Origin of the sequence: Nitrososphaera sp., assembly GCF_036397675.1 — an archaeon.
Taxonomy (GTDB): Archaea; Thermoproteota; Nitrososphaeria; order Nitrososphaerales; family Nitrososphaeraceae; genus Nitrososphaera.
This window is the reverse complement of the sequence record NZ_DASWIL010000010.1, coordinates 1-56,939: the sequence shown is the minus strand read 5'-3', so window position 1 is coordinate 56,939 and position 56,939 is coordinate 1. Positions and strand designations below refer to the sequence as shown.

Annotated in this window: 59 protein-coding genes, 1 tRNA gene and 1 pseudogene (1 of these 61 running past the window's edge); 36 read left to right on the top strand and 25 right to left on the bottom strand. The window is 53.5% G+C overall.

Going from position 1 to position 56,939, the window contains the following annotated elements:
• The 6 genes from argC to VGA14_RS01975 form a co-directional block, all read left to right on the top strand.
• Positions 1-638, top strand: partial view of an N-acetyl-gamma-glutamyl-phosphate reductase gene (gene argC, locus VGA14_RS02000; protein WP_331002071.1) — the 3' portion only. 415 nt of this gene lie to the left of the window's left edge; 638 of the gene's 1,053 nt are visible here — the last part of the coding sequence; the start codon falls outside the window, past its left edge; the stop codon is at positions 636-638.
• Positions 635-1,438, top strand: coding sequence for a [LysW]-aminoadipate/[LysW]-glutamate kinase (locus VGA14_RS01995; RefSeq protein WP_331002070.1), 804 nt, complete (start codon positions 635-637; stop codon positions 1,436-1,438). Before argC ends, VGA14_RS01995 begins: the two co-directional genes overlap by 4 nt.
• Entirely contained in the window at positions 1,435-2,616 is a 1,182-nt protein-coding gene (locus VGA14_RS01990) for an acetylornithine/succinylornithine family transaminase (RefSeq protein ID WP_331002069.1), read from the top strand. Before VGA14_RS01995 ends, VGA14_RS01990 begins: the two co-directional genes overlap by 4 nt.
• Positions 2,606-3,031, top strand: a complete 426-nt coding sequence (lysM, locus tag VGA14_RS01985) for an HTH-type transcriptional regulator LysM (RefSeq protein WP_331002068.1) — start codon at positions 2,606-2,608, stop codon at positions 3,029-3,031. Before VGA14_RS01990 ends, lysM begins: the two co-directional genes overlap by 11 nt.
• A gap of 265 nt (positions 3,032-3,296) precedes the next feature.
• Entirely contained in the window at positions 3,297-4,388 is a 1,092-nt protein-coding gene (locus VGA14_RS01980; RefSeq protein ID WP_331002067.1) for a multicopper oxidase domain-containing protein, read from the top strand.
• A 112-nt stretch (positions 4,389-4,500) separates the two neighbouring features.
• The gene (locus tag VGA14_RS01975) at positions 4,501-4,890 is read left to right on the top strand and encodes a hypothetical protein (protein ID WP_331002066.1); all 390 of its coding nucleotides are present in this window, start codon (positions 4,501-4,503) and stop codon (positions 4,888-4,890) included.
• 68 nt (positions 4,891-4,958) lie between these two features.
• Here VGA14_RS01975 and VGA14_RS01970 read toward each other — a convergent pair whose 3' ends face one another.
• Positions 4,959-5,417 (bottom strand): 50S ribosomal protein L15e, encoded by a 459-nt coding sequence (locus tag VGA14_RS01970; RefSeq protein WP_331002065.1) that lies wholly within the window; start codon positions 5,415-5,417, stop codon positions 4,959-4,961.
• A gap of 34 nt (positions 5,418-5,451) precedes the next feature.
• Complete coding sequence (locus VGA14_RS01965) at positions 5,452-6,381, bottom strand: hydroxyacid dehydrogenase (protein ID WP_331002064.1); 930 nt, start codon at positions 6,379-6,381, stop codon at positions 5,452-5,454.
• A gap of 74 nt (positions 6,382-6,455) precedes the next feature.
• Between VGA14_RS01965 and VGA14_RS01960 the strand changes: the two genes are divergently transcribed.
• Both VGA14_RS01960 and VGA14_RS01955 read left to right on the top strand, forming a co-directional pair.
• On the top strand, positions 6,456-6,842 hold the full coding sequence (locus VGA14_RS01960) for a hypothetical protein (protein ID WP_331002063.1): 387 nt from the start codon (positions 6,456-6,458) through the stop codon (positions 6,840-6,842).
• Positions 6,843-6,883: 41 nt separating this feature from the next.
• Positions 6,884-8,266 carry an aspartate ammonia-lyase gene (locus VGA14_RS01955; protein WP_331002062.1) on the top strand — a complete coding sequence of 461 codons (1,383 nt, stop codon included), beginning with the start codon at positions 6,884-6,886 and terminating at the stop codon, positions 8,264-8,266.
• Here VGA14_RS01955 and VGA14_RS01950 read toward each other — a convergent pair.
• Positions 8,240-8,617: a hypothetical protein gene (locus VGA14_RS01950; protein WP_331002061.1), complete on the bottom strand. Its 378-nt coding sequence runs from the start codon at positions 8,615-8,617 to the stop codon at positions 8,240-8,242. The two genes, VGA14_RS01955 and VGA14_RS01950, sit on opposite strands and share 27 nt — an antisense overlap.
• Before the next feature lie 77 nt (positions 8,618-8,694).
• On the opposite strand from VGA14_RS01950, the gene VGA14_RS01945 reads away from it, so the two are divergent.
• Together VGA14_RS01945 and VGA14_RS01940 are read left to right on the top strand one after the other, a co-directional pair.
• On the top strand, positions 8,695-9,747 hold the full coding sequence (locus VGA14_RS01945) for an alcohol dehydrogenase (protein ID WP_331002060.1): 1,053 nt from the start codon (positions 8,695-8,697) through the stop codon (positions 9,745-9,747).
• 289 nt (positions 9,748-10,036) lie between these two features.
• Positions 10,037-10,213, top strand: a complete 177-nt coding sequence (locus VGA14_RS01940) for a hypothetical protein (RefSeq protein WP_331002059.1) — start codon at positions 10,037-10,039, stop codon at positions 10,211-10,213.
• Between the two features lie 15 nt (positions 10,214-10,228).
• Here VGA14_RS01940 and VGA14_RS01935 read toward each other — a convergent pair whose 3' ends face one another.
• From VGA14_RS01935 to hemB, 3 genes are all read right to left on the bottom strand, one after another.
• On the bottom strand, positions 10,229-11,617 hold the full coding sequence (locus tag VGA14_RS01935; protein ID WP_331002058.1) for an NAD-dependent succinate-semialdehyde dehydrogenase: 1,389 nt from the start codon (positions 11,615-11,617) through the stop codon (positions 10,229-10,231).
• A gap of 48 nt (positions 11,618-11,665) precedes the next feature.
• Positions 11,666-11,826, bottom strand: a tRNA-Tyr gene (locus VGA14_RS01930).
• Between the two features lie 35 nt (positions 11,827-11,861).
• Entirely contained in the window at positions 11,862-12,800 is a 939-nt protein-coding gene (gene hemB, locus VGA14_RS01925; protein WP_331002057.1) for a porphobilinogen synthase, read from the bottom strand.
• 276 nt (positions 12,801-13,076) lie between these two features.
• On the opposite strand from hemB, the gene VGA14_RS01920 reads away from it, so the two are divergent.
• The 5 genes from VGA14_RS01920 to VGA14_RS01900 all read left to right on the top strand — a co-directional run bounded on the left by VGA14_RS01920 (position 13,077) and on the right by VGA14_RS01900 (position 15,734).
• Positions 13,077-13,214, top strand: coding sequence for a hypothetical protein (locus VGA14_RS01920; protein WP_331002056.1), 138 nt, complete (start codon positions 13,077-13,079; stop codon positions 13,212-13,214).
• 155 nt (positions 13,215-13,369) lie between these two features.
• On the top strand, positions 13,370-14,332 hold the full coding sequence (locus tag VGA14_RS01915) for a magnesium transporter CorA family protein (RefSeq protein WP_331002055.1): 963 nt from the start codon (positions 13,370-13,372) through the stop codon (positions 14,330-14,332).
• A gap of 117 nt (positions 14,333-14,449) precedes the next feature.
• Entirely contained in the window at positions 14,450-15,052 is a 603-nt protein-coding gene (locus tag VGA14_RS01910; protein WP_331002054.1) for a hypothetical protein, read from the top strand.
• A 57-nt stretch (positions 15,053-15,109) separates the two neighbouring features.
• Positions 15,110-15,286, top strand: a complete 177-nt coding sequence (locus tag VGA14_RS01905; protein WP_331002053.1) for a hypothetical protein — start codon at positions 15,110-15,112, stop codon at positions 15,284-15,286.
• Between the two features lie 58 nt (positions 15,287-15,344).
• Positions 15,345-15,734, top strand: a complete 390-nt coding sequence (locus VGA14_RS01900; protein WP_331002052.1) for a translation initiation factor IF-5A — start codon at positions 15,345-15,347, stop codon at positions 15,732-15,734.
• A 105-nt stretch (positions 15,735-15,839) separates the two neighbouring features.
• On the opposite strand, the gene VGA14_RS01895 is transcribed toward VGA14_RS01900, so the two are convergent.
• The 4 genes from VGA14_RS01895 to VGA14_RS01880 form a co-directional block, all read right to left on the bottom strand.
• The gene (locus VGA14_RS01895) at positions 15,840-17,126 is read right to left on the bottom strand and encodes an ABC transporter permease (protein WP_331002051.1); all 1,287 of its coding nucleotides are present in this window, start codon (positions 17,124-17,126) and stop codon (positions 15,840-15,842) included.
• Positions 17,127-17,227: 101 nt separating this feature from the next.
• Complete coding sequence (locus tag VGA14_RS01890) at positions 17,228-18,274, bottom strand: ABC transporter permease (RefSeq protein ID WP_331002050.1); 1,047 nt, start codon at positions 18,272-18,274, stop codon at positions 17,228-17,230.
• Positions 18,275-18,309: 35 nt separating this feature from the next.
• Complete coding sequence (locus VGA14_RS01885; RefSeq protein WP_331002049.1) at positions 18,310-21,306, bottom strand: ABC transporter substrate-binding protein; 2,997 nt, start codon at positions 21,304-21,306, stop codon at positions 18,310-18,312.
• Positions 21,307-21,339: 33 nt separating this feature from the next.
• Positions 21,340-22,158, bottom strand: coding sequence for an ATP-binding cassette domain-containing protein (locus VGA14_RS01880; protein ID WP_331002048.1), 819 nt, complete (start codon positions 22,156-22,158; stop codon positions 21,340-21,342).
• An 81-nt stretch (positions 22,159-22,239) separates the two neighbouring features.
• On the opposite strand from VGA14_RS01880, the gene VGA14_RS01875 reads away from it, so the two are divergent.
• From VGA14_RS01875 to VGA14_RS01845, 7 genes are all read left to right on the top strand, one after another.
• The gene (locus tag VGA14_RS01875) at positions 22,240-22,926 is read left to right on the top strand and encodes a diphthine--ammonia ligase (protein ID WP_331002047.1); all 687 of its coding nucleotides are present in this window, start codon (positions 22,240-22,242) and stop codon (positions 22,924-22,926) included.
• Entirely contained in the window at positions 22,919-24,292 is a 1,374-nt protein-coding gene (locus tag VGA14_RS01870; protein ID WP_331002046.1) for a signal recognition particle receptor subunit alpha, read from the top strand. The genes VGA14_RS01875 and VGA14_RS01870 overlap by 8 nt, the downstream gene beginning before the upstream one ends.
• Positions 24,285-25,394 carry a THUMP domain-containing protein gene (locus VGA14_RS01865; protein WP_331002045.1) on the top strand — a complete coding sequence of 370 codons (1,110 nt, stop codon included), beginning with the start codon at positions 24,285-24,287 and terminating at the stop codon, positions 25,392-25,394. The genes VGA14_RS01870 and VGA14_RS01865 overlap by 8 nt, the downstream gene beginning before the upstream one ends.
• Positions 25,395-25,488: 94 nt before the next feature.
• Positions 25,489-25,629 (top strand): hypothetical protein, encoded by a 141-nt coding sequence (locus tag VGA14_RS01860; RefSeq protein ID WP_331002044.1) that lies wholly within the window; start codon positions 25,489-25,491, stop codon positions 25,627-25,629.
• Positions 25,622-25,948, top strand: coding sequence for a hypothetical protein (locus VGA14_RS01855; protein ID WP_331002043.1), 327 nt, complete (start codon positions 25,622-25,624; stop codon positions 25,946-25,948). The genes VGA14_RS01860 and VGA14_RS01855 overlap by 8 nt, the downstream gene beginning before the upstream one ends.
• A gap of 144 nt (positions 25,949-26,092) precedes the next feature.
• On the top strand, positions 26,093-26,818 hold the full coding sequence (locus VGA14_RS01850; RefSeq protein ID WP_331002042.1) for a hypothetical protein: 726 nt from the start codon (positions 26,093-26,095) through the stop codon (positions 26,816-26,818).
• Positions 26,811-28,421: a nucleotidyltransferase domain-containing protein gene (locus VGA14_RS01845; RefSeq protein WP_331002041.1), complete on the top strand. Its 1,611-nt coding sequence runs from the start codon at positions 26,811-26,813 to the stop codon at positions 28,419-28,421. The genes VGA14_RS01850 and VGA14_RS01845 overlap by 8 nt, the downstream gene beginning before the upstream one ends.
• On the opposite strand, the gene VGA14_RS01840 is transcribed toward VGA14_RS01845, so the two are convergent.
• Positions 28,422-28,631, bottom strand: coding sequence for a 30S ribosomal protein S27ae (locus VGA14_RS01840; protein WP_331002040.1), 210 nt, complete (start codon positions 28,629-28,631; stop codon positions 28,422-28,424). It abuts the gene before it with no gap.
• Positions 28,631-28,984 (bottom strand): hypothetical protein, encoded by a 354-nt coding sequence (locus tag VGA14_RS01835; protein ID WP_331002039.1) that lies wholly within the window; start codon positions 28,982-28,984, stop codon positions 28,631-28,633. Before VGA14_RS01835 ends, VGA14_RS01840 begins: the two co-directional genes overlap by 1 nt.
• A gap of 366 nt (positions 28,985-29,350) precedes the next feature.
• Here VGA14_RS01835 and VGA14_RS01830 point away from each other — a divergent pair, with 366 nt between their 5' ends.
• The 3 genes from VGA14_RS01830 to VGA14_RS01820 are packed head-to-tail and all read left to right on the top strand — an operon-like array spanning position 29,351 to position 31,623.
• Positions 29,351-29,677 carry a hypothetical protein gene (locus VGA14_RS01830; protein ID WP_331002038.1) on the top strand — a complete coding sequence of 109 codons (327 nt, stop codon included), beginning with the start codon at positions 29,351-29,353 and terminating at the stop codon, positions 29,675-29,677.
• Positions 29,678-29,722: 45 nt separating this feature from the next.
• Positions 29,723-30,133 carry a hypothetical protein gene (locus VGA14_RS01825; RefSeq protein ID WP_331002037.1) on the top strand — a complete coding sequence of 137 codons (411 nt, stop codon included), beginning with the start codon at positions 29,723-29,725 and terminating at the stop codon, positions 30,131-30,133.
• Between the two features lie 35 nt (positions 30,134-30,168).
• Complete coding sequence (locus VGA14_RS01820; RefSeq protein ID WP_331002036.1) at positions 30,169-31,623, top strand: menaquinone biosynthesis decarboxylase; 1,455 nt, start codon at positions 30,169-30,171, stop codon at positions 31,621-31,623.
• Here the strand turns inward: VGA14_RS01820 and mqnC are convergent.
• Positions 31,610-32,707, bottom strand: coding sequence for a cyclic dehypoxanthinyl futalosine synthase (mqnC, locus tag VGA14_RS01815; RefSeq protein ID WP_349257124.1), 1,098 nt, complete (start codon positions 32,705-32,707; stop codon positions 31,610-31,612). The two genes, VGA14_RS01820 and mqnC, sit on opposite strands and share 14 nt — an antisense overlap.
• A 139-nt stretch (positions 32,708-32,846) precedes the next feature.
• On the opposite strand from mqnC, the gene VGA14_RS01810 reads away from it, so the two are divergent.
• On the top strand, positions 32,847-33,959 hold the full coding sequence (locus tag VGA14_RS01810; protein ID WP_331002034.1) for a radical SAM protein: 1,113 nt from the start codon (positions 32,847-32,849) through the stop codon (positions 33,957-33,959).
• A gap of 7 nt (positions 33,960-33,966) precedes the next feature.
• Here the strand turns inward: VGA14_RS01810 and VGA14_RS01805 are convergent, their stop codons facing one another.
• The 5 genes from VGA14_RS01805 to VGA14_RS01785 form a co-directional block, all read right to left on the bottom strand.
• Complete coding sequence (locus tag VGA14_RS01805; protein ID WP_331002033.1) at positions 33,967-35,229, bottom strand: DUF1116 domain-containing protein; 1,263 nt, start codon at positions 35,227-35,229, stop codon at positions 33,967-33,969.
• A 121-nt stretch (positions 35,230-35,350) separates the two neighbouring features.
• Positions 35,351-37,267, bottom strand: coding sequence for a BMP family ABC transporter substrate-binding protein (locus VGA14_RS01800; RefSeq protein WP_331002032.1), 1,917 nt, complete (start codon positions 37,265-37,267; stop codon positions 35,351-35,353).
• A 98-nt stretch (positions 37,268-37,365) separates the two neighbouring features.
• Positions 37,366-38,331, bottom strand: coding sequence for a DUF2877 domain-containing protein (locus VGA14_RS01795; RefSeq protein WP_331002031.1), 966 nt, complete (start codon positions 38,329-38,331; stop codon positions 37,366-37,368).
• 7 nt (positions 38,332-38,338) lie between these two features.
• Positions 38,339-38,518 carry a hypothetical protein gene (locus VGA14_RS01790; RefSeq protein ID WP_331002030.1) on the bottom strand — a complete coding sequence of 60 codons (180 nt, stop codon included), beginning with the start codon at positions 38,516-38,518 and terminating at the stop codon, positions 38,339-38,341.
• Positions 38,515-40,158, bottom strand: coding sequence for a hypothetical protein (locus VGA14_RS01785; RefSeq protein WP_331002029.1), 1,644 nt, complete (start codon positions 40,156-40,158; stop codon positions 38,515-38,517). Before VGA14_RS01785 ends, VGA14_RS01790 begins: the two co-directional genes overlap by 4 nt.
• Before the next feature lie 350 nt (positions 40,159-40,508).
• On the opposite strand from VGA14_RS01785, the gene VGA14_RS01780 reads away from it, so the two are divergent.
• The 8 genes from VGA14_RS01780 to VGA14_RS01745 all read left to right on the top strand — a co-directional run bounded on the left by VGA14_RS01780 (position 40,509) and on the right by VGA14_RS01745 (position 49,941).
• Positions 40,509-42,128: an ABC transporter ATP-binding protein gene (locus VGA14_RS01780; RefSeq protein ID WP_331002028.1), complete on the top strand. Its 1,620-nt coding sequence runs from the start codon at positions 40,509-40,511 to the stop codon at positions 42,126-42,128.
• Positions 42,125-43,225: an ABC transporter permease gene (locus VGA14_RS01775; RefSeq protein ID WP_331002027.1), complete on the top strand. Its 1,101-nt coding sequence runs from the start codon at positions 42,125-42,127 to the stop codon at positions 43,223-43,225. The genes VGA14_RS01780 and VGA14_RS01775 overlap by 4 nt, the downstream gene beginning before the upstream one ends.
• A gap of 3 nt (positions 43,226-43,228) precedes the next feature.
• Complete coding sequence (locus VGA14_RS01770; protein ID WP_331002026.1) at positions 43,229-44,167, top strand: ABC transporter permease; 939 nt, start codon at positions 43,229-43,231, stop codon at positions 44,165-44,167.
• A gap of 177 nt (positions 44,168-44,344) precedes the next feature.
• Complete coding sequence (locus VGA14_RS01765) at positions 44,345-45,796, top strand: BMP family ABC transporter substrate-binding protein (protein WP_331002025.1); 1,452 nt, start codon at positions 44,345-44,347, stop codon at positions 45,794-45,796.
• Between the two features lie 265 nt (positions 45,797-46,061).
• Positions 46,062-46,637 carry a 5-(carboxyamino)imidazole ribonucleotide mutase gene (gene purE / locus VGA14_RS01760; RefSeq protein ID WP_331002024.1) on the top strand — a complete coding sequence of 192 codons (576 nt, stop codon included), beginning with the start codon at positions 46,062-46,064 and terminating at the stop codon, positions 46,635-46,637.
• Positions 46,591-47,520, top strand: coding sequence for a cysteine hydrolase (locus VGA14_RS01755; RefSeq protein WP_331002023.1), 930 nt, complete (start codon positions 46,591-46,593; stop codon positions 47,518-47,520). The genes purE and VGA14_RS01755 overlap by 47 nt, the downstream gene beginning before the upstream one ends.
• A 63-nt stretch (positions 47,521-47,583) precedes the next feature.
• Positions 47,584-49,023 carry an ArsB/NhaD family transporter gene (locus tag VGA14_RS01750; RefSeq protein ID WP_331002022.1) on the top strand — a complete coding sequence of 480 codons (1,440 nt, stop codon included), beginning with the start codon at positions 47,584-47,586 and terminating at the stop codon, positions 49,021-49,023.
• Between the two features lie 51 nt (positions 49,024-49,074).
• Positions 49,075-49,941, top strand: a complete 867-nt coding sequence (locus VGA14_RS01745; protein ID WP_331002021.1) for a fumarylacetoacetate hydrolase family protein — start codon at positions 49,075-49,077, stop codon at positions 49,939-49,941.
• A gap of 116 nt (positions 49,942-50,057) precedes the next feature.
• Here the strand turns inward: VGA14_RS01745 and VGA14_RS01740 are convergent, their stop codons facing one another.
• From VGA14_RS01740 to VGA14_RS01730, 3 genes are all read right to left on the bottom strand, one after another.
• On the bottom strand, positions 50,058-50,270 hold the full coding sequence (locus VGA14_RS01740; protein ID WP_331002020.1) for a hypothetical protein: 213 nt from the start codon (positions 50,268-50,270) through the stop codon (positions 50,058-50,060).
• A 40-nt stretch (positions 50,271-50,310) separates the two neighbouring features.
• Entirely contained in the window at positions 50,311-50,604 is a 294-nt protein-coding gene (locus VGA14_RS01735; protein ID WP_331002019.1) for a hypothetical protein, read from the bottom strand.
• A 168-nt stretch (positions 50,605-50,772) separates the two neighbouring features.
• A complete protein-coding gene (locus VGA14_RS01730; RefSeq protein WP_331002018.1) occupies positions 50,773-51,606 on the bottom strand; it encodes a menaquinone biosynthesis family protein in 834 nt (277 codons plus the stop codon).
• 96 nt (positions 51,607-51,702) lie between these two features.
• On the opposite strand from VGA14_RS01730, the gene VGA14_RS01725 reads away from it, so the two are divergent.
• Positions 51,703-53,904 (top strand): elongation factor EF-2, encoded by a 2,202-nt coding sequence (locus VGA14_RS01725; protein ID WP_331002017.1) that lies wholly within the window; start codon positions 51,703-51,705, stop codon positions 53,902-53,904.
• 432 nt (positions 53,905-54,336) lie between these two features.
• Here the strand turns inward: VGA14_RS01725 and VGA14_RS01720 are convergent, their stop codons facing one another.
• From VGA14_RS01720 to VGA14_RS01710, 3 genes are all read right to left on the bottom strand, one after another.
• Positions 54,337-54,846 carry a hypothetical protein gene (locus VGA14_RS01720; RefSeq protein ID WP_331002016.1) on the bottom strand — a complete coding sequence of 170 codons (510 nt, stop codon included), beginning with the start codon at positions 54,844-54,846 and terminating at the stop codon, positions 54,337-54,339.
• 2 nt (positions 54,847-54,848) lie between these two features.
• Positions 54,849-55,634 carry a hypothetical protein gene (locus VGA14_RS01715; RefSeq protein ID WP_331002015.1) on the bottom strand — a complete coding sequence of 262 codons (786 nt, stop codon included), beginning with the start codon at positions 55,632-55,634 and terminating at the stop codon, positions 54,849-54,851.
• A gap of 249 nt (positions 55,635-55,883) precedes the next feature.
• On the bottom strand, positions 55,884-56,315 hold the full coding sequence (locus VGA14_RS01710; RefSeq protein ID WP_331002014.1) for a hypothetical protein: 432 nt from the start codon (positions 56,313-56,315) through the stop codon (positions 55,884-55,886).
• Positions 56,316-56,400: 85 nt separating this feature from the next.
• Between VGA14_RS01710 and VGA14_RS01705 the strand changes: the two genes are divergently transcribed.
• Entirely contained in the window at positions 56,401-56,715 is a 315-nt protein-coding gene (locus VGA14_RS01705; protein ID WP_331002013.1) for a DUF3303 domain-containing protein, read from the top strand.
• A gap of 79 nt (positions 56,716-56,794) precedes the next feature.
• On the opposite strand, the pseudogene VGA14_RS09590 reads toward VGA14_RS01705, so the two are convergent.
• A pseudogene (locus VGA14_RS09590) lies at positions 56,795-56,939 on the bottom strand (cation:proton antiporter); the annotation flags it as partial.

The following is a 56,939-nucleotide window of genomic DNA, read 5'->3' as shown; positions in this document are numbered from 1 at the left end:
AGAAGGCGCAGCTCGTGTCGTGCCCTGGATGCATGGCGGTGACGTCGCTGCTTGCACTAAAGCCGCTGATAGAGAACAACCTCATCGACACGGAGCACGTCGTGGTTGACAGCAAGATAGGCTCATCAGGAGCCGGCGCCAAGGCCAACGCGGGTACGCACCACGCCATGCGCTACGGCGTCATCAGGCCGTACAAGCCGGCGAAGCACCGGCACACCGGCGAGATAGAGCAAGAACTCTCGATAATCGCCAAGAAGCAGATCAAGATAAGCATGAGCCCCCACGCAGTCAACATAGTCCGGGGCATCCTGACAACGAACCACACGTTTTTGAAGCGCAGTGTCGAGGAACTCGAGCTGTGGAAGATGTACCGCAACTCGTACAAAGGCGAGCCGTTTGTCAGGCTCATCCGCGACAAGAAGGGCCTATACAAGTTCCCCGACCCCAAGTTCGTCGTCGGCTCGAACTTTTGCGACGTGGGCTTTGACATCGACGAAGACAACCAGAGGATTGTAGCGCTATCGGCCTCGGACAACCTCATGAAGGGCGCCGCAGGCTCGGCAATACAGAACATGAACGTGATGTTTGGCTATGAGGAGACAGAGGGCCTCAGGTACACCCCGCTGACCCCGGTATGATAGTCATAAAGATAGGGGGAAGCGTGGTCGACGGGCTCCACCCGTCAACGCTTGTCGACATCAAGGCCATAGCGGAAAAAGAGCAACTCATCTTTGTGCACGGCGGCGGCAAGGAAGTAACGTCGACAGCGACCAAGCTCGGCAAGGAGCAGAAATTCATCGTGTCGCCGGGCGGAGTCAGGAGCAGGTACACGGACAAGGAGACTGCAGACATCTACACGATGGTCATGTCCGGCAAGATAAACAAGGCCATAGTAGGCATGCTCTTGCGCCAAGGGATAAAGGCGGTAGGCATCGCCGGCATCGACGGCGGCATACTGAAGGCGGAGCGCAAGAAAAAGCTAATGATAGTGAATGAGAAAGGCAGGAAGATGGTAATCGACGGTGGCTACACGGGCAAGATAAACGCCGTCGACCCTTCACTGGTGAACAACCTCGTATCAAGCGGCTACGTCCCGGTTATTTCGCCGATAGCCCTTTCAGAAGAATTCGACTTCCTCAATGTGGACGGCGACAGGGCCGCCGCGTACGTGGCAGGCGGCGTCAAGGCCGACAAGGTGATCTTCATCACAAACGTTAACGGCCTGATGCTAAATGAAAAATTGGTTACGGCAATGACGCTGGAACAGGCAAAAGATATGCTGCCAAAGATAGGCTTTGGCATGGAAAAGAAGGTGCTTGCCTGCACCGAGGCGCTTGAGATGGGAGTCAAGGAGGCGATAATAGCGTCCGGCCAGGTCGACAAGCCTGTATCCTCTGCCATCGCACACAGCAACTGCACGGTGATAACCCCGAAATGAATGGCGAGGACAACTATCTTGGCACGCTGTACCAGCGCTTCCCGGTAAACGTCGCAAGGGGCAAGGGCGCGCGTGTGTGGGACGTGCAGGGCAAGGAGTACATCGACTGCATGGGCGGGTACGGAGTCGCGCTCGTCGGGCACTGCAACGATAGGGTTGTCGCTGCCATCAAGAAGCAGGCCGAGACGCTCATCACCGCGCACATGTCAGTGTATAACGAGACGCGCCTTGAATTCATGAAGAAGATGGCTATGCAGGCGCCGCCGGGACTGACCAAGATGTTCTTCACAAACTCGGGGTCCGAGTCGGTGGAAGCTGCACTCAAGTTCGCCCGCAAATTCACGGGCAAGCCCGGCGTGATCGCGATGAACGGCGCCTACCACGGCAAGACCTTTGGCGCGCTTTCCGTAACATATAATGAAAAGTACAGGAAATCGTTCATGCCGCTTCTGGAGGGGGTCAAATTTGTGCCGTACAGCGACCCTTCCAAGCTGGAGGAGGCAGTCGATGCCAGCACGGGTGCTGTCATACTTGAGCCGATACAGGGCGAAACCGGCATCATAGTCCCGCCCGACGACCTCATACCGAAAATCCGCGAGATATGCGACCGCAAGAACCTGGTGCTGATATTTGACGAGATACAGTCAGGGCTTGGCAGGACGGGCAAGATGTGGGCGGGGCAAAACTGGAACACGACGCCGGACATAATGTGCCTTGCAAAGGGCATCGCAGGGGGCGTGCCCATGGGGCTAGTACTGACAAAGCCGGAGATAATGGACGCAATAAAGCTTGGCGAGCACTCGTCGACCTTTGGCGCAAGCCCGCTTGCCTGCGCCGCCGCGTCCGCAACGATGGACGCCCTGACTCAGGACGGCCTTGTCAATAATGCTGCAAAAATAGGCAGGTTCTTCAAGGAAAAGCTGGAAGGCCTCAAGGAGCGCCACAAGATAATCAGGGAGGTCCGGGGCCTTGGCATGATGCTCGGCGTCGAGCTCCGCTTTGAGGTAAAGGACATGCTTTTCGACGGAATCAGTCAAGGACTGCTGATGCTGTACTCTGGAAGGAACATCCTTCGCCTGCTTCCGCCACTTGTCATGGACGAAGCGACGGTTTCCCGCGCAGTTGAAATAATGGACGGTGTATTGACAAGGGAGGAACAGAGGAGAAATGTCAGCTAACATTGACGGGACCGACGAAAGGATAATCCGCATACTCCAGGAAGACTCCAGAAAGGCATTCGTGGACATTGCAAACGAGATAGGGCTGTCAGAGTCCGCTGTGAGGAGGCGCGTCAAAAACCTAGTCGGGTCTGGGATGATCAAGCGCTTCACCATAGAACTTGGCGCAAGCGACAAGACAAGCGCAATCACGCTCATCTCCGTCAGCTCATCGGCAGACACGTCCGCAGTTTCGTCAAGGCTCATGAAACTGCCCGGCATCGAAGTCGTCTACGAGATAACAGGCCAGTACGACATCGCTACCATCATAGCCGCGCCGGCCATAGTGGAGATAAACAAGTGCATCGACGACATACGCAAGATAGAGGGTGTGTCTGACACCAACACCGTGATAATTCTGAAGACGATGAAGTAGGCCTCACACATTTATTTTTCACCCAGTCTAGATACTAGCTTGTGAACTAAACCGTATTTCGGGTTCGCCTAGGGCTGGTTCCCGATCTTGCATAAAGCTTTGACATAATGCCAGCGGGTTGCAGAACGTCAGGAACCGTGAACAGACTAGGCGTGGGGCTGAAATGGTGTAACTCGTGCTAACCGTGGGTGGAGATACCGAATTTCGGGTCTATTTACACTCACTGTATAAGATATATATAGTTGGAGTAGACTGACGTAGGCTAATGAACAAGGCGATTATAGCTGGTATCGCCGCCGGTATTCTTGTAGTGGGACTTGTTTTCAGCCCTCTGTTCAATGGCTCCCCACTTACATCGGCGCAAGCTGATCACTCCGGCGTGACGAGACATGTCACCCTGATTGCAGACGAGATGGAAGTCCAAGTGGCTCCTGACAACGCTTTGCATCCGGGTGGAATCATGTACAACGCAATGGTCTTTAACGGCACTATTCCGGGTCCAGTAGTCGCCGCTAACGTGGGCGACGCGATAGAGTTCACCCTGACAAACGAGGGTGATGTTATACACAGCCTCGACTTCCACGCAGGCATAGGCGATGCACTCTCTGGCAATGTTGGGCCAGGCGAGAGCAAGACATGGACACTACAGGCAAACACAGCTGGCGCATTCTACTATCACTGCGGAGCTGACGGGCTCTTCGGCGTATGGGAGCACATTGCCAACGGCATGTACGGCGGCATTGTTGTGCATCCGCAAAGAGAAGCTCCAGCCAAGGAGTTCTATATGGTCTTTGGCGAGATCTACAACAGCGCTGACAAAGGTCTTTTCGAAGGCACTGAAGGTGAAACGGGGAGCTTTGACGTAGGCAAGCTGCTTTCCAACGACGCTGACCTCGTCATGACCAACGGCATGGCCCACAAGTATGTGCCGGCTATCGGACAGGCAACTCAGGTTCCGCTGAACCCAGATCTGCTGGCTGAAATGCAGAGAGGCGACCTGACCAACTTCTTCAAGGTCAAGCCAGGCGAGCTGACAAGGTGGTACATCGTCAACCCAGGTCCCAACGACTATATCGCGTTCCACTTCATCAATGGTATGATTGATGTGAGGGACGGCAACGTAAGGGGCAACTTCCTTGGAAGGCAGATGATTCAGGACGAGACTTGGACCATACCTCCGGGCTCTGCGAGCGTCATCGAAGCTACCTTCCCAGTGCCCGGTCTCTATGTGGGCGTTGACCACAACATGAACCACGTCCTGAGGGGCGCGGCATTTGCAGTCGTGGCAACCAACGATGCCACTGAAGACGACCATCCTCCGGGCACATGGGTCCCATCCAAGGCTTCCCTGAAATAAAGCGCAGCGATGATGATGGAAGGCTAAGCGCCTCCTCATCTTTTTCCTTTTTTATTTATTCTTTCAGAACATAGAGTAGATATTCATATACTTGCAGCTATGAATTAATGCGATGTCTCGACCACATGCCGACCCCAACACAGGCAGGTACAAGGAAAAATGCAACAGCATACTTGGCATTTCGCCCAGAATACGCTATGCTGGGATAATGAACAAGTTTGGCCGAACTTTAGCCGGAGCACTGCGCAAGGGCGTCGTCCCGCTGCTTAGGCCGGAGGAAGCCAAGAGCGAGTACTTCATCGAGGCCGCACGCAACCAGATGCGCAGGAGCTTTGAAAAGTCAATCGGCAAGACTGAATACACGCTCACCGAGAACGAGAAGGTCAAGATACTGACGCTGACTTACCCTGAAAACCTCTATTACATCACGATGGACAAGGAAACGCCGGCCGATGAAGTAACAAAAATAATCAGTTCGGCGAAAAAGCTGACGGGTGGCTAAGCTTTCAAAATTGAGAAACATCTCGCACTGTGACCACGTGCTCAAGACAACGAGGTTGCGAAAAAAGGCTACTTTGCAAAGGCCTTGAGCCGGCCCCTCATCTCGCGATCTTTAGAAATGGCCGGGTGGCTTGGGTCCGCCAGAACAACTTCATACCAGAGGTTCATGCCGTCCTTGTGCAGGTAGTACGAGCCCATAACCTCGAGGTTGGGAAATTTTTCTGATACCCTGCGCTCCGCTACCTTGCGCATGCTGATACCCTGCTTGATGTGAACGACACCAAGGTGCTTGGGCCTCCTGCCGGAAACCGGTCTCTGTTTCCTCATGCCGCCCCTGCCTACCCTGATGCGAACTACAACTATGCCCTGCTTGGCCTTATAGCCCAGCTTGCGGGCCCTGTCTATTCTGCTTGGCTTGTCAATCCTGTTGATTGTGGGCTCTTTTCTCCATGCGATGGCCTTTGACTTTAGTTCCTCGGCGTTTTCCTTCCACATCCGGATCCATGTCTGGGCCATGTAGCTGTGCATTATACCACTCTCCTGACGGGTAGCCCCTTATATTCTATATTACGCCCCGCAGAATCTGGATTATCTTCTCTGCAATCACGGTGGACGCAAGCTCCTGTGCTTCCCTGGTCTGCGCGCCGACATGGGGCGTGCACACCACGTTTGGCAGCCCCAGCAACTGCTTGCTTGTAGGCGGCTCGACCTCGAAAACGTCTAGCGCCGCGCCGGCAAGCCTGCCTGCCTTCAGCGCGTCGTAAAGCGCGTTTTCATCTATTATCTCGCCCCTCGACGTGTTTACAAGATAGGCCGTCGGCTTCATCTTTGCAAGGCGCTCGGCGTTGAACATGTGCTTTGTCTCCGGCGTCGTCGGCACGTGGCACGTTACAAAGTCCGCGCTCTCCAAAAGCGTGTTAAGGTCTGTAACTATCATGCCTGTTTCGCTGATGAACTCCTTGCTTATGGGGAACGGGTCGTATCCAATGAGGTTCATGTGGAGCGCCTTCGCCATTCTGCCTATGTGACGGCCTATGTTTCCGACGCCGACGATGCCCAGGTACTTGCCTGACAATTGGGAACCCATCATCTCTTTCTTTATCCAGTTGCCTTTCTTTGTCTCAGCGTCGGCCCTGGGTATGCTCCTTGCAAGGGATATCATGAGCCCGATTGCAAGCTCCGACACTGCAATGGACGCCGCCTCGGGCGCGTTTATCACCTTGATCTTTTTCGCTTCGGCAGCCTTTACGTCAACGTTGTCAAGGCCAACTCCTACGCGCGCTATTATCTTGGCGTTTGAAGCCTCGATTACGTCTTTTGTAACCTTGGTCCTGCTCCTCACAACAAGCACATCATAATCCTTCGCAGTTTTCACAAGCTCGTCTGCCTTTATCTCGGGCTTGTAGTCTACATTCAGCCCGGCACGCTTCATGCTATCAATGCCGGCCTGGTCGATGAAATCGCAGACGATAACCCTGCCGCTGACTTGCATGTGCGTTGAGCATGCCGGTGATAATATAATGCTATTGCGATAACGCTTAATGTCAGGGCGCTGCAACGGTGTGCGTGAGCAGTTTCGTGTTCCGCGCAAAAGATCAGGACCGGCGCTTGTACGCAAGGCGCGAGCTTTACGTGAGCATACGCAGGGAGTGGGAAAATGGATCGAGGCTGTTCTTTGCAAGCAAGACACACGTAGACTTGCTAATAGGCTCCGGCATAATTGAAAAAATAATTGAGGTTGACGTAATGGACGAACAAGAGCGCAGGCTTTGCCTGCAGAACAACTGGTACGGCAAGATTGTCTTTGAGCGCGTCGAGCGCTTTTCGCCGCCCCTGTCTGTGCAAGACACACCGCTCGCAGGTACCCGACCCGCGCTCTTGCACGGCCTTAACCTCCCTGAAGAGCAGGCGGCAGAAATCGACAGCCTCGTCTCTTCACGGATAATCTCGTGAGTCGATTAATTTATTACGGCCGCAACGCACCGGCAATTGCGATGTCTTTCAGGATTGACAGGGATTCGCTTGGTGAGGTAAAGGTTCCGGCAAACGCCTACTACGGGCCATTTGCGTTCCGGGCAAAAAAGATGTACAAGGTTACCGGCCAGAAGGCTCACGTCAACCTTGTCAGGGCCTTTGCCATGATAAAGCGCTCTGCCGCGCTTGCAAACAAAGAGCTTGGCGCGCTGGACGCAAAAAAGGCGGACGCGATCGTCAAAGCATGCGACGAGATCCTGAAAGGCAGGCTCATGGATCAGTTCGTCGTTGAAGCGATAAACTCGGGCGCCGGCACGGCGTTCAACATGAACACCAACGAAGTAATCGCAAACAGGGCGCTTGAAATCCTAGGCAAGAAAAAGGGCCAGTACGATATCTTGAGCCCAAACGACCACGCAAATATGTCCCAGTCGTCAAACGACACATTCCCGACCGCGATGCACGTAGCCATATTGACAAACATGGTCGAGACGGACGCGGCCATCACAACGCTTGTGAGGTCGCTTCGCAAGAAAGCCAGAGAATTCCAGAGCGCCATCAAGATAGGCAGGACTCACTTGATGGACGCGATACCTGTCACGCTTGGGGCCGAGTTTGAAGAGTACGCGTATTCGATAGAGCGGGCGCAAAAGAGGATGCGCGAGGCGATGGACGGCCTGCGCGAGGTGGGCCTTGGCGGCACAGCCGTCGGAACGGGCGCAAACACGCCAAGAGGATATCGCAAGCTCGCAATCAAGCGCCTGTCAGAAGTTTCAAAACTTGATCTCAGGCCTTCGCCAAACACGTTCTACTCGCTGCAGAGCAAACACGACGTCGCCAACTGCTCCTCTGCACTGCGCAACCTTGCAATAGAACTGACAAAGATGGCAAACGACCTGCGGCTCATGGCCTCCGGCCCCACCGCGGGCTTTGCAGAAGCGGTCTTACCGGCGGTGCACGCCGGTTCGTCGATAATGCCCGGCAAGGTCAACCCGTCGCTTGCAGAGTGCCTCAACATGGTCTGCTTTAACGTCATCGGCAACGATGTTTCGGTTGCGATGGCCGCGCAAGCGGGCCAGTTTGAGCTGAATGTCATGCTGCCGGGCATGTTAAAGTGCGTGCTCGACTCTACTGACATGCTCAAGAACTTTCTGCCAGTATTTTCCGCGCACATGATAGACGGCTTGAGGGCAAACAGGGAAAGGCTAAAGTCGTATATTGAAAAGAGCCCCGTGCTCGTGACACTGCTTAATCCGTACATAGGCTACCTGAAGGCGGCAGAGATCTATAAGGAGTCTTTGAAAACAAACAAGAGCATCCGCGAGCTTGTAATGAAAAAGAAGCTGATGACCAAGAAACAACTTGACAGGGCACTTTCAAAGGCCAGCATACTTGGGTCCTAGTTTCCCGGCTTTCCGATTTCTTGCAATTTCACGCACGGCAAATATCATCAGCAGGCCCTGTAGCACGTAGCCGCCAGTTATCAAAACGATCGCGTTGAACGGCTTTGAGAAAGTCGTCATTATCTCGACGTGTGGAGGCGCAAGCGAGTTGCCGACCATCACGATGGATGCAAGAGGCACGCACGCGTACAGCTGCTTTCTGTATCCTGCAAACGTCAGGATCGTCAGGACAATGAACGCGACTTCAACGGCAATGGCCCTGTCAAGGAACATGGGGTTGCCTGCGGGAATGGCAACTGCTCCAAGAACGCATATTGCCACAAGCACATACGCGACTGACCCTGCCTTCATCAGCGCAAAAATTCGTGTTTAGCAACTAAAGCGTTTCATGCGCTTAGTTTATACGCTCTGTCGTTTTTACAGTCGGCATGAGAGTTGCCCGGATAATAAAGACAAAGGAGCCATTAGAGCTGCAAGATATTGATATTCCCAATCCTGCCGGCGCGCAGGTCCTAGTCAAGGTTGAAAGCGCAGGAGTCTGCCATAGCGACCTGCACCTCTGGGAGGGCGGATACGCCGGCCCTCAGGGCGTCCTCATGAAGGTCGAGGACCGCGGAGTCAAATTCCCGCTGACACCGGGCCACGAGGTAGCAGGCACGATAGCTGAAATGGGCCCGGATGTCAAGGGCTTCTCCAAAGGCGAGAGGGTACTTGTTTACCCGTGGATAGGCGAGGGCTCGTGCCCGGCGTGCAGGGCTGGCGAGGAGAACCTCTGCGACGCCCCAAAGTCGCTAGGCGTCTATCAGGACGGAGGCTACGGCGAGTACGCGCTAGTGCCGAATCACAAATATTTGGTCAAGCTGGACGACTTTGACCCAAGCGCGGCGGCCTCGCTTGCCTGCTCGGGGCTCACAGCCTACACGGCTGTGAAAAAGGTGGCAGTCAAGGACGGCGAGACCTTGGTGATAATCGGCGCCGGCGGCCTCGGGCTCATGGCTGTGCAGATTGGAAAGGCAATAACAAAAGCAAGAATAGTCATAGTCGACATTGACGAAAAGAAACTTGCGGAGGCAAAGAGGCTTGGCGCAGACGTGATAGTGAACTCGGGCACCGGCGACCCCGTGCAAGGTGTGAAGGATCTCACCAAAGGCCTTGGCGCAGAAGCCGTCATCGATTTCGTGAACAACGGCAAAACCGCGCCAAACTCGTTTAACATGCTCAGGAAGCGCGGCAAGCTGGTGATGGTCGGGCTTTTCGGTGGCTCTATGGAAATCAACTTGCCGCTGATACCGCTCAGGGCGTTCACGATTACCGGTGCCTACACAGGCAAGTACTCAGACCTAGTCGACCTTGTGGAGATTGCAAAACAGGGCAAGCTCCAGTCAACCGTGTCCCGCAAGTTCAAGCTGGAAGATGCAAACAAGGCGCTCGAAGAGCTGAAGGCAGGAAAGATAATAGGCAGGGCAGTAATCAATCCCTGATTATTTTCCCCTGTACAGCCCCACGACAATAATTATATGCGCACAAGCCGCAAGATATCGCGGTGCAAAATAGTAACGCCATCGCAGATGAAGGCCTCCATCCCTTTGCCAAGCTTGCCATAGCGTACATGGGAATCATGGCAGGCCTTGGGTACTCGGCCTGACGTTTCACACCATTGCGTCAACCGGGGAGGCTCTAGGAAGCGTTCCGGTTCCTCCGGCAGCGTACTACCAGACAATATTGTATTATGTTACTCTGACAGGCTTTTCACTTGGCGCGCTCGCCTTTTTGGCAAAAGACATTCGCATGGGTGCGTACCTTGCGTTTGCAGCACTTGCAATCTCTATTCTTGCTCCGGTCGACAACCAAACCCCCAACGTCTCGTTTAACATAATCTACTGGTTCATGATCCCAAATGCCGTTGTCGGCATATTGCTTCTTAAAGCTGTCAAGACGCTCCGCTAGAGCACCGTAATCAGACTATTCCACCAATAGCCTGCTCTGTATGTCTTTGACGACGACTGACTTGATGTTGACAAACTCGCGTATGCCAAACTCTGACAGCTCGCGGCCTATGCCCGACTTTTTGACGCCGCCAAACGGCAGACGCGGGTCTGACCTGACCATCTCGTTCACCGACACGAGGCCTGACTCTATCTGCCTTGCCAGCTTGACCCCGCGCTCGATGTTGTTTGTCCAGATGCTTGCGCCAAGCCCGAACTCGGAATTGTTGGCCTCCCGTACCGCCTGCTCCTCGTTCTCGACCACGATTATTGGGGCTGCGGGCCCAAAGACCTCCTCCCTTACAATGTTCATGTCGTGGCTGACGTTTGAAACGATGGTGGGCTCGTAGAAAAACCCCTCGCGGTCAACCGGCCTGCCTCCTACCAGAACCTTGCCGCCCTTTGCCCTTGCGTCTTCCACCTGCTTGGCAAGGGCCTGCCTCTGGTTGTCCCGGACAAGCGGGCCGACGGTGGTCCTGGGATCGAACGGGTCGCCCACAACTTCGGCCTCGGTATTTTCCATGAATAGTTGCGTGAACTTTTCCGCGACGCTTCTCAGGACGATAAAGCGCTTTGCTGCAATGCAAGACTGGCCGTTGTTCAAAAGGCGCGACTGCGTGGCCATATGCGCGGTCTGGTTCAAGTCCGCGTCCTCGAGCACGATAAACGGGTCGCTTCCGCCAAGCTCCAGTACGAACTTTTTCAGGCCGACAGATGCCAGCTCTGCCACACGCCTGCCCGTGTTGAGGCTGCCGGTAACGGAAACCGCATCAATGTCCGCCTGCACCAAAGCCTCGCCCACGCGGTAGTCGCCTATTACTACTTGGAAAACGTTTTCCGGAAATCCCGCGTCCTGGAAAGCCTGCGACAGCTTTAGCGCGCTCCCGAGGCAGACGCTGGAGTGCTTCAGCACCCCGACGTTTCCGGCAGTGAGCGCAGGAACCGCAAATCTCATTACCTGCCAAAAAGGAAAGTTCCACGGCATTATAGACGCGACCACGCCAAGTGGCTCAAACGACACAAAGCTCTTGCGGAATTCTGTAGGGACTATCTGGTCGCGCAAAAACACTTCTGCGTGCTCGGCATAATAGTCGCAGACCCACGCGCACTTTTCAATCTCTGCAAGCGACTGACGCACAGGCTTCCCCATCTCCTCGGTGACCGTCCTGGCGTAGTCCTCGCGGTTTTTCCGCATAACCCTGCCGAGCCTGCGCATCAGGTCGGCCCGCTCGCCAAGGTCGACCTTTTTCCACGCGGCGTACTCTTCGCGCCCAAGCCTCACCTTACGGCTGATGTCTTCGCTGCTTTCAGCGTCGTAGCGTGCGATAATTTTACCTGTAGCGGGGTTAACGGTCTCTATTTGCATGAGAGCGATTGCGCGCCGCGCATTAATAAGTAGATTAGATGGGATGTATCCCGCCGGCAGGATTTGCTCCAAGACAGCTTTTGCCTGTCTTGTTTGAGCCTGCGACTCTTCGGTTACTGCTACCTGTGCGCCCGATATGCTGTTGCACGCGGTCAGCAAACTTGCCGACATCTACAGCCGAAAGCTCTACCAGGCTGAGCTACAGCGGGACAGTTCCGTTCACTGCTTGTATGATATATAATCTTCACTCAAGGTAGCGCGCCACGTCAAGCGCAAAGTAGGAGATTATCCTGTCCGCGCCCGCCCTCCTCATCGCGGCCATCGACATCACCTTCCACTCTTCCTCGTCCACGAGGCCGCGCCCTGCTGCCGCCTTTATCATGGCGTACTCGCCTGAAACGTTCTGGACGGCAACAGGCGTCCTGAAAGCCTCTTTGGCTCTTTTTACAAGGTCAAGGTAGGCAAGCGCGGGCTTGACCATCACCATGTCGGCGCCCTCCAGTATGTCCTGGGCCATCTCCCTCATAGCCTGCCTTGGGTTTGCATAGCCCAACTGGTACGAGGACTTGTCTATTGCACCCCCGCTCTGAAAAGCTGCCGAGCGAAACGGCGTGTAGAGCGACGAGGCGTGTTTGGCTGAATAAGACAGTATCCGCGCCGAAAACCTTCCGGCGTCAAGCACCCCCCTTATCGCGCGCACCTGGCCGTCCATCATCGCCGACGGGGCGACGACGTCCGCGCCGGCGCCGGCGTGGCTAACGGCGATTTCTACAAGCGCCTTGACAGTCGAGTCGTTGTCAACCCTGCCGTTTGCCAAAAGGCCGCAGTGCCCCGACAGGTTGTACTGGCAGAGGCAGACGTCCGTTATGACGCTTACAGACCTGCCAAATGCCGACTTGATCTCTTTTGCCGCTTGCTGGACGATGCCGTTACTGCCAAACGCGCCCGAGCCTTTTCCGTCGCGGCTTTTGGGTATGCCAAAAATGATTACTGACGAAATGCCTGCGTCTGCAACCTCCTGCACGCGGACAACCGTTTCCCTCGCAGGCGTTAGGGGCAAGCCTGGCATAGCCCCTGCGCTTGCCTGCTGCCTCTCGGACACGAATACTGGGCAGATCAGATGCTCCTTCTGCAGCCCTGCAGCCAACAGAGCGTCGTGATATTGCGCAAGCGCGGCCTGCAACAAGAATGGCATGGGTAGGGTCCTATGAATACCTTGTCAAATCCTGTTTTCCCTAACCTTGATAGAATAATCCTGCAAAAGAAATGACATGCGCGTGACAGTCGGCTAACGATTCCACGGGACATCATAGCAATAGACCTGTACCTCCAATGCATGGTTATGGACATGGGGCTTGCCGTTGCCTACAACGACGATGCGGTTGTGTACTTTAAGCCGGCCGAGAGTATGCAGGACATTGCCTCCTAGGTTCTCAGCGCGGTAAACTGGCACCTGCAGGTGAGTGAGCATATTGAGCGGCTGGGGGTCGGCCTCCTGCTGCACATCGCGCCAGCCCAGACCGCAAGGACGGTCATATCAAACACGATAGGGGCGGCCTCTGTCGCGATAGGGTACTCTCCACTGCCCTATTGCTGATACAGGGTTGCAGGCACCAACTCGGCGCTCTGGCACACTGCTGCGAGTTCCAAGTCGCTTGGCCTGCGGTGACGTGATCTACTTCGCGCACATTTTTATGACACCGCAAACTGTAACAAGGCAACAGGCAGGTGCAAAGGAGGTAGGCCCAGAAAATGGAAGTGCAAAAGAGTCAAGAATCGATTACAAACAGCGGCTTTACGTGGACGGATATGCAGAGGCCGGCCTACGAGGACCTTGTGGAGCTCGGGAAAAAGCACCCGTCGTTTAACAAGCTCAATTTTGAGGACTGCCTTTCAAAAATCCAGATACCGAAGATAGACCGCTACGAGGACCACCTCTTTATTGTCATGCACTTTCCCACGCCGGACAAGGAGCGCGGATTTGTCTTCTCACAGCTTTCGCTGTTCGTGGGCGCGGACTACCTCGTGACGGTCCACCAGGGCGAACTAAAGCCAATCGAGGAGCTGTTCAGCATTTGTGGGAGAGACGAGAGCTTGAGGCAGACCATGATGGGCAAGTCGTCGGGTTACCTGCTCCACAAGATAATAGATGCCCTCGTAGATGATCTTTTGCACCTCCTCATGAAGGTGGTGGGCAACATAGAGGACATCGAAGATTCTGTGTTTGACGAGCGGGTGTCGGTTTCAAGGCAGATAGCACTCCTGCGACGCGAGATAACGACGCTCCGGCGCATAGTGCTGCACGTAAAGCGGGCCGTTACAGAGCTGACAAAGGATGTCCAGCGATTCTCAAAGGAAGACCTGACGGCCCACTTTAAAGACGTGCAGGACCACGTCGAGAAGGTCAACGAGGCGCTGGAGGAGGCAAAGGAGACGGTTGAGATTTACAAGGACACCGATTTCGTGCTGAGCTCCGAAAAGACCAACAAGATTCTTGCAGTCTTGACCATAATATTCACACTCTCTATACCTGCCACCGTCATCGGGGCGTTCTACGGCATGAACGTCAACATTCCCGGCGGCATCGAAACGGGTTCTTGGATGCAGCTCGGGCCCTACACCACGTTCATCTTTGCGCTCATAATATCCCTGGCGCCGGCGGCCCTCATGTTCGTGTACTTTTACCGCATGGGTTGGCTTGAAAGGCCCAGATAATTATTATTTTATTCTGCTACAATAAATGTAATTTTACCACCTATTGACCCAGTACTGGAAATTTTCATGAGAAAAGGCAAATACTATATATAATAGCAGCATCTCAGAAAGAAAGGGTTGGCGGGAAAGGGGGACGACATCGGCGGATACGTTTGCACCCCGCACGGAAAGCAGACCGCGTCGCTCTTGGAAGCCTGGAAGAAAGACGGCAACATCATTGACATTTACTTTGCCACGGCGACTTTTTCCGAAGAAAGCGTGCCCTACTTTCCAAACAAGGCCAACAACTACGTCGTGGCGTCCTTCAAAGACATGAAGGGCGTTCTTTCTGACATCATCTTCCACGATGTGGATAGGCTTGCATTCATGTTCGGACTGAACAGCCCGCTCTTTGAGCGCGTTGGCGACAGGCTGAACTATGTCTCGCTGTATTTCACAAAATATTCAAGCGGCGACCCGGCGATAGGCGACCTCGCAAACGTGATTGCCCGCCGGGACAGGGTCAAGAAGGCCAGCCTTGCCGAGATGCAGCTCTTGTCCGCTGAGCAGCCCCGGTTCACGTTCCCGTACGCAAAGAATCTTGTAATCCTGGAGGTGGAAGGCTCCGAGACGCACCAGACGGACCAGAAGTACTGCGAGCGCACCAGGCGCGACGTGGCAAGGAAGGGCATAATGCTGAACAACCTTGTAAGTTTTTCAATCCTTGACAAGCTGAAGTGACTTTTCACAGTAGACTATTTAGACAGGACCTAAAAGCGATGGATGCGAAAATGCCGCATGCGCCATCAGGCAAACATACTGGAGCTCGTGTGGACCTACCGGGAAGAGAAGGACACGGACAAGAAGACCAAGCTTTACAACAAGATCCGCAAAAAGCTGTCATACCAGCCGGAGCTCAAGATGCCTTCCATGATCACTGACGATTTCGTCGATTCTGCGCTTGACAGGATATAATCATAACTGTTAAATATGCTGCCTTTTTTCAGAATCCTGAATTATATTGAGCAAGCCGATGGAACTTGGTGCCCTCAAGGTTGGTTCGTACATTATCATCGACAACGAGCCGTGCAGGATAGTCTCGTACGACCACAGCAAGCCGGGCAAGCACGGCTCTGCCAAGGCCAGGATAAACGCGGTCGGAGTCTTTGACGGCAACACGCACCCGTTCGTCGGGCCGGTTACCACTAGGGTGGACGTCCCGCTAATCGACAAGAGGAGTGGCCAGATAATATCCAAGAGCGGCAATGTCCTCCAGATTATGGATCTCGAGAGCTTTGAGGTGTTCGAGACATCGTCGGTGGAAGACGAGATAAGGGACAAGCTCCAGGACAACGTCCAGGGCCGCGAAGTTGAGTACTGGAAGGTAATGGACAGGATAAAAATAGTCCGCGTCAAGGGCTAGTCGCTAAGTTCATACTATACCGCACGGCATTACCGTCGGATGCTGATGACGTGAAGGAAGAGCCGTCTGATCTTGTGATGAAGATTATGAGTCCTGAGGCATCCGCTACATTCTCTTAGACCGCGGATTCACAATTGCGTCAAGGGCGTTGCCTATCAGCGCAAACGCTAGGCCCGTTATCGCTATCAGTAGGCCGGGTGGGACTATCCACCACCACAGGCCTCGAACAGCCGCGCCGGCGGAATTTGCGTCGTGCAGTATCTGGCCCCATGTGGGTATCGACGGGTCGCCAAGTCCCAGAAAAGAGAGCGCGGCCTCGCCTAGAATGGCAGAGGGCACGGCGATTGCTATGCTTGCAAACGTGAGTGGCAACAGTTGTGGGATTATGTGTCGGAATATGATGCGCACGTCGGACTGGCCCATCAATTTCGCGGCTTCAACATATTGCAGGTTCTTTATCTGAAGTGCAAGGCTCCTGCTTATCTTTGCCATACCCACCCACCCAAATATCACCAGGAATCCGGTGATGAGAAAGATGCTCCTACCAACCGTCACCGACAGGATTACCAGCAGCGGAAGTGTGGGGAGCGAATAGAAAATGTCGTTTACGCGCATGAGTCCCTCATCGGTCCTGCGGCCCTTATAGCCGGCCACGACTCCGTAAATCAGGCCTATGAGAATGGAGGCGATGGAGACCGTCAGGCCGATAAATAACGCCACCGGGGCGGCCCAAAGTATGCCGGTTGCAAGGTCGCGCCGGAGCTCGTCGGTGCCCAAGACGCCGTACACCTTGCCACCCAAGATGATGCCCGAGTCCTCAACCGAGTCGGCACCGTCAAAAAGGTAGAACGTCTCGCGGAAGACGTACGTGCCCTTCAGCGGTTTGCTTTCGTTTGCGTCTGAGAAGAGCATCACCTGGGGCCTCGACGGGTCCTGCGGGTAAGAAAACGTGCCGACATCGCCGCGCAGGGACTCGGCTACGGCCCTGTCGGTTGAGAACACCCTTGACGAGAATACGTTCTGGCCACCCTGAGCCGGCGGGAGCGACGCAAAGTAGATCCGAAACTCCTTGCCATCCGGCCTCATGACATCTGTCTGCAGGGCCGGCTGTGTTGAGCCGTAGCGCGCAGAATATAACAACATGAAATCCGCAGGGAACTGGTCATAGTCGAACTGCACTGTGTACGAGTGCGTCACGATCTTTATGCCGCCGTCGAAGGTCTCCGTCACCTGGGCGCTGCCCGAACGCATGACCAGGTGCTCGGGCGCCTTTGCGCCAACCAGGTTGGTCCAGGCCGGAGCGGCTGACTTGGGCAGGTCAATCCAAAAATTGGGGTTGTTCCATTGCCTGTACGACTCTAGCGGTATTGCGACTACTGAGTAAATGGTCATGAGTATGAGCCCAAGTAGTATCGCGGCACCGGCAATGCCGCTCTTTGAGTGCCGGAACTCGCGGATTATCTCTGACCTTGAAAGGACGCTTGTGGGCGCGCTCAGGACACCTTCACCCTCGGGTCAAAGTACGCGTAGATTATGTCGGTCAAAAAGATGGTGATGACGAATATGACAGTCGAAACGTACGTCAGTCCCACTATGACCGGTATGTCAAACATCCCTATGGCGTGGTAATACAGCTGTCCCATTCCGGGCCAGTCAAAGACAGCCTCCACCGTGATTGCGCCGCCAAACGAGCTTGCGAGGCTGAGCGCGACTACCGTCACGATCGGCGGGGCGGCATTTTTGAGAGCGTGAGAGTAGACGATCCTTTTTTCCGGTATGCCGGCCGCCCTTTTTGCCGCGATGTAGTCCTCGCCCAGTATCCCGACGACGAAATAGCGCACGATGTAGGCCCAGGCTCCAAACCCGACCAGTATTATTGTTATGAGTGGTAGAAGCATGTGGTACAGCAGGTCCAGCGCGTAAGCAGGGTCGTCCGGCGGCGTCAGTGGCGTAGCCCGGGCAGGAAAAATGTGGTAAGTAAACGCAAACGCAAAGATCATGAGCATGCCGACCCACCACGTGGGGAACGAGCCGGAAAAGACGGCAAACGCCGAGTTGAGCCTGTCCCACAGCGATCCTGCCCTATTTGCGACAAATGCCCCCAGGTACAGGCCGATGACGGTGATAACAAGCGTCGACGTGGTGAACAAGAGCACGGTCTTGGGTACCTTTTCCAAGATTATGTCCCGGACGTTGGAAGAGCCGCTCTCGCTGGTGAGAAAGTTGGACTTGCCAAGGTCGAGCACCATCACCTTCAGCACGGTGTTGAAGAAGCGCTTGGGCGAGTACCACGGCTCGTCAAGGCCAAGTGTCCGTACCTGCAGTTCCACCCGCTCGTCGATGAACCGTTGGCGTTGCTCCGCGTTGCTGAACTCCAGCTCGCGGAAGTTTATCTCCTCGACGACGTAGAACTTGACGCCGTCCAACAGTATTCTGTCCATAGTGGGGCCCAGGAGCGCTATCGTGAGCACGAGCGTGGCAAACAGCACCACTATGGTGTTTATGGAGCGGACCAGCACAAAGCGGTAGAATCCACTCAACTCGCTAGACCAAAGGCCGTGGCTTTCTTTTAATATTATCTGCAATTGCGGACGTGCTCAATAGCCCTGCCCACAAGCCTTCCTGCCCCCATTGCAGAGGCGCTGGCAGCTGCGAGCACAAAGAGTGAAGTGCCTGCGACAAGCGCCGGAACGCTTGCGGCAGCGATGCCTGCGAATATGACAACCCCGGCTCCGGCAAGGACTGCAAGCGCAATCCTGATTGCAAACGAAGAGTGTCTCTGGACAGGGCGCACAAGCCCCGCCGGCCAGAGATAAACCGCGCCAATTAGGGCGCTTGCGACCGCGCCGGCCGCGACCGCGCCGGCATCTCCTCCGCTTGCGGCAACATGCGCTCTTTCTGCCGCGCCAAGGATTGCAAAGAGCGGGTAGATGGCCACTTTTACAGTGGCCTGCATCCATGGCTGCTCCCGTTCATAGTCGGCAACCTGAGGACTGAACGAGTAATAGACTGTGTCGAAGGCGCTCATGAATGCCGAGCCTGAAGCAGTCGATAGGATGTAGTCCTCCCTGAAGCTGCGCAGATACTGCACTTGTGGCGTGAGTTCCGACCCAAACGCTGCCGTAGCTATCAGGCAGCCGGAAGGTGGGCTTTCCTGCTGCGAGTTGGATTGCGTGTCACTGGACTGCTGTGTAGATGTCGATGACCCGGAAGAAGCAAGTATCGTGCTAGTTGAGATGTCCGGGCTGAACGCAAAATCGCTGTTGGCAAATATCTTAAGCTGGTTGGGGCCGACTGAGAGCATCGAGGTGTCTGACGCTGGCACGCTTATCGCAAAGGTACCCCTCTGGCCGTCCGGCTGGGCCTCGCCCCTTGAAACCACGCGGCCATCCTTGTCTGATATGAAGTAGTCTACCGTCGCCTCGTTGCTCGGCTGGCCGTCGACTTGCACGCTTATCATGGCTTCCATGGGCTGTCCTATCGTGACGGTCCTTGGTATGTTTACATTCGTTATTTTGGCAAGCCTTGGCTCTTCGTAGAAGGACCAATGGCCCACCTCGAATGGGTACGACAGGTCGCGGAACGCCTTTATCGTTATGGTCCTGCCTGCAATATTGTAGCTGTCAAAGTAAAACGGGCCGTTGCCGATTACTGCGTGGTTGTGGTCGCCTATCCATTTGATGCTTGCATCATAGCGCGAAATAGCTTCGCTCTCGCTCACGATTCCCTGCAGCGGCACCGGGACAAACCTCTCATTCTTCATTTTTTGCAACTCGTCGCGTATCATTGTGGCATGCTCGGGTACCACCATATCGAGCCAGTCGACGTTCTTGACTGTGGCCTCGCCCCTTGAATATGCTATCTTGCCAGACGTGACGAGCCTTTCTGTTGCTGCAGTTATTTCCCACGGCTCTGTCGCCCACATGGCGGCAAAGTCCGCGATCTCGCTTGGGTCGTAGTGCCAATAGTCCACGTACGACTCGATGGTATTGTCGTGGACGAACCTTATGCCCTTCACGCGCTCCAGCACCGGGCCGGCAAGCGATGTGAACTCGGGGTCTACCGTCGCGTCGCTGGGTCCTAAGTTCGTGCCCCATTCAAACATGAAGTACTGGCCGTACATGATGTCTGCGGCGTTCATTCGCTGGCCGTGGTGCCAGTTAGAGAATAGAAGGTCAAATGTCACCACACTCGTGGCCCCGTTGGATGGGTGTTCCCACTTTTGCAATGCCGGGTCCCAAACTAGGGCTCCTTCTGAAACGGCGAGCCTACCCTCAGAACCTTCTGTCTCGATGTCGGTCCACTCTGTCCTTACGGGCACGATGTCGCCCGTGTACGGGTCGCGGAATGTGCCGCTGTCTACCACCAGAAAGTAGATGTCGCGGCTGTAAATGTCGTTCAGGCCGCCGACGCCGTTCCATGGTCCCTGATGGATCTGCTTGACTCCCACGTCAAGCGAGCTCCCCTGCGCCGGCCTTGCGTTTATGAGCGAGTACTTGCTTGTAATTCCCGCGCCAAAGTCGTTAACAAGGCCTTCCAGGCTGGCTCTGGCCGCGTGTGGGTCTGTCTTTTGGTTGACAAACACCCTGACAGATTCCTGGATGCCCATTGTGACCGCGCCGTTGACAAGCTCGTTGCGCTCCTCCTCAGACGTAAAGTCTGCAAACAGTACGCGCTGGGTTACGTCGTCGAGCGTCGAGTTCTGGTATTGCCAAAAGCTCGGGTTCTGGAACCCCGGCATCCTGCCGTACCACGGCGCGTACATCTGCGCCGGTATCACGGGGTTGTACTTTACGAACACGGACGTGCCAGCAAAGCCCTCGGTGTAGACGTCCCACTGGTGGTCCTGCGGGTCCGTGCCGTACACGACATTATTGGCCTTGCTTAGGTCGCCATAGTCTTTCTGCACGGAAAATCCTACGCTTTCAAGTTTTGCCGCGATGTCGTCTCCAATCAGCCTGCGCGGCGCGTCGTCGAGCCTCGCCAGGACCTCTATCTCTATCTGCTTGCCGCCGTACATCCACTTGCCGTTTTCCTTGGTGGCACCTGCTGCAGTGAGCGCGTCAGCTATCATGCTTTCTGCAAGCTGCGGGTTGTGACGGAACCCGAACGACTCGACGGTTTCAATGATGTTAAGGTATTCAGGCGAGTAGATGCCAAACGGCTCCACGAGGGGGCTGCCATACCCCTTGTGGAACTCGTTCACGACAAGGTCGCGGTCTACCAGATAGTTCATGGCAAACCTGACCTCCCTGAACTGGAACGGGTTGAGCCTGCTTTCGTCCTTGTACGGGGCAGGGTTCAACAATAATACGTTAGAGCCCGACATGCGGTCATAGATCTTTATCCTCGAGTCGCCCCTGGCGTCGGCCGCGGCTTCAAGAGGGATCTTGAAATAATAAGCATCAAGCGAGCCTGCCTTCACCTGCTCAAGCGCGATGTTCTCGTCCTCGTAGTGAATAAAGCGCACCTGGTCAACGTATGGGCCCTTAGCCGGCTGCGCAAACGCGGTCGCAAAACTGCAAACGAGCAATGCAGCAGTTACAATTGCCAGCGCAGTCGCCCTAAACACCACATGTGGGGCGTGGGATGCACTAATAAATTTTCAGGCCCTGCCGCGGTCGGGGTCGGGGATCGCCGCAATTAGCGCCTGCGTGTAGGGGTGCGCAGGCGACGAGAGCACGCGGTCAATAGGACCCATCTCAACTATCCTGCCGGCGTTCATGATAGCAAGGTCGTCGCCCACATACCGCGCGGTCGAAAGGTCGTGGGTGATGTAGATGTAGGCTATGTGGAACTTTTCACGCAGCTCGTGCATGAGTCCGAGTATCTCTCCCTTGACAGATACGTCAAGCATGGACACCGGCTCGTCGGCGACTATGAGCGCGGGTCTCATGACAAGCGCCCTTGCAAGGGCGACCCTCTGCCTCTGGCCACCAGAAAGCATGTGCGGCAGGCGAAGCGCTATCTCGCCTACAGGCTCTAGCCTGACCTCTTCAAGCGCCTTTAGGACCTTTTCCTCCCTTTCATGGCGAGAGCTTGTCTTGTCGTGTATTGCAAGGGGCTCCATCACTATATCGCGTATCTTCATGCGGGGGTTCAGCGAAGCGTATGGATCCTGGTAGACCATGTGCACCGACGTGCGGAAGTGCTTCAGCTGGCCTCCGGTGTAGCGCGTGATGTCGTTTCCGTCAAATATTATCGAGCCCGCGTCCGGGTCGATTGCCCTGAGCACGAGCCTTGCCACCGTGGTTTTCCCGGAGCCGGACTCGCCTGCAAGCACGAGCACCTTTCCTCGTTCAAGGGAAAAGCTAACACCGTCGACTGCCTTGACAAACTGCTGGCCCTTCGTGAACATTCGCCTGAAACCCTTCTTTAACACAAAGTATTTCACGAGTCCCCGTGCCTCCAGAAGAGCGCCCAAAACATATGCGCTTGGCCGCCTTTCAGATATAAACAGTTGCGGGCAGTTAATATTTGCCGGGGCCGTCGCTAGCATGTGAAGTTGGCGGCGCTTTTCTCGGGCGGCAAGGACAGCACCTATGCCATCTTTTTGGCGAAAAAGGCCGGCCACAAGATAGAGTGCCTCATTACCATGCGCCCTGCGGCAGACGACAGCCTTCTGTTCCATTACCCTAACAGCAGCATGACGGAATACCTTGCTGAGGCGATGCAGATCCCGCTTGTCAGCGTGCCTGCGCCGGGCAGGAGCAGGGAAGAGGAAGCAAGGGCCCTTGAAGAAGCGGTATCAAAGGCCAAGGCGCTGTACGACATAGAGGGCGTCGTCCACGGCGGGATTGCAAGCAACTTTCAAAAGCAGGCCTTTGAAGGTGTGTGTAAAAAACAGGGTCTGGAACCACTTGCGCCGCTCTGGGGTGTGGATGAGAAAAAATACATGGAAAGTCTTCTGGGCAACAACTTTGCCGTGCTGATAGTCGGTGTCTCTGCAATGGGGCTAGAAAAAGAGTGGCTTGGCAGGATCGTCGACAAAGAGTCGCTTGCACAGCTGGCGGCGCTTTCAAAAAAGCACGCCTTTAACCTCGCGTTTGAGGGAGGAGAGGCAGAGACTCTGGTCACGGACTGCCCGCTGTATTTCAAGAAACTGCACGTAAAGAATGCAAGGGCGGATTGGGACGGCCAGCGGGGAATATTTGAAATACTGGAAGTGGAGCTAGTAAGCAAGGATGTTTGACAACCTGCGTGACGGGCTCAGGAGCGCGCTGAAAAAGATTGTGGGCGCCTCGGACATCAACGAGGAGATCATAGACTCCTTGTGCAAGGACGTCCAGCGCGCGCTCTTGCAATCAGACGTCAACGTAAGGCTCGTGCTCACCATCACAAAGAACCTGAAAGAGCGCGCCATTAAGGAGCAGCCGCCAAAGGGGCTGTCAAGGAAGGACCACATAGTCACGATCCTGTACGGCGAACTGGCAAGTATGCTGGGATATTCCGGCGATGCGATAACTACCATTGACAAAAAGAGTGTCGATGACGACCCCGGCGCGACCCGGTTCTTCAAGCCGGGCAAGCAGAACGTCGTGCTCATGCTCGGCATCCAAGGCTCCGGAAAAACGACGGTGACTGCCAAGCTTGCCAGGTGGCTCACGAGGCACGGCTACCGCGTAGGCGTCGTAGGAGCCGACACCTGGCGCCCCGGCGCGCTGACGCAGCTGAAGATGAACTGCGCCAAGATAAACGTCGAGGTATATGGCGAAGAGGATAGCAAGAACGCCGTCGGCATCGCTAAGCATGGCCTTGAGCACTTCAAGCCGCAGAACCTTGACATCGTGATAATAGACACCGCCGGCAGGCACAAGGAAGAGGCCGGCCTGCTGCAGGAGATGAACGATATGTACAAGGTCGTGACCCCCGAGCTCGTCCTTCTAATAATTGACGGGACGATAGGCCAGCAGGCATTCGCGCAGGCGGAGGCCTTCCACAAGGCCGCGCCGGTAGGCGGCATCATCATAACAAAGCTGGACGGTACGGCAAAGGGAGGCGGCGCACTTGCAGCGTCTGCTGCGACCGGAGCCAAGGTAATGTTCATCGGCACCGGCGAGCGCATCGACGACCTAGAGCAGTTCTCGTCGACGCGCTTTGTAGGCCGGCTCCTTGGCATGGGAGACATTAAGGCGCTCCTCGAGATGGCAAAGGGCCTAGAGACGCAGGCCGATGAGAACCAGGCAAAGCGTGTGCTGTCCGGCAAGATGACCATCGAGGATTTCTATGCGCAGATGGAACAGGTGGGCAAGATGGGATTCCGCAACGTGATTGAAAACATGCCCGGGCTTTCCGGCATGGTGAAGGAAGACCAGCTGGACGCGATGCAGGAGCGGATGGAAAAGTGGCGCTTTATCATCCAGTCGATGACTGGAGAGGAAAAGAAGGACCCAGACATCATAAACGAGTCTAGGCGCAAGCGCATAGCCAGGGGCTCGGGGACGCCCGAGGGCGAGATAAGACATATGATACAGCAGTACAACAACTCCAAGGCCATGATGAAGCAGTCAAAGGGCCGGCAGATGCAGGGCCTCATGAGGAGGTTCGGCCTTGGTTGACGATCCTAAAAGCGCCCTTGTCCAGCTGAAAGAATACGAGCTTTGCAGATATTGCCTTGCACGGCAGGCCGGCTATGCTGGCAAGAGGCGCGTGGACAAATGTCACATCTGCCGCGGGCTTTTCGACAAACTGGACGAGATCGCAGAAAAGGCGCTTGCCGCCGCGGGGCAGTACCAGTTTGACACGTTCCTTGTGGGCGCGACCCTTCCAACGCAGCTTTTCGAGCGGGAAGACGCGCTCCGCGCAAGGCTCAAGATACGTGGCAAGGAAAGCATCAAGAGCCAGCTTACCCGCGAGCTTGGTCAGCGGCTTGCCAGGATGACTGGCAAGCGCGTCGATTTTTCTAGGCCAGACTTGACCGTGAACGTGGCGATAGACAGAGAAGGTAATGTCGACGCGGTGGCCCGGGCAAGGCCAATTGCGCTACAAGGCCGCTATACAAAAAAAATCCGAGGATTGCCGCAAAAGCGGGAACGCTGCCCGATGTGCGAGGGAAAGGGCTGCAGCCTGTGCGACAACACCGGCTTCTACGGGAACAACAGCGTCGAGGGCATTCTGGCAAAGCACATCGTCAAGGCGACTGGCGGGCAGTCTCCCAGATTCTCGTGGGTGGGGAGCGAAGACCAGAACAGCTTGGTGCTTGGCAGTGGCAGGCCATTTTACGTGAAAATATCAGACCCACGCGCAAGGATCCTCAAGAAGAAGCGGTTTTCGGAGGCCGGCGTCACGGCCACCATAACCGGCGCGCTTGACGACCTGCCTGACACCCAGGCTCGCTTTGCAGTCAGAACCAAAATAGCCTGCGCCTGTTCGAGGCCCGTTGCGCAAGACGACATTGCCAGGCTAAAGTCGCTTGCAGGCAAGGAAGCAAAATTTGCAAGCAGATCCAAAGTTGCTTCAAAAAAGATCCATTCGGCACAGGGGAAAGAGACAGGCGATAGTGAATTCACGCTGACCATCAAGGCTGACGGCGGCCTTCCGATAAAGCAGTTTGTAGGTGGCGAGGAATACATGGAGCCAAACGTCTCGGCGCTCTTTGGTGCAAAATGCGAGTGTGTGACCTTTGACATCTTATCTGTAGAAATTCAAGGTTCTGCATAGGCTGACCTGCATGCATATCGGTCCTGCCATTCTATCTCAATGAACTAGAATTGGTCACCAAAAGGTTTCTAGTTTCTTTTGGGTTGACAAGACAATGTCGTTGAAACGCAGGTATGTCCTGCTAATCGCTGCTGTAGCTATTTCAACAGCGATAGCAATCAGGACATTTCTGGCCAGCAGCAAACCTTGCGAGCGCGATCCCATGCTCGTCATAGTGATGCTGTACGATGGCTGAGAACGCGGGGTCGCTTCGGGGTTACAGATGGGAAGGAACCTCTCTTACTCCTAACACCGGTTTCGATCCCCCATCAGATACACTTCATCTAACAAGCGGTTCAAGCGTGGAATTCGCTGCCCGCCTTGGTGAACAGCCAAGCCACCATCTCATTACAATAGAAAATGCAACAGATCCAGCAAATGATGAGATAGTGATTGAAGATGTCAGATTACACAATAACACATTTGTTGTTGACTTGGACACAGGCAAGTATGTTGTATCACTCACAGGTGTTTGGGTGAAAATGACCTATCCGGTCAAGACTTGGATATGGTAACATATGTCTAAATAATTAACGTAACAAGTAATTGGGTGCCTGAATTCGGCCTTGCAAAGATTGCTTTCTCTGGGATTCTTGGGAGTCCCTCTGTCGTGTACGCTTCAGTAACGTTTTTTTCCGACACCCCCATTTCGATGCAAGATGAGCTTTGACCCGCTCTACAAGGTCCACGAGTCGCTGACCGCCGGTCAGGTCCCGCAAAGGATGTACGACCTTGTGGTGGAAAGGTTCCCGCTCGTCGCGGAGGGGATAAAGCGCGTGGAACAGGCATCGGGCCTGAATTACCCCTACTATTACGTCGAGCCCTCTATGGTTGTTTCGACGTCAGCAGTCGAGTTCACGCAGTTTGGTATATTTTTTGCCCGCACGATACCGGTTATTGGCGACGACAACCTGCTGCGCGTCGTTGTTCAATTAACAGCACCGCTCGTGGCGTTTGGCCTCAAGGGTACTATACACGCAATCCTGGCGCACGAGTTCATGCACTACCTGGAGCTAGTGAGCAGGATAGTCAAGATGAACGTGGTGTCCGACGAGCTGTCCGGCACGCTTTTTGAGGGCAAGTATGCTGACGCCGGCAGGCTTCTAGAGGAGCGCGCGGTGTTCAAGTCCGACCCCACCCTGATAAGGCACATCACCAGCCACTTCCCAGAGGGTTTCCGCGACCTGAAGCTCGAGGACAAGGCGATAAAGCTGTGGATGAACAAGGGGCTTCCGATGACAAAGATCCCAATAGACTCTAACGTCATCAAGATACCGGTGGAGGCGATGGCCCGCCTGCAGGTGGAGCAGGTGGTCAAGGACAAGATAGCCCGGTATGAGAGCGTTAAACTGCGCAAAAGAAAGAGATCTCCAGGCTATGTCTAGCCTTTCTGACAGGGAAAGGGAAGTTCTGCAAAAGTGCATAACAAAGGCCGCAAAAGGCCGCAAGGTCGTTGCGGCCTGCGTCTACGGATCCAAGGTGGCCGGCTATGCAAGGCCTGACAGCGACGTCGACCTCTTGGTTGTGCTCGAGAACTATCCGTACAAGGTGAAGTACGCCTACATGGAGGAGTCAGGGGTGCAGGTTTCAGCTCTTATCGTCGACAGGCAGGCGCTGGAGCGCGACGCAAAGGGCGCGTACCTCGGCGAGTTCGTGGCCGGTCGCCTGTTGCACGTCTACGAGCCGGTGGAAAACGCCAAGTTTTTGCAGGGCGTCGAAATGGCCTACAAGCGCCGGGTGGTGCTTGAAGAGCTGCAAGGGCTTGTCAGGTCAACAGGGCTCATTGCACCCGACGTGTCATTCCCGCTAGAGTACGTCGCGTTTTCAAAAATAAGACGCAGGATGTCGCTTTACCCCAACGCGGCGTACAGCTATTACAGGACTTATGCGGGAGGCGGCAGAAACCTTGACCTTGCGATGCGGGGTTACCAAAAAGCACTTGATGACATCGTGCGGCAGGACCCGGAATTGCTTGTAGCAGAAGGCAACGTGCTCCGCCTGTCAGAAAGGCGGCTGGAGTTCACAAGGGGCGAGCCCTCACTCCTGCTTGCCAAGAGGCTGCACGAGTTTAGCTCTTACTTTATCCACTCGTACGCGGGGCGCAATATGTACCACCTTGCAGTCATAGAGGCTCAGTCAAAGATACGGCGCCACCTGCGCCAGCCCATCGAATTGCCGCTGTTCATGTCCTGCCCCGCATGCGCCTACTGGAAGCTGCCCGAAGGGCTGATGATAGCAGACAGCCGTAAGCAGGACTGGCTTGAAGAAGTGGTAAAGAAAAACGGCGTGGGCAACTATTCCGTGTCAAAGCGCAGGCTCGGAAACCAGAACAGCAGGACGGTGCTGTACTCGCTCAACAACGACCTACTCCTTGCGGTCAAAAAGTTGGCCAAGACCAAGGCAGTCAAGTGGGCGGCGCTTGGAGTCTGGACGGCCTACTTGAAAAAGTTCCAGATCGACCCGCTCCTCAGACTCGGCACGGAATATAGGGCGTTGCGCCACCTGCGCACCCTCGGCCTCAAGACACCTGCGATAGAGGCGGTGGTGCTTGACTCCAGGCTGCTTGTCACCAGGTTTGTAGAAGGCCAGAGCCTTGCACACGTAATGAGAGCGGCGCTGAAAGGGCAGGAAAGCGCTACGATATGCGAGGTGGGCCGGCAGATGGCGCAGGTCCACAAAACCGGCGCGTGCTTTGGCAACATCAAGCCCAAGAATGTCATAGCCAGCGACGGCCTCTGGTTCACCGACCTCGAGCAGTTTGTTTTTGAAAAAGGCGATCCTGCGTGGGACGTCATCCAGTTCCTGTGCTGGGGCCTAAAGGGCACCGGCAACGCGGAAGGGGCGGCCAAAATAACAAGGGAATTCCTAAAAGGCTACGCCAACGCTTTAGTTGCGAAAAAGCTGAGGACGTCGAAGCGCTATATACAGACATTCTATCCTTTGCTTGCGCCGCAGGTTGTCCAAGCGATAAGAAAAGAAATGGCCTGACTACTTTTTGGCCTTCTTTGGCTGCTCTTTGCGGGCAAACTCGGTGTAGCCGCACTTGCCGCATGTGAACCTGTCCTTGTGCTCGGCCATGAAGACGCCCTTGCCGCACTTCAGGCACTCGCGCTTGTTCCTCGTGACCTTGTCCTTGTCCACCTTGTAGAACTTGTATACCTGGACCTCGCCCTTGGCCGGCGCCTTCTTGTCGGCCATTACTTCTTGCCTCCCTTGTCAGCCGTCGCCGCCTGCTTGGCCTTTAGTTTCACGGCCTTTTCCTCATCGAGCAGCTTCTTCCTGTCCGCCTTTGGCATCTTGCGCAGGAGCCTGTAACGCGGAAGCTGCTTCTTGGCAGCCTCCTCGCTTTCATACACGTAGAACGTTGCGTGCACGTCGACCATGCCGGTCTCGCACAGCAGGTTTATCGGGATAACGTTATTCTTGTCAACTCCAAGCTGGGCCGCCAGCTGCTCGGCAGCCTCAGTCTTTCTCAGCTTACCGGCCGCGCCCTTGAAAACCGTCTTTACCTCCCTCCTGCCAAGGAGTGTATTCCTGTGGTCTTCCAGCATTACCAGTTCCTGCGACAAAGCGAACTGTATCGACCCATGAAACCCATTTAAGTATTTGCTTGCAGTTTTGCAACAGAAAACGCTCGCGTGTTTCACAGCACACAGGAATTTCAGCAAGTTATATGGCGAAAATGCTCCTGCCGCGCACACCTCTCCTCCCAAAATATTTATGTAGATATTTCAGCAAGTTATCAAAAAATAAAGAGTTTTTAGGAAAACAAGCAAGATCGTAACATTCGATTTATTTCATGTTATTTTCATAGAATCCTTGGTGCTTCAAAAATAACCTTATCTACGTGCATTTGAACATTTGAGCATGACAGAAGTGATACACCCATGAATTACCAAGAAACCTATTCAAAGATAATGGCTCTCGATGCCAAAGTACGCATGGTCACCATATGCGATAGTGGCGGCAAGATAATGTATTCGGACCACCGGCCAGGGGTGGTGAACATGCTCAGCCCAGAGGAGAGCAAAAGGTCGCTCGAAATGGCGGTCAACGCTTGGAAGACCAGAAGCGAGCTTGCGCCAAAGATTGGGCGGGGAAGATACGTGATTGCGGCGTACGAAAAGATAAACAGGATAACGATGCCGCTTGGAGCAAACCATTTGGTGTACGTAACCACAGAAGTGCAAGCAGACACCGCAAGGATAATCGAGGAAATAGGCAAGCTAGCCGCAGCCATGTAAATCAGGAAAATCAAATATACCCTAGCTTGCATCGTAATTGCGTAAATGAAGACACCTTTCCAGAACTTTTGCGACAAGGCAGTCTCGCTAGACCCTGCCGTACGCTTTGTGGGCATTGCAGACGGGGAAGGCAACCTAGTAGCCACCTCCGAGAGGAAGGGCCTTAAGCCCATCATGACCCCCGAAGAGCGCGCCCAGTACGCCATAACCGCCGCCACGCGCCAGTATACCCGCCTGCGCTGGGAGTACCTGCTCGGCAAGATATGCTACGCCTGCTCTTTCTATGCAAAACTGATCAGGGCGACCATACCAATATCTCACGAAAACGGCCGCCTCGTCTACGTCGTGCTGATGTCCTTTGACGTCAAGTCGGGCGACAAGGTACACGGGATTATCATGAAAAAGGTGTTGCCGTTGGTCAAGCGGAGCAAGGCCGGCTTTATGAAGCGCGCCTAGGAATGCTTATCTAACGTAAAGGTCGATCCTGTTCCATGCCTTTTGAGAGCCTCGGCGAGTACGTGGAAGCGCTGGAGAGGGCCGGTGAGCTTCGGCGCGTCAAGGCAAAAGTGAGCGCCGACCTCGAAGTCGCCGAGATAATGCGCCGGTTGATGTATAAGGGCGACCAGCCGGCTGTGCTCTTTGAAAACGTGGAAGGATCTGGCATGCAGATTCTTGGAAATGCATTTGGCACGATGAAGCGCCTGCAGATGGCGCTTGAAATCGAAGATTTCACAGACATCGGAACACGCATAACTGAACTTACGCGGATGAGGATGCCGTCAGGCATGCTCAACAAGCTAAAGATGTTGCCAAAGCTGTCTGAGATTGGGGAGTACGGCCCAAAGTACGTCGACGGCGGACCCGTTACGGAAGTCATAGAAACAGACAGAGCTTCGCTCAACTTAATGCCGGTGCTGAAATCGTTTGCAGGAGACGCCGGCAGGTTCATCACGTTTGGGATGACCGTGACGAAGCACCCCGAGACCGAGATACGCAACCTAGGCGTGTACCGTATCCAGATTATTGACGATAAACACGCGATAATGCACTGGCAGACGCACAAGCGCGGGGCCCAGCACTTCAAGATGCTCAAGGAGCACAACAAAAAGATAGAGGTCGCAATCGTCATCGGCGCAGACCCGGCAACGGTCTTTTCGGCAGTCGCGCCCGTGCCGGAGGGAATGGACAAGTACCTGTTTTCCGGCATCACCCGGAAAAAGGGTGTGAAACTTGTCAAGTGCAAGACTGTTGACCTGGAGGTGCCTGCAAACGCCGAAATCGTTCTTGAAGGCCACGTCGACCCGGACGACATGCGCATGGAAGGGCCCTTTGGGGACCACACCGGCTACTACACACCACCAGAGCCCTTCCCCACGTTCACGCTTACAGGGATAATGAGGCGCAAGCAACCTATCTACCTGACCACCGTCGTAGGCAAGCCGGTGCTTGAGGACGCGTACATCGGCAAGGTAATCGAACGGTCATTTCTGCCATTGATCCAGATGTTCCACCCTGAGATCGCCGACTTTTCTATGCCCGGCGCGGGGTGGTTCCAAGGGCTTGCCATCATCTCCATCAAAAAGTCATATCCCGGCCAGGCCAAGAAGGTAATGATGGGCCTGTGGGGAATGGGGCAGCTTGCGCTGACGAAAATGTTCGTCGTAGTCGACAGCGATGTGAACGTGCACGACATGGACGACGTGATATGGGCGGTGACAACCCGCGCGGATCCTGCGCGAGACACAGTCATAGTCGACAACGCGCCCACCGACACGCTTGACCCCGCGTCGCCGCTTGTCAACTTGGGCTCAAAGATGGGCATCGACGCCACGCAAAAGACTAGGGAAGAGGGCTACTTGCGCGAGATACAACGGCTGGCGGTGGCAGACGATGAGACAAAGGCCCTTGTCGATAGGAGATGGAAAGAATACTTTAGTGGTACCTGATCGTTCGGTAGTTGTTGTCCCGCTCGGCGACCCTGTAGCCTGCTTGTTCGACAGCAGCGATTATCCTGTCTGATGTCAGTTCGGTAGAGCGCGCTCCCGTCGCGCTCACGACTTCTTCGCCTATCAGCGTGCCGCCAAAGTCATCGGCGCCGTGGTTCAACGCAAGCTGCGCCATTCCGATGCCGTTGGTGAGCCATGACGACTGCAAATGATCAATCAGGCCGTTGAACATTATCCTTGAAATCGCTATCATCTTTAACAATTGCAAACCGCCCGACGGATATTTGATCAGGCCTTCTGCCTGCATCTCCGTCTTGTCCGGCTCAAAACTCCACGGAATGAAGCACAAGAACCCGCCGGTCTTTTCCTGCAAGTTCATTATCTTCAGTATGTGCCTCGCGCGCTCTTCCTCCGTCTCGACGGTGCCGTACATCATGGTCGCCACCGACTTTAATCCAACTGTGTGGGCCTCCTCCATTATGCGGAGCCACTCGTCGCTCTTTATCTTCAGGGGGCTTATCTCCTCCTTGACCCTGTCCTCGAGAATCTCGGCGCCGGCTCCCGCAAATGTGTCCATGCCGGCAGCCTTGAGCCTCGACAACACCTCGCGAGCGCTGCTCTTTTCCACCCTGGCTATCATATCGACCTCGGAAGGCGACAGACCGTGGATGGCCACCTCCGGGGTTTTCTGCTTTATCGCCCTGAAAGCGTCCTCGTAGTATTCTATCTTCAGGTTGGGGTTGTGACCTCCCTGGAAGAGCACCTGCGTTATTCCGAACATCTGTTTTGAAGTCGCGACGCGCTTCACTATCTCCTCCTTTGGCAGCGTGTACGACCCCTCGTGGCCCGGCGGCCTGTAAAAGGCGCAAAATTTGCAGTATGTCACGCAGACGTTCGTGTAATTGAGGATGATGTTATTGATGAATGTGACCGTGTCGCCGAACAGCCGCTGGCGCAGGAGGCTTGCAGCAAGACCCATGGAGTACGCGTCGTCAGATTTCACCAGCCGGATGCAGTCGTTGAGGCCGAGCCTCTTGCCGGCAAGTGCGCTGTCCAGGACATCTGATATGTCAGACTGTTTCATGAACTTCTGGAGCAGCCTGTTCTGCAAGCAAGGTTCGTGGGATTCTAATGATATTTAATCATTCTTGACGCTATCCCCTAACGTGACTTGGCCCTGGCAGAACCTAAATTTATAACATCCATAGGAGGTAGTAACACCGTTGCAGTCAGTAGATGCAGCCGGCAGTGCGGGCGGGACGGCCGCGCTTGAAAAGGCGCTGGCAGGGGAGGAACTGAGCTACGACGACGGCGTCCAGCTCATAAAGGAGGAGAACCTTTTCCTGCTTGGTGCGGCGGCCGACAGGTTAAGGCGCGACCTGTGCGGCAATACTGTTACTTTTGTAGCCTCTTACTACCTGAATTACACCAACGTGTGTGCAGCTAGCTGCCCACTGTGCGCGTTTTACCGCAAGGGGAGCGAGGACGGCGCGTACACCCTTTCCACCGAGCAGGTGGTCTCGAGGGCAAAGATAGCGATAGAGCAGATGGGCGCAACCGAGCTACACATCGTAGGTGGCTTTCACCCAAAGCTCGGGTTTGACTATTACGAAGACATGATGAAGGCAGTCAAGACTGCCTATCCAACAGTAACGATAAAGGCGTTCACGCCGGCAGAGATTTTCTTCATCGCTAGGCTGACGCACAACTCTGTCAAGGAAGTCCTGACGCGCTTGAAAGAGGCCGGTCTTGATGCGCTGCCGGGAGGTGGAGCCGAGATATTCCACCCCGAAACGAGGAAGCAATTAGTCATAGGCAAGTGCTCAGGCGACGAGTGGCTCGACACTGCAAGACAGGCGCACGAGCTTGGCATCAGAAGCAACTGCACGATGCTCTTTGGGCACGTAGAAAAGCCGGAGCATGTCGTAGATCACGTCATCAAGATTCGCGAGCTCCACAAAAAGACTGGCGGCTTTACCACATTCATCCCGCTAAAGTTCAGCCTTGAAAACACCGAGCTGGAGCAGAAAGGCCTGATAACTGCGGAGAGCCCGTCGACTTATGATCTTCGCGTGTTAGCGGTGTCCCGGCTCCTGCTGGGCAACGTGCTCAAGAACGTGTCGGTGTACTGGGTGGCGCTGGGGAAAAAAATAGCGCAGGTCGCGCTCTCATATGGCGGTAACGATATGGTCGGGACCGCGTACTCTGAGGAGATATTCAAGGCGGCAGGCAAGGCGTCCGGCACGTCATTGCAGGAACTTGCAAGTTTGGTCCGGGAGATAAAGCGCGAGCCGGCCCAGCGTGACACGTTTTTCAACACAATACGCCGGTTTTAGAGTCCCTTTAGAGCTTGTATTTGCTTGCAAATTCGCGGAGGGCACCTTTGAAGGCCTCCATCGGTGGGTTTACCAGACCGGCACCAATCATGCCTATCCCGGGTTCCTTGTGAGCTATAGCCGTGTCTATTATTGGCAGTATACCAGTCTTTACCACCTTGCGGATGTCAATGCCCGTCCCGGTCCCTTGGAAGTCAAATATCGGAATAAGGAAGGTGTCATTGAGAGTCATAGTGATCTCGCGCATTTGCTTAGTGTATTTGAGGGCGTCTTCCGCCGTTCCGCCAACAAGTGACAGTATTGCCGGCGAGTCTGCAAGCGCAAATCCTCCGACGCCTGTCGTCTCTGTTATGGCGCTGTCTCCCATATCCGGGTTAGCATCCTTTTCACCAAATCCCGGGAAGTACATACCGCGCACCATTCCTGACGGCCCTGTGAACCACTTGTTACCAAGACCGCTCACCTTTATCCCAAAGTCGGTGCCGTTGCGGGCCATGACCGTTACAAGGGTGCTGTACTCCGTGTTGCTCGCCGCGTTCATGGTCGCCTTGCACGCGGCCATCGCCAAGCACAAGAAAAAGATCTCGTTTGAGGCAAGATAGTCTATGACTTTGAGCACCTGATCCCTGTCGGAAGTTTCTATGACGTGCGACATGATTGTCATCGCAAAAAGCGCCGTGCCTGCCACCGGGCGGTTGTGCAGCTCATCGCCCATATACAGAGCCCTGGCCATGATGGATTTCAGATCTATTCCCTTTCCACCCTCGCGCTTTATCTTCCCAAGCGCCTTGCCTATCGCCGGCGCAAGGACGGTGGACCAGAATTCAAGCGATTCTATTGCCTGCCGATCGTAACCGCCGAATTGAACCTTGTTTTCCACTATCCTGCCGTAATTGGTATTGCCGTGCTTGTCGTTCTTGACGACAAAAACTGGCATTGACGGAGATATTACGCCTGCCATCGGTCCGACGGCGTCGTGATCGTGATTGGGAGAAAGGTCGACCCCGCCGTCTTCCACCATCTTGACTGCCTCATCCCAGCTGTTGACCCACTTTTCAAAGATCATGGTGGCGACGACTGCACCCTTCATGGGTCCGCACATCCTCTTCCAGTCCACCGGCGGGCCTGCATGAAAAATCGATCTCTTTTTCATGCCCGGCAGAACTTCGATAGCGGGCTTGACGTCCACCAAGAACGGCCTTGAAGAAAGCACCTTCTGTATTGCGACCTTGTTTGCGGATTCAATTTTGCTCTTTATGTCTTCTGCCATTGCCTAACCAATGAATATCGCACCTTGAAATTATGATTTAAGTTTAATTGCGGCAGGATCTCCAAATTAGTATATATCACAAAAGAGCAGGATTCTGATTGCAAGCCGCATATCTCCTGCATTATGGGAAAAAGTGGGTTCCTGACAACCCTTCGACCGCTTCAACTAGCCTTTCAAGACTGGCAATCACAGACTCTCTTCCGCCATTCTTGACGAACTCTAGGCAGGCCTTCACCTTTGGCCCCATGCTGCCTTCTTCAAGCTGCGAAACGTTGACAACGTCGGGCTGGCTGATCCTGATCTCTTTCACCAGCCTCTGCGTGGGCTTTCTGTAATCCAGGTACAGACCTTCGACGTCCGTCAGGATCACGAACTTGTCCGCACCGATCTGCCTTGCCAATTTTTCGCCCGCCAGATCCTTGTCTATCACGGCGTCAACCCCGCTCCTGTAGCCACTCGCAGCTTCGATCACCGGGATACCCCCGCCGCCGCAGGCAACCACCACGAAACCTCCGTCAACCAAAGTGCGTATTGCCTGGTGTTCGAGTATGACAACTGGCTTTGGAGAAGGAACAACTCTCCTGTACTTGCTGTTCCCCTGGTACTTGTAGGTGATTTTTCCTTCGCCTGTAATAAATTTGTCAATCTCGTCTCCACCTACGTATCCGACGACATTCGTCCTACTCATCATTGCCGCAAGCGCACCCAAAAGGAATGTGCCTTCCTGCTGCATCGGGAATATCGACGCAACGTTGCTTGATGAGACGAGTCCGGTAAATACTACGTACTTGGTGTTGGGATAGTCCTTGCCCACCTTGACTGCAGGGTCTCCCCACTGGAACCCGTGCGCGATTATCAGGTCGTAGCCGTCTTCTGCGTGTCGGCGGAGTGTAGACTCGATGTCGGCGACAGGCACGTTGTCGACGTACGCTAGGCGGTGTCCGTACCTGGCTTCAAGCCGTTTGGCGGCGTTCAGGGCGGTGGTACCCCAGCCGCCATCGCTGAAGAGCGCGTCCGTGAGAAGGGCTATCCGTAGTTGCTTTCCGGCCCGAGCGATGGATGGCGCGGGCTTGGCAGCGTCGTCGGTAGTCACTTCATACTTTTCAGGAACCATTATCTCCTTGTTTATCACACGCCGCGTCAATTCGGCCAGTTTCTTTTTCACGTCTTGTGGCACCCTTTCCTCGAGCCCGTGGAACGGCGCCAGATAAACTATGCCGTCACCAGGGGCACCCTTGCCTGCCTCAATGCCCGGCTTGAATATCTTGCCTTCAAACCTGTCTTCCATAACCATCCGAATGGCCTGATCAAACGCCTTTTCTATGTCGACGACGAAAGAGGTTAGCACCGTCTCCGGAGCAAGCTGGTTCTGGTCGCCCACCGCACCAAACGCGTAAATCCCCTTCTCTTTTGCAGCCTGTATCACTCCGTGGCCAGAAGTGTCAGCAGTGTGAAGAAGGAAATCACTACCGCCGTCGATCTGCGCCAACGCAGCTTCCCTTCCCTTTTCCGGACTGTCCCAGTCACCAAGGTACGTCGAAAGAACCTTTATGCTTGGATTGATGAACGTGGCCCCCTGGCTGTATCCTTCAAAGATGTTAAGCAGGTTTGGATATTGATGCCTCTCTAAATATGGGCCAACTGGCTTGACGGGGTTCTTGAAAGCCGGGTCTGCCTGGTCAACCACGACTCTTGTGACTAGGGAAACCACCGAATTCTTCATTCCCCTCGCATCAAGCTCGTTCTGCAGACCCTGCACTACCATGTAGCCTATCATCCCCTGTGTTTCAGCGTTGCACGCATGTAGGGGAAACGGTGGGACGATGTTCTTGGCCGCCTCATGCCTAAGGACCGTTGCCCCCACCTGGGGTCCGTTTCCGTGGGTGAGAACCACCCTGTATCCTTTCTGCAGCAGGTCCGCTATTCCCTTCGCAGCTACCTTGACGTTGGCAAATTGTTCCGCAAATGTCCCTTTGTCGTCACGTTTCAAAAGCGCGTTTCCGCCAAGCGCAATGACAACCGTCTGTTCTGGTCCCAAGGAAAACCTTCCACCAGAAAATTATATAAACATAGTTCAGTCTGCCATCCAACAAATCTAGATATGCTAGAATTTGAAAGTTATGATAATCAGGCAGGTCAGTGGCGGACCTGCAGGTCTGAGATATGGTCAAGAGTTCGCGTCCCGCACACTCTGTCTGCTATCGTGTACAGGGCTACTGTAGCGCCTGTGGCAAAATCGATGCCCGAGGTATGGCCCCGCTTGCCGATAAGCCCAATGCATATGATGTAATCATCTACGCTGCCTCTAGCCACAGAATTGATCATCAATTGCGCCTGATCGTCGATCAGACCTCTTGCGCTGTACTCCATGAGTTTAAAACTAGTCCAGGTGGTCAGCCGCGAAAATTCTTTGCCGGGGATTATGTGTGGGCCCAATTTCAGCGAATTACTCAACCAGTTGGACACGGCCAGATACCCTGCTATAAAGTCGTCACCGGCAGGCGTAAACCCCGGACCCCTGCCGCAAAGTCCCATAAGCGCCTCTGCCAGTAGGTCTTGCTCATTACTTGTGTTGCCTGATGCTAGCCGGTCAAGAAACATGGGAAGTAGACCCATCGTAGTGACATCGGGATTTAGCAGACAGCCAGCTCTCTCTTTTCCAGCCCCGCCTGCAAGGACCGAAAATATTCTGTCGCTCGAAGCTGCAAAGGTGTGCAGGGACTCTGCCGCTGGTTCTTGCAGCGAATTTTGGAAAACATCAGGTTCGTCGATGGAGATAGCGATGCTGCCTACCTGCAGCACAATCCTCGGTTTTGCTCCGGTATGATCCACCTTCGCCACCGCATCTTGGCTTTCACGCACAAGGTATGCAAAGCCTGCTTGACGCAACGGCCCTTCGCTCAAATTCAAATTCGCTGGGGACCTCATGCTGCCCAGCGTAATTACCAGCAGTTCGTCCTCCACCGTGCGGATATTGATTGTTTTGTCAAAGACATTTATCGCCCGGCCGATCTTTCCGCGGCTTTGGGCCAACGCGCTATGAACGCCGCCTATGCAATAACAATCAAGCAGCCCGGCACTGGACAGGGTTTCGGCTTCCATCAATGGCTCACAGCATCTTGTCCAGTATGTCTTCAGTCTCCTTGTCAAGCTTGGGGGCAGGCTTCCAGTTCACGTGCATTGCCTTAACGTTTTGCTCCACCAAGGCGTTATAAAAGATGTCCAAACCCAAGTTGATGACCTTCAGCTCGGAATCCAACAGCTTTCTTGCGCTGCCGCTGTCTGTCATTCGATCGCCTCTCCTGCGGTCAGGTACTGCGCATAGATCCCGTCGATGTCCACCTTGCCCCGCCGGGCTACCGCGGCGGAGGCCACAGCCGCCAGGGCGTTTGTGGGTAGGACCACACAGCCAACGCCCTTCAGCTTGTCTATGCTCTGGCTGTAACCTTGGAGATCGTCGGAAGTGCCACAAACATGCGCCACCACGCAAAGATGTCTTCCTGCTTTTCCCGCCATACGTTTTGCATCATCTATCTCGTTAATGACTGCTCCAACGGGATCCGGGTGGGAGCCGTATCCAAGCACAAAGTCCATCAGGAGCACTGCTACGCTTGGGTCGCTTGCTTCTTCTGCTATCCTGAACTTCCTTACTGTCGGGTCGATCATGGGATGGGGTCTGCCCTCTGTAAATTCCTCCTCGCCAAGGTCCACTATTGAGGTATCTTGGCTCTTGAAAGAATCATCAAGCTGCTTTATGTTTAGGATTGGGGAGTTGGAATAGATGGGCTCGTCTGCCAATATAGAGCCGAGTATGACCTCTGCTTCGTATGTAAAGGTGCCGCCGGTGTAGAGCGCCCTGACGCGCTTTTGACCCGGGCCCAGTCTTCGCCACTCATCTTCGAGGCTGGGCATCAGGTCCTTTGGAGGGACGTACGTTGCGGCTATTGCCATCTCGAACTGCCTCCTTCCGAGCTGCTTTGCGATCGCAAGCACCGCCGACGCAAGGGTGTTGACCTGGACTATTCTGCCACCGTTTTTCTGGTCGCCTCCGGCGCCGCCAATGAATGCCAAGACGTACTTTTTTCCTGCACTTCTGGTTAGGTAGCTGACAATCTTTTCCTGGACAGAAGGCGAGGGTGGCTTTGAAACTATGCCTATTATGCCCACGTCTGGATTGCTCTCAAGCATCTTGATGCACTGCATCATCATTATCCCACCGATCTTGTCTTTGGGATCGTTTCCTCCCACCCCGAGTCCGTGCTTCACGCCAATGCCGCAGTGGTCAAGCAGCGTTGCGACTTCCTGCAGGCCTGTCCCAGCAGCAGCGACTATTCCTACAGGGCCTGTCCTCACGGCATTTGAGAATCCAATCCCCTTTCCATTCATGATGGATGTCCCGGCGCCGGGCCCCAAGATCAGCACGCCCATCTCCGCAGCCAACGTCTTGATCTCAAGCTCATCTTCCACCGGAACGTGGTCGCTGAATATCTGCTGATTTATACCAAGATCGATAAGCTTCAACGAGACCTCCCTGACATGGTCGCCGGGGATCGAGAGGAGCGCCAAGTTGGCATCAGGCATGGAGCGAAGCGCTGACTCCAGGTCGTCTACCTTTGACTCGTCCTGCTTTGAAGCACCTGCGGGAGACTCTAGCAATCTGTCTGCCTCCGCAACCGCCAAGTCTACGGACTTCTGGTCCCGGGCCCTTATGGCTATTATGATGTCTGATTCCTGCGCCTCTCCGACCGACGAAGGCCGGAAGCCCAGACGGATGAGGATCTCCTTGTTTGTTGGGGTGGCCATGATAATGGAGGCTTCCAGAATCTCCCTGCTGACGCGCCTGATGCTGTCAGAAATCTTTAACAGCTGAAGGGAATCCCGGTAAAAGTTCTGCCTTATAGTTATGTGGAATATATCCTGTCCTGACAAACAACCTATGCGCCAAGTTCAAGCAGCAGTCATGAATATTTAACTATAAATCAAAAAATTTGGCCGTCATGGCATAAATAATTTTCTTTAGAATCCATGATACAAGCAGCGACCCAAAATATCAAATATCTACAAGCCAGCCCAAGTTTTCATGCAACTTTTACACAATTTGCGCTCTATCTGGCTCGTGCAGTAGACCTAAAGCGCAAGTTCTCCTTATCAACACCGCGACAATGTATGCATTATTTGGAACTTTATGATATATGGCAAATATTTTCATGGAATGTACCAAAGTATAATATGCGCTTGCTAACCTTTTTGTTATTACATCTTTAAGAAACATATTCGGTTTGCAGGGGAAGAAAGCGAATCAAAGCAGCCTTGTTCCTAATGGTGAGCAAGATGGTAAGAACCCTGAGACAACGGGTCTTTCTTCCATACGTCCCGGCGAGCCCGTCGTGCAGATGAAGGGAATTACCATCAGATTCGGGGAAGTGGTTGCTAACAGCGATGTGAATTTCGAGCTGCGCAAGGGCGAGATCCATGCGCTTCTGGGCGAGAACGGGGCCGGCAAGACCACACTGACGAGCATCCTCTACGGGCTGTACCAGCCCCAAGCGGGCGAGATTTACGTGAGAGGAAAGAAAACCACCATCAAGTCGCCAAACGACTCGATGGAGCTTAGCATCGCGATGGTTCACCAGCATTTTCTGCTAACCCTTCCGCATTCTGTCACGGAAAATATCATCGTGGGTTTGAAATCTCAGGGATTCTTCCTTAACCTTGCTAGTGCCGAAAAGAAGATCCAACAGCTGTCGGAGAAGTATGGCCTAAAGATAGACCCGAAAGCCGTAGTGGGTGACATGGCGGTCGGGGAGCAGCAACGCGTGGAAATAGTCAAGGCGCTTTACCGGGATGCGGAGATATTGATTCTTGACGAGCCCACATCCATGCTTACCCCGCAGGAAGAAAAAGCGCTATTTGCTATGCTCGAGTCGATGGTAAGGCAGGGTCTTTCCATCATCTTCATCACACACAAGCTACACGAAGTTATGGAAGTAAGCAATAGGGTTACGGTGCTTCGAGGTGGCAAGGTGGTCGGTACTGTAAACACCAGCGAAACCAACGAAACAGAGCTAGCAAAGATGATGGTAGGACGGCCAGTGATAGAAGACATACAATTAAAGTCGACTGCCCAGAACGACATCGTGCTTCAACTAAAAAACATCTCAGCGCTCAACAATTCTAATATTCTGTTCCTTAAGGACCTGTCTTTGGAACTCCGAAAGGGACAGATCCTCGGCATAGCCGGCGTCGACGGAAACGGTCAGGCAGAGCTGGCTGAGGTGATAGCCGGCCTGCGGAAAGTCCAGAGCGGTGAAATCATGATGGATGGCCGGTCGACAACCAAGCTTTCACCCAGAAAGATCAGGGAATGGGGTCTGGCATACGTACCACAGGATAGGCTCAACACTGGGCTTGTACTAGAGTACTCCATCTCCGAGAACCTGGTGCTGGACAGGTGGTATACCGCTGGATACTCGGGTAAGGTATTTCTGAAGCAAGAAGAAATGAAAAAGTTTGCTGAAAAGGTGGTAGTCGATTTTGAGGTAAAAACGCCAGGGATTAACGTTCCTATCAGCTCCATGTCTGGAGGAAACTTGCAGAAGGTGCTGATGGCCAGAGAGCTTGCAAGAAACCCAAAGGTTCTGGTGGTGCACAACCCTACGAGGGGTCTTGACATAGGGGCAGCCGAATACATCCACAAACAATTGGTCAAGCAACGCGAAAATGGCGTCGGCGTCCTGATGTTATCGCTTGACCTTGACGAAATTCTAACTGTCTGCGATCGTATTGCCGTGATCTATGAAGGCAAGATCATGGGCGTAGTGGACAGAGAGGATGCGGATGTGGATCGTATCGGCCTTTTAATGGGGGGCAAAAGTGTAGCCTTGGAGGGAACGAAATGACAGTTCCAGATGCAATCTCTGATACACGGGGCAACTCACGGGCAAGGATTTCCGAAGCACTGACCAGATTTAGAGATGTCAAGTTTTTTGTTCCGTTTGCATCAGGAAGCTTGGCGTTTGTCGTGGGAGCCATACTACTCGGCTCCGCTGGTATTGACGTGGGTGATGCTTACGCCACAATGTTCAGGGGAGCCTTCGGAAGCGTCTTTGGATTTGGGGACGTGATGTTAAAGACGATTTCGCTTCTCCTCGCCGGGCTGGCTGTTTCGGTGGCGTTCAGATGCAGACAGTGGAACATCGGAGCGGAGGGACAGCTTTACATGGGCGCGCTAGGCGGCACGCTTGTAGGTATCTCCTTGCTCGGGGCAGTACCCGGCATCGCAATCCTTGCAGCAATAGTTGTTAGCTTTATCTTTGGCGCGCTTTTTGCCCTAGTGCCTGCAGTACTTAAGGTAAAATTTGGTGTGAATGAGGTTATTTCGACCGTCCTGTTAAACTTTGTCGCATTGCTTTTCATATCCTTCTTGCTGCATGGGCCCATAAAAGCACCAGGATTTAACCCGTATTCTCCCGAGATATCTGAGGAATCGCAGATGCCGATCATCTTTCCCGGGACGCGCCTCCATGGAGGAATATTCATAGCAGTTCTTGCGACCGTCGGGGTCTACTACCTGTGGAAGACAAAGATAGGCTTTGAGATCAGAACCGTTGGAGCCAACATAGATGCAGCTCGCTATGCTGGAATGAACATTACAAAGAGCGTTTTTGTCACACTTGGAATTAGCGGCGGGCTGGCAGGAATCGCAGGTGGATTGTTGGTTATAGGTGTGCAGCACCTCTTGATAGAGGGTATCTCGCCTGGATATGGTTTTGTGGCTGTCATTATAGCACTTTTGGGGAGGCAGCATCCAATAGGCGTAGCCATTGTAGCATTTTTCTTCGCCGCTCTAATGACCGGTTCTGAAACCATGAACAGAAGCCTGGGCGTACCAGCTGCGTTTGCCATGACGCTCCAGGCGCTAATCCTTGTGTTCGTACTCGTTGGAGGGTTGTTCGCTGTTTGGCTGAGCAGAAGAAACAGGGGAGGTGCACGCTGAAAGATGGCGGGTGAAACTGAGGCAGTCATTTTAGGCATAATCGTTTCAGGCATACGGTTTAGCGTACCCATCCTTTTTGCAGGGCTGGGCGAAAAAATCGCAGAGCGTTCCGGAATCCTTAACCTAGGAATCGAGGGAATGATGCTCATGGGTGCTTTCGCGGGATTCATGGGCACGTTTATCACCGGAAATTATGTTGTAGGGATTGTGATGGCGATGGCAGCCTCAGCCGCGCTTGCCGCCCTCAAAGGTTTCATGAGCATTACCATCCGGACCAACCAGCTAGCCGCCGGTCTTGCCATTTGGTTGCTGGGTACGGGACTTGCCGCGTTGCTCTACAGACTTGCTTTTGGTGTGCAAACCATAGCGCCCAGTGTTGAACTCATGCCAAAGATAACTATAGCCGGACTCTCGGATCTCCCAGTTATCGGTCCAATATTGTTCAACCATGACCCGCTTGTCTACATAGCCTTCCTGCTAGTGCCCGTGACCCATTATTTCATATTCAAAACCAGCCTTGGCCTGAAGATACGGACAGTCGGGGAGAATCCAAAGCAGGCGGATGCTCTTGGCGTTAACATTTACAAGATACGATATCTTGCGGTCATCTTGGGTGGGGCTTTGGCTGGGGTCGGAGGAGCATATTTTTCACTTGTACAGACAGGATACTTTCTAGAAAATGTTACTGGAGGAGTAGGCTGGGTTGCGCTAGCCCTGGTGATCTTTGGCAGGTGGAAGGCATACTGGATAACTGCCGGAGCCTTCATATTTGGAATGGTAGACGCATTCCAGCTTGGACTCCAAGCCACGGGGACAGACGTACCATACCAGTTCCTGCTGATGCTTCCGTACCTGATTCCAATAGCTATCCTCGCCGGCATGCACAAAAGAAGGGGGGCACCGGCCGCCCTTGCCATTCCCTACAAGCGTGGAGAGAGGTAGCGGCAGCGGCTACAGCTACAAACTTGTACAAGATTTATAAACATACGAATCCAATCATAAAAGAAATTAGCCACTTAGAGAAATTATGTCTATCTACCCTTTACAACTTTATGATATATGTCATTTATTCTGATAAGATATACTAAAGTATAATACCTCCACGTATGACTTTTTTTTATGGTAACCAACACCAGAACTAGAATAGGTTCAACATCAGCACTTACTGTATTTGCAGCCGCGGTCCTCGTTTCCGCATTCGTCTTCGTTGCTCCATATCAGGCAGCTAACGCCCAGAGCGAAACGAAACTAAGAATAGCCCTTGTCACGGACGCGCTTTTCAGTGACGGTGGTTGGGGTGCAGCGGCATATACAGCCGCCCAGAAACTGAAAGACCAAGGACATGAGGTGACTGCCGGAGAAAGCATTGCTATTGAGGCTATTGAGTCCACGTTAAGGCAGTACTCGGAAGACGGCTACGACCTGATAATCGCGCACGGGTTCCAGTGGGGAGACCCTGCAGTCAAGGTGGGCAAGGACTATCCCAACACCAAGTACGTTGTATTTACAGGACTCGTTTCATCAAGCAACGTGGCGTCGATATTCCCGATGCAGCAGGAAGGAACATTCCTTTTGGGTGCGCTTGCGGCAATGATGAGCGAGACAGACGCCATAGGTTATGTGGGTGGAGACTCGTATCCCAACGTGATAAACATATTTGAAGGATACGAGCTGGGGGCCAAATTAGTCAATCCAGACATCAGAGTAATAGGGACATACCTAGGCGCATGGGACGACCCCTCGAAGGGCAGGGAAGCGGGGTTGGCGCAAATAAACAGCGGCGCTGACTTTTTGTTCCATGTGGCTGACACTTCCGGCCATGGCGTGATACAGGCTGCAGAAGACAGGGGGATTTACGCGTTTGGTGCGGTGGGCGATCAGAACGGGCTCGCTGAGGACACAGTGTTGACATCGTTTGTGCTTGACATAGACAAGGCCTTCGCGCAGGCGACTGAGATGGTTGTAGAAGACAGGTTTGAAGGCAAGATATTCAAGCCGGGCATTGAATCAGGGAAAGGAGCCTCTGGCGACGGCATCGTCTACCTAGCACCATTCCACAGTCTGGACAGCAGCGTTCCGGCAGATGTGAAAGCGCGGCTACAAGAGCTGACACAGGATGTACTTGAGAAAAGGATAATCGTTCCAGAGATAACCGAGGATGCCGATGACAGCATTGTGGGTGCCCAATTTGGCGGCGACAGCTATGGCGTAATAGGCAGGTCTGAGACCGCCCGTGTGACAGCGGTGACCATAAACCCCAACGAGTCGGTGACAGTAGAATTTGACGCGGCCGGAGAGGTGGAACTGACGCTGCCAAAGAGCATGATCGATGGCATATCCATGGTTAAGGCCGGAGCTAGCGAAGTGCCGTTTGAGACTGTAAGCTCCACGGAAACCGGGACGACCATCAAGCTCACGGTACCTTCAGGCGAAGATTCTGTGGAGATCATAGGCACAACCGTTGTACCTGAATTCGGGATTATAGCGGCGCTGGTGCTTGCGGCTTCGATTGCGGCAATGATCGGGTTTGCCCGCTTCAGGGGCAACTCGATAAGACTTGGAAGGTTCTAGCTAACCTTCCTCCCTTTCTTTTCTTTTCTTTTTTCATACTAAAACCTCGCGACACTTGGCTGCCTGTACTAGGGGTCATCATGGTAATTCTGGACAAACAGCGTATTCAATCAATTAAAGGTCCAAGAAACATGACCACGTAGGGAATCCTAAATGCCTGTGCTTCGGTGCAATTAATTTCAAATTCCTTCTTCTATGATATATGAAGGACTGCGGTGCCGAGGTAAAATAGACTTATAGGTTTGAAAAACATGTGCCTCTATAATTGGAAAAGCTCGGCGAAGAGGGTAGCTCTTCTGAAAAACTGATGGAAACAGGCGAAGCAACCAGAGTGCCTTTGGTCTCGATAGCAGTTCCTTCGCTGAAGCTTTACGAAGACCTGAAGGACGCCAAGGCCGCTCTCGACTCATTTGGGGTTGAAAGCGAAGTGTGCATAGTGGCCGCGCATTGGGCCCCGAAAAAGACGCTCAGGTTCATAGCCGAGATCGACTCCAAAGGGGTTGAGGTAATAATCGCCGCAGCCGACGGATCCGCACACCTGCCTGGAATGATAGCCTCGCTCACCACCATGCCGGTCATAGGCGTCCCGCTGCGGGGTACCTCGCTTGACGGGCTTGATTCTCTGCTTTCCATAGTCCAGATGCCACTCGGTGTGCCCGTGGGTACCATGGCGATAAATTCTGCCTACAACGCCGGTGTGTATGCCTGCCAGATCCTGAGCCTAAAGTATCCACATCTCCGGGACAAGCTTAAGCAGCACAAGGAGTTGATGGAAGAAAAGGTCGAAACCGAGGATGCAAACCATAAAAGAAGCTCCAGACCCGCAAAGGGAGGGTTCTAGCCTGACAGGAAGAGAGAACTTACCTGAGGGATCCGACGCGGACTTCACCTCAGCTGCAAGGGAAGAGGTCCTGAAAAGGGTAGAGCAGGACTACGAGGAGTTCAAAAAGACCAAGACCTTCAAGTTCCCGACCTGGCTCTACGGTCCGCCGAGGGGCAGGTTGTTCAAGGTGGAGGTGGAGGACTGCCCTCGCCTTGGCGACAGGGCGTGGGTCGAGTTTGATTCCGCGCGCACGGCGTTCGTCAGCGTCGACATGCAAATAGACTTTTGCGGCCCCAAGGGCTACGTCGATGTCATGGGCTATGATCTTGGCCTGATGTCTACGCCGATAAAGCCCATACATTATGTCCTTCACAATATTCGTAAAAAGACCGATATCAAAGTGATACACACGAGGGAGGGTCACCTTCCCGACCTGTCAGACGCTCCGTACAACAAGATCCTGAGGAGCAAGATAATAGGAAATGGCGTAGGAATAGGCGACACGCCTAAAGGAGGCCTTGGCAAGCTACTCATGCGCGGGGAGAAAAACTGGGACATCATTGACGACCTCTATCCAGTGCCGGGCGAGTACGTGATAGACAAGGCCGGCAAGGGGGCGTTTGGGCAGAGCAACATGCCACTTCTCCTGAAGAACCTTGGCATAACACATCTGGTGATATCAGGTCTCACCACTGATGTCTGCGTCCACACGATAATGCGCGAGGCCAATGACCATGGATACTGGTGCCTGCTCGTAAAAGACTGTACAGGCGCGACCGACTTTGGAAACTACCAGGCGGCTATAAATCAGATAAAAATGCAGGGCGGCGTGTTCGGCTGGGTGTCGGACTCGAAAAAGTTTGTCGAAGGGGTAAGGACGGCGTTCCCGGACACCAGCTAATGCATTTGTAAACTACGCAATAGCTGATCATGGCTATATATCACCGGAATCAGTGAATAGAGGTTGGTTCTGCTGGAGAAGGGCGCAGCGCACAAAAAGACCGTGATCGGCCTTGCCCTTGTCGCCGTCATCTCCGCCATGGTCATGACGGTGCCCGACGCCGTGGGCCTTGCCCTGCCTCTGGCGCTAAAGCTCACCTCGCTAGTCCTACTCTCGGTGTACGTGGTGCTCTCGTTTGAAATAGTCCACAGGACTGCAATTGCGCTCGCAGGCGCCACTGCAGTAATCATAATCATCATATCGACCGGCCTTATCGAGCCGGGGGCCAGCTTTGAGTTTGTCACGGAAGCCATCGACTTCAATACCATCGGCCTCCTGCTCGGCATGATGATAATCGTGGCCATAATGGCCGAGACGGGCATATTCCAGTACCTCGCCATCAAGATGAGTAAGTCGTCAAAGGGCAACATGTGGAAGCTGCTCGTCATGATGAGCGTCTTTACGGCCATCACGTCGATGTTCATCGACAACGTAACCACAGTGCTCCTGATGGTGCCGATCACGATCTCGATATTCAAGATTTTCAGGCTGTCACCTGTTCCGTTCATACTGGCGCAGGTGCTTGCGTCCAACGTGGGGGGCACGGCCACGCTCATAGGCGACCCGCCTAACATCCTCATAAGTTCTGCGGCCGACATCGACTTTAACGCGTTCATATTCCACTTGGGGCCAACGATAGGCATCTCGCTTGTAGCGTCTATGTTCATGCTAAAGTTCCTGTTCAGGAAGGAACTGGCGCAAAAACCCGAGAACCTAGACGAGCTGATGGCCAAAGACGAAAAGTCGCTGATAACAGACAAGAGTGCCATGAAAAAGTCGCTCATAGTCATTACAGGCGTGATAGCGCTCTTTGTAGTCCACGGAAGCCTCCACATAGAGCCGTCGTTGATAGCCCTCGCCGGCGCGGGAGTGCTCTTGGTGGCGACGCGGGCCAAGCCGGAGAAGGTGTTTCACGACGTGGACTGGACCACTCTCGTCTTCTTTGCCGGGCTCTTTGTCATAATCAGCGCCGCCGAGCGCACGGGGATGATAGACCTCCTTGCAAACACTGCCCTCGGCATAACGGGCGGGAATCCGGTCCTGACGTTCTTTCTGATAATATGGATGTCCGCGGTTGCCAGCGCGTTCGTTGACAACATACCGTTTACCGCAACCATGATCCCGCTGGTATTCCTCTTGAACGGCAATGAGAGTATAACCGCCGAGTTTGGCGGCTTTGAAATAAGCCCGCTGTGGTGGGCCCTTGCGCTCGGGGCGGGCCTCGGGGGGAACGGCACGCTGATAGGCTCGAGCGCGGGAATCATTGCAGCGGGGCTTTCTGAAAAAGGGGGCCACCCTGTATCCTTCAACCGCTTCATGCGCGTGGGCTTTCCGTTCATGATAATGAGCGTGGCCGTTGGAAGCCTGGTGCTGTTTCTGGACCTGATATTCCGTGTCGGGTAGCGAAACTTTACGTAATACGCGGCAGGTAATAATACAGCAGGGCTGATCTGCGTGAAGGTTGCAAGGATAGTAAAAGACGGCCGGGAAACCTACGCCCTAGTCGGCCCTGAAGGTGGCGTGGCCCCGCACAACGAAATAGAAAAGCAGGCCGGCACAAAGCTCCCAGCCGCCCTTGAGGACTTTGTGTTTGGCGGCTATGCGCAGAAAATAGCCGGGAAAATCGACTACCGCCACAAGCCGGGCGAGTTCCGGTTCTTGCCGCCGATAAAGCGGACTTTCAAAATCCTCTGCCTTTCCTTCAACTATACAGACCAGGCAAGCTGGATACGATTTGGTAAGAGCCCTCCAAAGGATCCGGTCGTTTCCATGAAGCCCCGTACGAGCCTCTGCGGCGCGCACGACGACATCGTCTGCCCGAAATTTGTCACACAGCTTGACTATGAGGGCGAGCTTGCATTGGTGATAGGCAAGAAGTGCAGGAAAGTATCGGAGCCTGATGCATCCGGCTACGTGGCCGGATATTTTGTGATAAACGACGTCTCTGCACGAGACATCCAGTTCATAGACAAGCAGTACGCCCGTGCAAAGGGCTTTGACACATTCGGACCCTGCGGCCCGTGGCTCACGACGCCCGATGAGGTCCCTGATCCGTGCGACTTGCGCCTGACTACTAGGGTGAACGGCGAGGTGCGCCAGGACTCGTCTACAAGAAACCTTGTTTTAAAGACAGACAGGATAATCTACAGCCTGAGCAATGTGATGACCCTTGAGCCCGGTGACATCATATCCACCGGAACACCAAGTGGCACTGCGCTTTCGCTGTCGTCGCATGAAAAATACCTCCAAGATGGCGACGTTGTGGAAGTGGAGATAGAAAAGCTGGGCAGGATAAGAAACCGCGTGGTCTTTACAGATTAGGGGCCGCCAACAAGATCGAGCCCAAGCTTGAGCTCAAGGCCCTTCCTAAACCCCTTTTTTAGCGTAATCAGCACCGAGTTGTACTTGGCCAGGCTAGGCAAAAGCCCCCTTTCGACCTATATGGGAAAGCCGTAGCTGTTATCCTTTACCACGAAAAGCTCGTTTGGTTCCTTGTCTGCCAGTTTCACCTTTGGTTCGAACCTGAGCCTCCTTGTAGTGTAGCTCATTATTAATCCGGATACGTCGCGGTACAACACGAGGTTTGGCCTCTTCAACTTCTTTTCGCTGATGTAGAGTATGACCTCCCGCGAAACAACGATGCTGGCCATAAAGTATGGGATGGCGTCACGAGTGTATAAGGAATTCTGGTCACGCGCGCTGCTCTAGGCTTGTTCTGTAAGTCGCAAGGATTGTCCTTATCAGCTCGGGCGCCTGCACCTCGTGCACCTTTATCGACTCTATCACGCACCGGAGGCCCTCTTTGGTCGGGATGGTGATGCTGCCAAAGTCGCCGCCGGGTGTAAATTCTATGCCGCTCTCAGGGCAGAGCTCCCTTGCGCGCTCTGCAACCTTTTTGAGCCAGCCTGATATTGCCGCCGGCGCAAGATTGCCGGCGAGGCTTTCCATGTAGTCGCTTATCTGCTCGGGCCTTTCGTCGGGCAACAAAACTGGTGCGTGCGCCGAGTATAAAAAAATGGCAGCCATGTTCTTCAGGGGAGGAGGCGTGAACGAAATGGCAATAGCAGTGGAGACCGCGGAAGGAGCATACATCGGACCTGCTGCGGCGATACTTGCGTTGGAGACAAAAGTGAAGGCAGAGAAGGAGTGGAGCTATACTATTTCGACTTTTGCGCCTGAGTCTATCAACTTTTTTTCTTTTGCCATCGAAAACATCTTTTCAATTGCTTTTTTGCCGGCAGAACCCATGTCGCGCGTTAACTCATTCACGTACATTTTCACGAATTCTGTTATAGTTTCCTTGGGCTGGCCCCGCGCGTACTGCATCGCGTATTCTACCGCGGCGTCCATGTTTTCAAAGCCGGCCTCTATCGATTTCACAAAAAGGTCGCTGAACTCCTTTAACTGATCCGTCGTCATGGTGCGCTTGCTTGCGACGTTGATGCCAAGCGGGACCGGGAGCCCGCCTGTCTGTGAATGCCACCAAGGACCCAATTCCAGCACTCCGTCAAACATGCTCCTGTCGTAGGTTATCTGGGCCTCGTGTATGACAACGCCTGCATCCGCTTTTCCCGACAGGACTGCATCTGGTATAGTCTCAAACGGCATCTCTATTTCCGTAAAGTTGCCGACGGCAAGCTTTAGCAGAAGGTTGGCAGAAGTCATCTTTCCCGGGATGGCTATCTTGGCGCCCTTCAGCTTGTCGGCGTTAATGCCGCTGCCTTTTCTTGCAATGACGACGGGGCCATAGTTCAGCCCAAAGCTCCCTCCCCCCCGCAATATGATGTAGTCGGTAAGGTAGGCGTACGCATGCGCCGAGACTGCAATAACGTCAAGCTCGTGCGCCAGCGCACGCCTGTTCAGGGTCTCGATGTCCTGAATTACGTGTTTTATCCTGAATTTGTCAGAAGAGACCCTGCCCGAGGCAAAACCGTAAAACATGAAGGCGTCATCGGCGTCCGGCGTGTGGCCAAGCGTGATCTCCATCTCAAACAGAGCCCTCGCCGGGCACTATTAAATGGTGCCCGGTGGAAAATATAGGCAACGTTTATAGTCCCCAATCAAATTTTTTCTAAAAGAGAGATGCCCAAGTTCAAGTCTACCCAAGAAATAGTCAAAATCATTGGTAACAAGGAGCAGATACGCAATTTCGGCGTTATTGCCCACGTCGACCATGGCAAGACAACCATGTCAGACAGCCTCCTTGCCGCTTCGGGCATCATCGCCCCCTCTGTAGCAGGCCAGGCCCTTGCGCTTGACTCTATGAAGCTTGAGCAGAGCAGGCAGATGACCATCAGGGGCGCAAACGTGACGCTACTTTACGAAAGCGAGGGCAAGGACTATGTCATCAACATGATAGACACTCCGGGCCACATCGACTTTACCGGCAGGGTAACGCGCGCGCTGCGCGCAATCGACGGCGTGGTAGTCGTTTCGGACTCTGTGGAAGGCATCATGACACAGACCGAGACTGTTACGAGGCAGGCACTTGAAGAGCGCGTCAGGCCCGTGCTTTACATTAACAAGATAGACAGGCTCGTCAAAGAGCTGAGGCTCGACGCGCCGGCCATGCAAAAGTGGCTCTCAAACATCATCGCAGATTTCAACAGGCTCATCGACTTGTATGCAGAGCCGGAGTACAAGGAGAAGTGGAAGGTCAGCATCCAGAGCAATACCGTGGCATTCGGATCTGCAAAGGACAGGTGGGGGTTCAACTTCAAGATGGCGCAGAAAAAGGGTGTCAGCTTCAAGGACGTTTACGAGGCTTATACTTTCGAAGGCGAGGAGAAGATAAAGGCGCTTGCCGAAAAGTCGCCGCTCCACGACGCCGTGCTTGGCATGGTGGTTGAGCACCACCCGCCGCCCCACGTGGCGCAGAAATACCGTATACCGAAAATCTGGCCCGGCGACCTCAACTCAGAGATAGGGCAGGCACTTCTCAACTGCGACGAGAAGGGCCCGGCAATGATGATGGTCACCACAATCAACGTCGACCCTCAGGCAGGCAGGGTAGCGACAGGTCGCTTGTATTCAGGCACGATAAAGGACGGCGACGAAGTGTATCTCATTGACGCCAAGAGGCCCGGCAAGGTGCAATCAGTCAACATCTACATGGGCAACACACGTGAACTAGTCAGCGTGCTGCCTGCAGGAAACATTCCTGCGCTCCTTGGCCTGGACTATGCAGTATCCGGCGAGTCGATATCGACCGTCAAGGGCTCGACCGCGTTTGAGTCTATCAAGTATGTATCTGAGCCGGTCGTCACGATTGCAGTAGAGCCAAAGCACCCCAAGGACCTACCCAAGCTTGTCGAAGGACTACGCAGGATAACCGTCGAGGACCCCAACCTCATAGTCAAGATTAATGAAGAAACTGGTGAGACCTTGATGGCTGGAATGGGCGTCTTACACCTCGAGATTGCTACATCACTCCTGCAGGAAATGGGCCTTGACATCGTGACGACGCAGCCGCTTATCAACTACCGCGAGACCATCCGCGCAAAGGCCGGACCCATAATGAGCAAGTCGCCAAACAAGCACAACAAGATATTCTTGCGCGTCGAACCTTTGCCGGACGACATAGTCGACCTGATAAGAACAGGCAAGCTTAAGGAGGACATGGACAAGAAGGAGATGGCCAGGATCCTCAGAGAGAAGGGCTGGGGAACCGACGAGTCGAGGAGCGTCCAGGCAATAGACGCCTCGGGAAATATGTTCGTCGACGAGACCAAGGGCGTCCAGTTCATACAGGAGTCGATGGACTCCATCCGCACCGGCTTTGACGACGTGATAAAGAACGGTCCGATTGCAAAGGAGCAGGTGCGTGGAGTAAAGTTCGTGCTGCACCACTTTGTGCCCCACGAGGATCCGGCCCACAGGGGCCTTGCGCAGCTGATGCCGGCTACAAGGCGGGCGATGCTCGGCGCGATCCTCATCGCGGATCCGGTCTTACTTGAGCCAATACTGGGCATCGAGGTCAAGTGCCCCCAGGAGCAGATAGGGACGGTGGCCGGCATCCTGTCGAGCAAGCGCGGCAAGCTCTTGAACGTAGAGCAGAAGGGCATCATCGCCATCATCCAGGGCGAAGTTCCGGCGTCAGAGACCTTTGACCTCTCGGAGGCCATGAGGGGCGGGACCGCTGGCAAGGCCTTGTGGACCACGTATTTCAAGTCGTGGTTGCCCGTGCCAAACTCTATATTCAGGACCCTGGTCGCAGACGTGAGGAAGAGGAAGGGCTTGAATCCCGAGCCGTCAAGCCCTGACGAGTTCATAGACAAGGAGTAAAATACAATCCCCCCCCCCTCTTACGCATGAGTTTGTACGCATTATCTACATCATAACGTCAGAGGGGATTTGTTGGAGACTCCTCATATAGTTCCGCAATAATTCACGTCGTAGTGGGAAAAAGAAAGCGGTTCAATCAGACTGTTATCCTACAGTTACTTTGGAGCAAAATGCGAAGCATGCAAGAAAAGAATCCCTGAAGTAAATCTGACCCTACACCACCAGGATGGAATGCTGCGTCTGTCTGTTAAGTTGCAATTCCTGCACCCTATAAATGCCAAACCTGCCATCTTTTCTTCTTTTTTGACAAACCACAAACTTTGACTAACGGCAAGTGGTATTCATAGGCGTTCAATATTTTTCAGTTTTCACATTTAATATTGATGCCTTAACAGGGTGTTTAAGTTCCGTTGATAAACACATGAACAAGCTCTAATCAAGCTGCACAAGGGTGACAATGATAGAGGGTATTGTAGGCTCACCATCAGGTTCAATTGCCTCAATTCCCAAACCTTCACCCATTGATTCTACCGCCATCATTATGTTCAAGGTATCGCCTCTATTAAGGGGTAGCACGGAATTCAGTGGTACGACGGTTTTTTCCTGCGGATCCATTACGACTGCCCTTATGTTAGAATTTTGTACGTCTACGTTGTTCAACCTTACCCAAAAATCAATCCATCTTGGTATAGTACCCCTAACCTTACCAATCTGTGGACACGCGATAATGAGATAAATTCCCGACTGTTTGATTACGATGTCTCCCTTTTCAAAGTCTATCGTGTGCACTCCCCCTGCAAGGTCTTCTTGCGAGTCCAGTTCAATCTCGTGTGCAGTCAGCGAATCCAGTCTCTGCGTCTTGTTCGATGAAAATTGACCGAATGCCTTTCTATAATCACGATTTGTGCCAGGCTGATTGGCGGTGTTCCCACGGAGACCCATTCTTACTGTTGCACTTCCTTAACTTCACCTAATTCTGAAGGGATCAAAGGGCTTTCATAGGGTTCTTCGTTCTCGCTGAATAAATGGTTGACTGGAGAATAAGTTTGAAGAAGTTGTATTAGATATCTTACCTTCAAAATGCAAACATTATACTTCGGATACATCATTGTACCGTCCTCTTTTTGCTGCACTTCTATCCCAATTATATAGTTACAAACTCCCCAGATTCGACTAACTACATTAGGTTCCAAAACATCGTTGCTTGCAGTCAGAATAGTTCTCACGTTCTGCAAAATACGTCCTAGCTTTCCTTCCTGTGCTTTGAGCTGTGAGAGAATAGTTGATTGAATCCATTTTTGATCGCTTTTTTCTTTCAGCATTCTGGCAGCGTTATAATGGGTTATCGATCCTCTTATCGTACTCATAGCAAAAAGTGTAAGGTTCAACGTGCTTTTCAAATGCTCGATTGCGTAGTCCTTGCGTCGATCATTCAGGGCTTGTTGTGATTCTAGTATTTTGTCTATTTTCATCTGATTCCTATGCTCCAGCCGGTAAAAAATGAAGGCTAGAACGCCGCCTATTCCGCCGGCTATTAGCACGTCTCCGACCAATAGATGAGCTGTAGGTGATAGATCACAGCTTTGATTCCAATCGAAGCGTTCGCATGTAGAATCGCGTTCTTCGACACCAGCAGCGAAATGGATAGTGGAGGTGCCAGCCAGGAACGCCAAGAAAAAAAGAACGCCAGTAAATTTGGTTCCTTGGAAATGACTGATAGAAGGTTTCAAATTGCTAACTTCACTCCATGTTACGGCAGAAGTAGAAGCTTAAGCTTAAAGATTAACCTTTCCGAAAAGACTTTTGTACGTGTAGGTATTTTCCCATATCAGTATTTTCACACGAGTTTCATAGCCATAGTAGGATAGATTTCAGTCCTACTCCCAAAAATGCGATATGTTCATTCGATGTATAGGTAAGCGTACCGAAAAAGAAATCAAGATGACTTCGTGCCAGCCGTATTACGGCAAAGTTCCACCTTACACTCCGTTCTTTGTGAAATGATTCAACGACAAAGGCATGGAATCATTGCAGACTTTATCCTCAATCGAGTTTAACGCTCCTAGCCAGAATCGCTTCCTATCAGCATTGACATTGACTAGCCTTGTTATTGGTCTGATTTCGCCAATATCCTTTATCCTATTCTGTAATATGGACGACCGAATTCTTGTGTTACGTAGAACTTTCAATTTGTAATACAATCGGTCATTTCTCTCAACCGTCTCAAGGTGTTCGATGTCCTTTCCTTTCAGCTTACCAAATCCCCTCTGCTTCCACTTACCATTAAAACGATAGATCCCATTTTGCAGGTAATAGACATCGTCTCCTTCTTTTTCAAAGTTAAAGTTACCAAGCTTTTCAGATTTTAGATAAACAAGGAGTAAAAAACACTGTGCCCCCTTTCTGAGCACAAAAACACACCAAAAACGTTGACCAACATACTTGCTACGCAAAAGATGAAAGAATTAAATGCGTAGACAATAGAGGAAGATCCCAATGAAGTATATGATCAGCTGGTTTGAACGTCCGCAAGGTTCGCCTGCCGAGTACGAGAATGCGCAGAAGCGGATACTTGAGGTGTTTACTAAATGGAAGGCGCCTGCAAATTTCAAGATTGAGTTGTTCGTAGTGCGAGTGGGCGAGTGGGGTGGACATATGTTGGTGGACTGCGATGATCCGGTGGCCGTTCACAAGGCATGCTCAACCTTCCCTGCTTTCGAATTCCAAGCGCGACCCGTGATTCCCGTCGAGGAAGCTGTCCGGGTTGAACTTGAAGCTATTGCTTGGCGCGATGGACTGGAACGCAACTGATATCAGAGAGGATCACATCGAGTTCTGTTGCGTACTCGGTTGTTCCATTAGGCTGTTGCAGCGCGGTGGTTTGGAATGACTAGGTTGTAATTTCATTAGCGGTATCATTCGGCTCTGGCGGGTCTTTTCGATATGCCACCTTGAGCCATATCGGCGTGATTATGGTAGTGAGGGCAACCATGATGATAACTGTTGTATATATGTCGTTGGTAAGCACGCCCGAA

Excerpts from the sequence above, each read along its gene's own strand:
- VGA14_RS01845 (WP_331002041.1), top strand. The coding sequence starts at position 26,811 with ATGTCTAGCCTTTCTGACAGGGAAAGGGAAGTTCTGCAAAAGTGCATA.
- VGA14_RS01870 (WP_331002046.1), top strand. The coding sequence starts at position 22,919 with ATGTTTGACAACCTGCGTGACGGGCTCAGGAGCGCGCTGAAAAAGATT.
- VGA14_RS01915 (WP_331002055.1), top strand. The coding sequence starts at position 13,370 with ATGGAAGTGCAAAAGAGTCAAGAATCGATTACAAACAGCGGCTTTACG.
- VGA14_RS01705 (WP_331002013.1), top strand. The coding sequence starts at position 56,401 with ATGAAGTATATGATCAGCTGGTTTGAACGTCCGCAAGGTTCGCCTGCC.
- VGA14_RS01755 (WP_331002023.1), top strand. The coding sequence starts at position 46,591 with ATGCAAACCATAAAAGAAGCTCCAGACCCGCAAAGGGAGGGTTCTAGC.
- lysM (WP_331002068.1), top strand. The coding sequence starts at position 2,606 with ATGTCAGCTAACATTGACGGGACCGACGAAAGGATAATCCGCATACTC.
- VGA14_RS01970 (WP_331002065.1), bottom strand. The coding sequence starts at position 5,417 with ATGCACAGCTACATGGCCCAGACATGGATCCGGATGTGGAAGGAAAAC.
- VGA14_RS01790 (WP_331002030.1), bottom strand. The coding sequence starts at position 38,518 with ATGACAGACAGCGGCAGCGCAAGAAAGCTGTTGGATTCCGAGCTGAAG.
- VGA14_RS01805 (WP_331002033.1), bottom strand. The coding sequence starts at position 35,229 with ATGGCAGAAGACATAAAGAGCAAAATTGAATCCGCAAACAAGGTCGCA.
- VGA14_RS01720 (WP_331002016.1), bottom strand. The coding sequence starts at position 54,846 with ATGGGTCTCCGTGGGAACACCGCCAATCAGCCTGGCACAAATCGTGAT.
- VGA14_RS01905 (WP_331002053.1), top strand. The coding sequence starts at position 15,110 with ATGCGCCATCAGGCAAACATACTGGAGCTCGTGTGGACCTACCGGGAA.
- VGA14_RS01980 (WP_331002067.1), top strand. The coding sequence starts at position 3,297 with ATGAACAAGGCGATTATAGCTGGTATCGCCGCCGGTATTCTTGTAGTG.
- VGA14_RS01765 (WP_331002025.1), top strand. The coding sequence starts at position 44,345 with ATGGTAACCAACACCAGAACTAGAATAGGTTCAACATCAGCACTTACT.
- VGA14_RS01770 (WP_331002026.1), top strand. The coding sequence starts at position 43,229 with ATGGCGGGTGAAACTGAGGCAGTCATTTTAGGCATAATCGTTTCAGGC.
- VGA14_RS01840 (WP_331002040.1), bottom strand. The coding sequence starts at position 28,631 with ATGGCCGACAAGAAGGCGCCGGCCAAGGGCGAGGTCCAGGTATACAAG.
- VGA14_RS01825 (WP_331002037.1), top strand. The coding sequence starts at position 29,723 with ATGAAGACACCTTTCCAGAACTTTTGCGACAAGGCAGTCTCGCTAGAC.
- VGA14_RS01965 (WP_331002064.1), bottom strand. The coding sequence starts at position 6,381 with ATGCAAGTCAGCGGCAGGGTTATCGTCTGCGATTTCATCGACCAGGCC.
- VGA14_RS01950 (WP_331002061.1), bottom strand. The coding sequence starts at position 8,617 with ATGAAGGCAGGGTCAGTCGCGTATGTGCTTGTGGCAATATGCGTTCTT.
- VGA14_RS01895 (WP_331002051.1), bottom strand. The coding sequence starts at position 17,126 with ATGACCATTTACTCAGTAGTCGCAATACCGCTAGAGTCGTACAGGCAA.
- VGA14_RS01775 (WP_331002027.1), top strand. The coding sequence starts at position 42,125 with ATGACAGTTCCAGATGCAATCTCTGATACACGGGGCAACTCACGGGCA.
- VGA14_RS01935 (WP_331002058.1), bottom strand. The coding sequence starts at position 11,617 with ATGCAAATAGAGACCGTTAACCCCGCTACAGGTAAAATTATCGCACGC.
- VGA14_RS01740 (WP_331002020.1), bottom strand. The coding sequence starts at position 50,270 with ATGGCCAGCATCGTTGTTTCGCGGGAGGTCATACTCTACATCAGCGAA.
- VGA14_RS01835 (WP_331002039.1), bottom strand. The coding sequence starts at position 28,984 with ATGCTGGAAGACCACAGGAATACACTCCTTGGCAGGAGGGAGGTAAAG.
- VGA14_RS01820 (WP_331002036.1), top strand. The coding sequence starts at position 30,169 with ATGCCTTTTGAGAGCCTCGGCGAGTACGTGGAAGCGCTGGAGAGGGCC.
- VGA14_RS01900 (WP_331002052.1), top strand. The coding sequence starts at position 15,345 with ATGGAACTTGGTGCCCTCAAGGTTGGTTCGTACATTATCATCGACAAC.
- VGA14_RS01850 (WP_331002042.1), top strand. The coding sequence starts at position 26,093 with ATGAGCTTTGACCCGCTCTACAAGGTCCACGAGTCGCTGACCGCCGGT.
- VGA14_RS01955 (WP_331002062.1), top strand. The coding sequence starts at position 6,884 with ATGTCTTTCAGGATTGACAGGGATTCGCTTGGTGAGGTAAAGGTTCCG.
- mqnC (WP_349257124.1), bottom strand. The coding sequence starts at position 32,707 with ATGAAACAGTCTGACATATCAGATGTCCTGGACAGCGCACTTGCCGGC.
- VGA14_RS01975 (WP_331002066.1), top strand. The coding sequence starts at position 4,501 with ATGTCTCGACCACATGCCGACCCCAACACAGGCAGGTACAAGGAAAAA.
- VGA14_RS01860 (WP_331002044.1), top strand. The coding sequence starts at position 25,489 with ATGTCGTTGAAACGCAGGTATGTCCTGCTAATCGCTGCTGTAGCTATT.
- VGA14_RS01795 (WP_331002031.1), bottom strand. The coding sequence starts at position 38,331 with ATGGAAGCCGAAACCCTGTCCAGTGCCGGGCTGCTTGATTGTTATTGC.
- VGA14_RS01945 (WP_331002060.1), top strand. The coding sequence starts at position 8,695 with ATGAGAGTTGCCCGGATAATAAAGACAAAGGAGCCATTAGAGCTGCAA.
- VGA14_RS01725 (WP_331002017.1), top strand. The coding sequence starts at position 51,703 with ATGCCCAAGTTCAAGTCTACCCAAGAAATAGTCAAAATCATTGGTAAC.
- VGA14_RS01995 (WP_331002070.1), top strand. The coding sequence starts at position 635 with ATGATAGTCATAAAGATAGGGGGAAGCGTGGTCGACGGGCTCCACCCG.
- VGA14_RS01830 (WP_331002038.1), top strand. The coding sequence starts at position 29,351 with ATGGCTCTCGATGCCAAAGTACGCATGGTCACCATATGCGATAGTGGC.
- VGA14_RS01855 (WP_331002043.1), top strand. The coding sequence starts at position 25,622 with ATGGCTGAGAACGCGGGGTCGCTTCGGGGTTACAGATGGGAAGGAACC.
- VGA14_RS01730 (WP_331002018.1), bottom strand. The coding sequence starts at position 51,606 with ATGGAGATCACGCTTGGCCACACGCCGGACGCCGATGACGCCTTCATG.
- VGA14_RS01990 (WP_331002069.1), top strand. The coding sequence starts at position 1,435 with ATGAATGGCGAGGACAACTATCTTGGCACGCTGTACCAGCGCTTCCCG.